General features: G+C 65.3%; 53 protein-coding genes (2 of these 53 only partly in view). 29 read left to right on the plus strand and 24 right to left on the minus strand.

Annotated elements, in window-relative coordinates:
- The 9 genes from flhC to QCE88_RS27950 form a co-directional block, all read left to right on the plus strand.
- Positions 1–97: the 3' end of a flagellar transcriptional regulator FlhC gene (flhC, locus tag QCE88_RS27910; RefSeq protein WP_309908110.1), read on the plus strand. Its footprint begins 518 nt before the window's first position; 97 of the gene's 615 nt are visible here — the last part of the coding sequence; the start codon falls outside the window, past its left edge; the stop codon is at positions 95–97.
- Positions 98–252: 155 nt separating this feature from the next.
- On the plus strand, positions 253–999 hold the full coding sequence (locus QCE88_RS27915) for an SDR family oxidoreductase (protein ID WP_309908111.1): 747 nt from the start codon (positions 253–255) through the stop codon (positions 997–999).
- Between the two features lie 75 nt (positions 1000–1074).
- The gene (locus tag QCE88_RS27920) at positions 1075–1989 is read left to right on the plus strand and encodes a LysR substrate-binding domain-containing protein (RefSeq protein ID WP_309908112.1); all 915 of its coding nucleotides are present in this window, start codon (positions 1075–1077) and stop codon (positions 1987–1989) included.
- 155 nt (positions 1990–2144) lie between these two features.
- The gene (locus QCE88_RS27925) at positions 2145–3164 is read left to right on the plus strand and encodes a MoxR family ATPase (RefSeq protein ID WP_309908113.1); all 1020 of its coding nucleotides are present in this window, start codon (positions 2145–2147) and stop codon (positions 3162–3164) included.
- Positions 3165–3180: 16 nt separating this feature from the next.
- Positions 3181–4053 carry a VWA domain-containing protein gene (locus QCE88_RS27930; RefSeq protein ID WP_309908114.1) on the plus strand — a complete coding sequence of 291 codons (873 nt, stop codon included), beginning with the start codon at positions 3181–3183 and terminating at the stop codon, positions 4051–4053.
- Positions 4050–4907: a hypothetical protein gene (locus QCE88_RS27935; RefSeq protein WP_309908115.1), complete on the plus strand. Its 858-nt coding sequence runs from the start codon at positions 4050–4052 to the stop codon at positions 4905–4907. Before QCE88_RS27930 ends, QCE88_RS27935 begins: the two co-directional genes overlap by 4 nt.
- A gap of 4 nt (positions 4908–4911) precedes the next feature.
- Positions 4912–5892, plus strand: a complete 981-nt coding sequence (locus QCE88_RS27940) for a vWA domain-containing protein (RefSeq protein WP_309908116.1) — start codon at positions 4912–4914, stop codon at positions 5890–5892.
- On the plus strand, positions 5889–6428 hold the full coding sequence (locus QCE88_RS27945) for an MxaL protein (protein ID WP_309908117.1): 540 nt from the start codon (positions 5889–5891) through the stop codon (positions 6426–6428). The genes QCE88_RS27940 and QCE88_RS27945 overlap by 4 nt, the downstream gene beginning before the upstream one ends.
- Positions 6425–7345 (plus strand): MxaL protein, encoded by a 921-nt coding sequence (locus tag QCE88_RS27950; RefSeq protein ID WP_309908118.1) that lies wholly within the window; start codon positions 6425–6427, stop codon positions 7343–7345. Before QCE88_RS27945 ends, QCE88_RS27950 begins: the two co-directional genes overlap by 4 nt.
- A gap of 10 nt (positions 7346–7355) precedes the next feature.
- Here the strand turns inward: QCE88_RS27950 and QCE88_RS27955 are convergent, their stop codons facing one another.
- Entirely contained in the window at positions 7356–8321 is a 966-nt protein-coding gene (locus tag QCE88_RS27955; RefSeq protein WP_309908119.1) for a hypothetical protein, read from the minus strand.
- 223 nt (positions 8322–8544) lie between these two features.
- Here QCE88_RS27955 and QCE88_RS27960 point away from each other — a divergent pair, with 223 nt between their 5' ends.
- Complete coding sequence (locus QCE88_RS27960) at positions 8545–8919, plus strand: hypothetical protein (RefSeq protein ID WP_309908120.1); 375 nt, start codon at positions 8545–8547, stop codon at positions 8917–8919.
- A 15-nt stretch (positions 8920–8934) separates the two neighbouring features.
- Positions 8935–9126, plus strand: a complete 192-nt coding sequence (locus tag QCE88_RS27965) for a helix-turn-helix transcriptional regulator (RefSeq protein ID WP_309908121.1) — start codon at positions 8935–8937, stop codon at positions 9124–9126.
- A 22-nt stretch (positions 9127–9148) separates the two neighbouring features.
- Here the strand turns inward: QCE88_RS27965 and QCE88_RS27970 are convergent, their stop codons facing one another.
- Positions 9149–10204, minus strand: coding sequence for an NAD(P)-dependent alcohol dehydrogenase (locus QCE88_RS27970; RefSeq protein ID WP_309908122.1), 1056 nt, complete (start codon positions 10202–10204; stop codon positions 9149–9151).
- Between the two features lie 49 nt (positions 10205–10253).
- Entirely contained in the window at positions 10254–10673 is a 420-nt protein-coding gene (locus QCE88_RS27975) for a heme-binding protein (protein WP_309908123.1), read from the minus strand.
- A 168-nt stretch (positions 10674–10841) separates the two neighbouring features.
- On the opposite strand from QCE88_RS27975, the gene QCE88_RS27980 reads away from it, so the two are divergent.
- The 3 genes from QCE88_RS27980 (at position 10842) to QCE88_RS27990 (ending at position 17735) form a co-directional block, all read left to right on the plus strand.
- A complete protein-coding gene (locus QCE88_RS27980; RefSeq protein ID WP_309908124.1) occupies positions 10842–11528 on the plus strand; it encodes a dihydrofolate reductase family protein in 687 nt (228 codons plus the stop codon).
- Positions 11529–11668: 140 nt separating this feature from the next.
- On the plus strand, positions 11669–12037 hold the full coding sequence (locus tag QCE88_RS27985; protein ID WP_309908125.1) for a response regulator: 369 nt from the start codon (positions 11669–11671) through the stop codon (positions 12035–12037).
- Between the two features lie 112 nt (positions 12038–12149).
- Positions 12150–17735 carry an AAA family ATPase gene (locus QCE88_RS27990; protein ID WP_309908126.1) on the plus strand — a complete coding sequence of 1862 codons (5586 nt, stop codon included), beginning with the start codon at positions 12150–12152 and terminating at the stop codon, positions 17733–17735.
- On the opposite strand, the gene QCE88_RS27995 is transcribed toward QCE88_RS27990, so the two are convergent.
- The 3 genes from QCE88_RS27995 to QCE88_RS28005 form a co-directional block, all read right to left on the minus strand.
- On the minus strand, positions 17702–18139 hold the full coding sequence (locus tag QCE88_RS27995) for a hypothetical protein (RefSeq protein ID WP_309908127.1): 438 nt from the start codon (positions 18137–18139) through the stop codon (positions 17702–17704). The two genes, QCE88_RS27990 and QCE88_RS27995, sit on opposite strands and share 34 nt — an antisense overlap.
- A gap of 39 nt (positions 18140–18178) precedes the next feature.
- Entirely contained in the window at positions 18179–18406 is a 228-nt protein-coding gene (locus tag QCE88_RS28000) for a hypothetical protein (RefSeq protein WP_309908128.1), read from the minus strand.
- A gap of 253 nt (positions 18407–18659) precedes the next feature.
- Entirely contained in the window at positions 18660–18929 is a 270-nt protein-coding gene (locus QCE88_RS28005) for a DUF4148 domain-containing protein (protein ID WP_309908129.1), read from the minus strand.
- A 104-nt stretch (positions 18930–19033) separates the two neighbouring features.
- Here QCE88_RS28005 and QCE88_RS28010 point away from each other — a divergent pair, with 104 nt between their 5' ends.
- Entirely contained in the window at positions 19034–19339 is a 306-nt protein-coding gene (locus QCE88_RS28010; RefSeq protein ID WP_309908130.1) for a hypothetical protein, read from the plus strand.
- Between the two features lie 30 nt (positions 19340–19369).
- On the opposite strand, the gene QCE88_RS28015 is transcribed toward QCE88_RS28010, so the two are convergent.
- From QCE88_RS28015 to QCE88_RS28035, 5 genes are all read right to left on the minus strand, one after another.
- Positions 19370–20776, minus strand: coding sequence for an NAD-dependent succinate-semialdehyde dehydrogenase (locus QCE88_RS28015; RefSeq protein WP_309908131.1), 1407 nt, complete (start codon positions 20774–20776; stop codon positions 19370–19372).
- Positions 20777–20893: 117 nt separating this feature from the next.
- Complete coding sequence (locus QCE88_RS28020) at positions 20894–22348, minus strand: mechanosensitive ion channel family protein (RefSeq protein ID WP_309908132.1); 1455 nt, start codon at positions 22346–22348, stop codon at positions 20894–20896.
- 72 nt (positions 22349–22420) lie between these two features.
- Positions 22421–23368 carry a LysR family transcriptional regulator gene (locus tag QCE88_RS28025; protein ID WP_309908133.1) on the minus strand — a complete coding sequence of 316 codons (948 nt, stop codon included), beginning with the start codon at positions 23366–23368 and terminating at the stop codon, positions 22421–22423.
- A gap of 57 nt (positions 23369–23425) precedes the next feature.
- Positions 23426–24700: an MFS transporter gene (locus QCE88_RS28030; protein ID WP_309908134.1), complete on the minus strand. Its 1275-nt coding sequence runs from the start codon at positions 24698–24700 to the stop codon at positions 23426–23428.
- A gap of 73 nt (positions 24701–24773) precedes the next feature.
- Positions 24774–24902: a hypothetical protein gene (locus tag QCE88_RS28035; protein ID WP_309908135.1), complete on the minus strand. Its 129-nt coding sequence runs from the start codon at positions 24900–24902 to the stop codon at positions 24774–24776.
- A gap of 403 nt (positions 24903–25305) precedes the next feature.
- Here QCE88_RS28035 and QCE88_RS28040 point away from each other — a divergent pair, with 403 nt between their 5' ends.
- Entirely contained in the window at positions 25306–25509 is a 204-nt protein-coding gene (locus QCE88_RS28040) for a hypothetical protein (protein WP_309908136.1), read from the plus strand.
- A 54-nt stretch (positions 25510–25563) separates the two neighbouring features.
- Complete coding sequence (locus tag QCE88_RS28045) at positions 25564–26670, plus strand: NADH:flavin oxidoreductase/NADH oxidase (RefSeq protein WP_309908137.1); 1107 nt, start codon at positions 25564–25566, stop codon at positions 26668–26670.
- 16 nt (positions 26671–26686) lie between these two features.
- Here QCE88_RS28045 and QCE88_RS28050 read toward each other — a convergent pair whose 3' ends face one another.
- The 7 genes from QCE88_RS28050 to QCE88_RS28080 form a co-directional block, all read right to left on the minus strand.
- Positions 26687–32230 (minus strand): AAA family ATPase, encoded by a 5544-nt coding sequence (locus QCE88_RS28050; protein WP_309908138.1) that lies wholly within the window; start codon positions 32228–32230, stop codon positions 26687–26689.
- A gap of 209 nt (positions 32231–32439) precedes the next feature.
- Positions 32440–33252 (minus strand): enoyl-CoA hydratase/isomerase family protein, encoded by an 813-nt coding sequence (locus tag QCE88_RS28055; protein ID WP_309908139.1) that lies wholly within the window; start codon positions 33250–33252, stop codon positions 32440–32442.
- Between the two features lie 182 nt (positions 33253–33434).
- On the minus strand, positions 33435–34220 hold the full coding sequence (locus QCE88_RS28060; RefSeq protein ID WP_309908140.1) for a type 1 glutamine amidotransferase domain-containing protein: 786 nt from the start codon (positions 34218–34220) through the stop codon (positions 33435–33437).
- Positions 34221–34321: 101 nt separating this feature from the next.
- The gene (locus QCE88_RS28065) at positions 34322–35308 is read right to left on the minus strand and encodes an HlyD family secretion protein (protein ID WP_309908141.1); all 987 of its coding nucleotides are present in this window, start codon (positions 35306–35308) and stop codon (positions 34322–34324) included.
- A gap of 44 nt (positions 35309–35352) precedes the next feature.
- Positions 35353–35559 carry a DUF1656 domain-containing protein gene (locus tag QCE88_RS28070; protein ID WP_309908142.1) on the minus strand — a complete coding sequence of 69 codons (207 nt, stop codon included), beginning with the start codon at positions 35557–35559 and terminating at the stop codon, positions 35353–35355.
- Entirely contained in the window at positions 35546–37021 is a 1476-nt protein-coding gene (locus QCE88_RS28075; RefSeq protein ID WP_309908143.1) for an efflux transporter outer membrane subunit, read from the minus strand. Before QCE88_RS28075 ends, QCE88_RS28070 begins: the two co-directional genes overlap by 14 nt.
- Positions 37018–39174 carry an FUSC family protein gene (locus QCE88_RS28080; RefSeq protein WP_309908144.1) on the minus strand — a complete coding sequence of 719 codons (2157 nt, stop codon included), beginning with the start codon at positions 39172–39174 and terminating at the stop codon, positions 37018–37020. Before QCE88_RS28080 ends, QCE88_RS28075 begins: the two co-directional genes overlap by 4 nt.
- Positions 39175–39502: 328 nt before the next feature.
- Between QCE88_RS28080 and QCE88_RS28085 the strand changes: the two genes are divergently transcribed.
- From QCE88_RS28085 to QCE88_RS28095, 3 genes are all read left to right on the plus strand, one after another.
- Positions 39503–39847 carry a BON domain-containing protein gene (locus tag QCE88_RS28085; RefSeq protein WP_309908145.1) on the plus strand — a complete coding sequence of 115 codons (345 nt, stop codon included), beginning with the start codon at positions 39503–39505 and terminating at the stop codon, positions 39845–39847.
- Positions 39848–39947: 100 nt separating this feature from the next.
- Positions 39948–40226 carry a hypothetical protein gene (locus QCE88_RS28090; RefSeq protein ID WP_309908146.1) on the plus strand — a complete coding sequence of 93 codons (279 nt, stop codon included), beginning with the start codon at positions 39948–39950 and terminating at the stop codon, positions 40224–40226.
- A gap of 206 nt (positions 40227–40432) precedes the next feature.
- Positions 40433–41677: an ATP-binding protein gene (locus tag QCE88_RS28095; protein WP_309908147.1), complete on the plus strand. Its 1245-nt coding sequence runs from the start codon at positions 40433–40435 to the stop codon at positions 41675–41677.
- Between the two features lie 24 nt (positions 41678–41701).
- On the opposite strand, the gene QCE88_RS28100 is transcribed toward QCE88_RS28095, so the two are convergent.
- From QCE88_RS28100 to QCE88_RS28110, 3 genes are all read right to left on the minus strand, one after another.
- On the minus strand, positions 41702–42382 hold the full coding sequence (locus QCE88_RS28100; RefSeq protein WP_309908148.1) for a response regulator: 681 nt from the start codon (positions 42380–42382) through the stop codon (positions 41702–41704).
- Positions 42383–42511: 129 nt separating this feature from the next.
- Entirely contained in the window at positions 42512–43048 is a 537-nt protein-coding gene (locus QCE88_RS28105) for a DUF3331 domain-containing protein (RefSeq protein WP_309908149.1), read from the minus strand.
- A gap of 186 nt (positions 43049–43234) precedes the next feature.
- On the minus strand, positions 43235–43912 hold the full coding sequence (locus QCE88_RS28110) for a response regulator (protein WP_309908150.1): 678 nt from the start codon (positions 43910–43912) through the stop codon (positions 43235–43237).
- A gap of 362 nt (positions 43913–44274) precedes the next feature.
- On the opposite strand from QCE88_RS28110, the gene QCE88_RS28115 reads away from it, so the two are divergent.
- The 4 genes from QCE88_RS28115 (at position 44275) to QCE88_RS28130 (ending at position 47726) form a co-directional block, all read left to right on the plus strand.
- Positions 44275–44646, plus strand: a complete 372-nt coding sequence (locus QCE88_RS28115; RefSeq protein ID WP_309908151.1) for a response regulator — start codon at positions 44275–44277, stop codon at positions 44644–44646.
- 497 nt (positions 44647–45143) lie between these two features.
- Positions 45144–46550: a cytochrome ubiquinol oxidase subunit I gene (locus QCE88_RS28120; RefSeq protein WP_309908152.1), complete on the plus strand. Its 1407-nt coding sequence runs from the start codon at positions 45144–45146 to the stop codon at positions 46548–46550.
- Positions 46551–46572: 22 nt separating this feature from the next.
- A complete protein-coding gene (cydB, locus tag QCE88_RS28125; RefSeq protein ID WP_309908153.1) occupies positions 46573–47571 on the plus strand; it encodes a cytochrome d ubiquinol oxidase subunit II in 999 nt (332 codons plus the stop codon).
- 11 nt (positions 47572–47582) lie between these two features.
- Positions 47583–47726 carry a hypothetical protein gene (locus tag QCE88_RS28130; RefSeq protein WP_309908154.1) on the plus strand — a complete coding sequence of 48 codons (144 nt, stop codon included), beginning with the start codon at positions 47583–47585 and terminating at the stop codon, positions 47724–47726.
- A gap of 132 nt (positions 47727–47858) precedes the next feature.
- On the opposite strand, the gene QCE88_RS28135 is transcribed toward QCE88_RS28130, so the two are convergent.
- Positions 47859–48857, minus strand: a complete 999-nt coding sequence (locus QCE88_RS28135) for an AraC family transcriptional regulator (RefSeq protein WP_309908155.1) — start codon at positions 48855–48857, stop codon at positions 47859–47861.
- Between the two features lie 330 nt (positions 48858–49187).
- Here QCE88_RS28135 and fdnG point away from each other — a divergent pair, with 330 nt between their 5' ends.
- The 4 genes from fdnG to QCE88_RS28155 are packed head-to-tail and all read left to right on the plus strand — an operon-like array spanning position 49188 to position 54412.
- On the plus strand, positions 49188–52256 hold the full coding sequence (fdnG, locus tag QCE88_RS28140) for a formate dehydrogenase-N subunit alpha (RefSeq protein WP_309908156.1): 3069 nt from the start codon (positions 49188–49190) through the stop codon (positions 52254–52256).
- Positions 52257–52265: 9 nt separating this feature from the next.
- Positions 52266–53195 carry a formate dehydrogenase subunit beta gene (gene fdxH, locus QCE88_RS28145; RefSeq protein WP_309908157.1) on the plus strand — a complete coding sequence of 310 codons (930 nt, stop codon included), beginning with the start codon at positions 52266–52268 and terminating at the stop codon, positions 53193–53195.
- On the plus strand, positions 53182–53847 hold the full coding sequence (locus QCE88_RS28150) for a formate dehydrogenase subunit gamma (protein ID WP_309908158.1): 666 nt from the start codon (positions 53182–53184) through the stop codon (positions 53845–53847). The genes fdxH and QCE88_RS28150 overlap by 14 nt, the downstream gene beginning before the upstream one ends.
- A gap of 49 nt (positions 53848–53896) precedes the next feature.
- Positions 53897–54412 (plus strand): thioredoxin domain-containing protein, encoded by a 516-nt coding sequence (locus tag QCE88_RS28155; RefSeq protein ID WP_309908159.1) that lies wholly within the window; start codon positions 53897–53899, stop codon positions 54410–54412.
- 27 nt (positions 54413–54439) lie between these two features.
- Here QCE88_RS28155 and QCE88_RS28160 read toward each other — a convergent pair whose 3' ends face one another.
- Together QCE88_RS28160 and QCE88_RS28165 are read right to left on the minus strand one after the other, a co-directional pair.
- On the minus strand, positions 54440–54748 hold the full coding sequence (locus QCE88_RS28160; RefSeq protein ID WP_309908160.1) for a putative quinol monooxygenase: 309 nt from the start codon (positions 54746–54748) through the stop codon (positions 54440–54442).
- Between the two features lie 51 nt (positions 54749–54799).
- Complete coding sequence (locus QCE88_RS28165; protein ID WP_309908161.1) at positions 54800–56596, minus strand: FAD-dependent oxidoreductase; 1797 nt, start codon at positions 56594–56596, stop codon at positions 54800–54802.
- A 246-nt stretch (positions 56597–56842) separates the two neighbouring features.
- Here QCE88_RS28165 and QCE88_RS28170 point away from each other — a divergent pair, with 246 nt between their 5' ends.
- Positions 56843–57053, plus strand: partial view of an SDR family NAD(P)-dependent oxidoreductase gene (locus QCE88_RS28170; RefSeq protein WP_309908162.1) — the 5' portion only. 632 nt of this gene lie beyond the right edge of the window; the window shows 211 of its 843 coding nt (coding positions 1–211); the start codon lies at positions 56843–56845; its stop codon lies off the right edge, out of view.

Below are 57053 nucleotides of genomic sequence, written 5' to 3' on the forward strand. Positions count from 1 at the left end.
CAAGGCGGCGGCGCGGGCGGCAGAGCAGACCTTTGCAGCGGTAGCCGAGGACGAGCTTGCGGCGTCGCCGGATTTCATTCCGCCGCAGGCCGCGTGAGGCTTTCCCGCGCCTTACATATGGCGGCGTAGTTTTTCTTCTTCGCCCGCACAGATCATCTCGTTTGTCGGGGACGCACCGTTCGTCGATAGTGAAGTCACGGGCAACGCAACACAGCGAAGCCCTTCACCTCACCACTATCGAAGGAGTCGGTCATGAAGCTCAACGACAAGGTTGCACTGATCACGGGCGGAACCTCGGGTATCGGTCTGGAAGCCGCCAAGCTGTTTCAACAGGAAGGCGCGAAGGTCATCGTGACGGGCACGCATCCGGGCCGTCTCGAAGAAGCCGCCCGTCTCCTCGGCGACTCCGCGATGGCGCTCAACGTCGACCTGCGCGACCCGGCTCAACTCGACCGGGCGATCGTCGAGATCGTGGAAACGCATGGACGCATCGACGTGGTGTACGCCAACGCGGGCGCCGCCACCGCCGCGCCGATCGAAGCCGTGACGCCCGAACAGATCAGCGAGCAATTCGCCCTGAACTTCAACGGCGCGTTCTTCACCATTCAGAAAGCCGTGCCGCACATGCCGAAGGGCGGCGCGATCGTCGTCACCACGTCGTTCCTGAATGAAACCGGCACGCCGGGTCTGTCGGTGCTCGCGGCGACGAAAGCGGCCTTGCGCTCGCTGGTGCGTTCGGCCGGCGCCGAACTCGCGCCGCGCGGCATTCGCGTCAATGCCGTGAGCCCGGGGCCGATCGCCACGCCCTTCCACGGCAAGCTCGGTTTGTCGGAAAAAGAACTGGCCGCCGCCGGCGAAGGCATTCAATCCGCGGTGCCGCTGAAGCGCTTCGGCGAAGCGCGGGAAGTGGCGCAAGCCGCGCTGTTCCTCGCCAGCGATGACGCAGCCTTCATCACCGGCACGGAGATGGTAGTTGACGGCGGCCTGACGCAGTTCTGACAGCGCGCTTCGCGGTCTGGCCGGGCGCAGCACATTTCGGTAGATTGAGCGCATCTTCCGCATGCAGGAGCCATCATGCGAGCGCCCGGCAACCTGAACGCGCTGCGAGCCTTCGAAGCGGTCGCGCGGCATCTGAGCTATACCGCCGCAGCCAATGAACTCAACGTGACGCCCGCGGCGGTCGGTCAGCTGATTCGCGGGCTGGAAGGCACTCTCGATGTCGAACTGTTTCATCGCTCGACATCCGGTGCTTCACGACTCACGCTGACCGACGCCGCCCGCGACGCCCTGCCCGACCTGCAAGGCGGTTTCGATCTGCTTTCCAACGCGATGGAAGCGCTCAAGGCCAGCAAGTCGCGCATCGTCTTCACCGTGACCGTGCCGCCCGCCTTCGCGGACAAGTGGCTGCTGTGGCGGGTCGAACGCTTCCTGCGCCGGCATCCTTATTACGATCTGCGTATCGACACGAGCGGACGTTTGACGGACTTCACCGCCGAACGCATCGATGCCGGCATCCGCTACGGCGCGGGCGTATGGCCCGGTCTCGATGCCACCTTCCTGCTGCGCGACGAGTTCTTTCCGGTGTGCAGTCCGGCCCTGCTGCACGGTTCTCAAGCGCTCAAGTCTCCGCTCGACCTGCGGCATCACGCGCTGATCCACGATACGTCGATGAGCGGCTTCGGCGTCTTCCCGACCTGGCGTTCATGGCTGCTTCATGCCGGTTGCCGCGACGGCGTGGACACGCGGCGCGGACTGCAACTCAACGACTCCGCGATGGCGCTGCAAACAGCAATGTCCGGCAATGGTGTGGCGCTCGGCAGGACCACGCTGGTCGAGCGCGATCTCGCCGAAGGCCGCCTCGTCAAGCCATTCGATACGGTGCAGAGCTGCGAGCTGGCTTACTTCCTGGTGCATCGCAAGGGCGGCGGCGAACAGGCGCCGTTGCTCGCGTTCAAGGCGTGGCTGCTCGAAGAAGCGGGCTTGCGCTGAACCGCTTTGTCCGCGACACACTGTCATCGCGCAAGGACAGTGTGCTCCCTGATGCCGCGTGCAATCGGCCTTCCCACGCAGGCATGTCTTATGCATTCGCTGACGCCGGCGTGATCAGGACACCCTCCATTCGAAGCAAGGCACAGCGCGACTTCATGGCATCCGAAACCGAACTCGAAGACTGGCGCGGCGAAGCCCGCAACATGGAGGCAGCGGTTGCGAATGCCGTCGTCGGACAAGAAGCGATTTCTCATCTGATCAACATCGCGCTCTATGCGCGGGGTCATGTGCTGCTGGAAGGCGGCGTGGGCGTCGGCAAGACTACGCTACTGCGCGCCTTCGCCCGCGCCACCGGAGGCGACTTCGAGCGCGTGGAAGGCACCATCGACCTGATGCCGGGCGACCTCATCTATCACACCTTCGTCGATGCCGACGGCAAGCCGCGCATCGAACCCGGTCCCTTGCTGCGTCACGGCGAAGGGCTCAGCACGTTTTTCTTCAACGAGATCAACCGCTCGCGTCCGCAAGTGCAGTCGCTGCTGCTGCGCGCGATGGCCGAGCGCACGGTATCCGCCTTCGGCCGCGACTATCGCTTTCCGCACCTGACCGTGTTCGCGGATCGCAACAAGGTGGAGAAGGACGAGACCTTCGAACTGGCGTCGGCGGCGCGGGACCGCTTTCTCTTCGAACTCAACATGCCGACGCCGCAGGACGACGACGTGCGCCGCGCGCTGGTCTTCGAGCCGAAGTTCCATGACGTCGATGTCCTCATGGAAAGCGTGCCGCGCGCGGTGATCGACGCGACGCGGCTCAACGCCATTGGCGCGGCGATCCAGCGCAGCGTCACGCTGAGCCCGCGCATCGAACGCTATGTGCTCGATATCTGGCAGGCGACCGAAACGCCGCGCCGCTACGGCATCGAACTGCCCGACGTCGACATGGACCGGCTGATTCTCGCGGGCGCCAGTCCGCGCGGCATGAGCGCGCTGGTGCGCGCGGTGCGCGTGCGCGCGTGGCTCGAAGGACGCCTGCATGTGCTGCCCGAAGACGTTCATGCGGTGCTGCTGCCGGCGCTCGGTCACCGGGTCTTCTTCACGCCTGTCTATGAAATGCGCCGGCAGGAACTCGCCGATGCATTGACCGCGATGATCGTGCGCACGATCGCGGTTCCCTGATCCTGAACGCCGGGTCATGAAGGATCCCGTCGAATTCCACTACCGGCTGCCCGGGCGCGCGAGCGGCTTCCGGCCCGGTTCGCATCCGGGCACGAGCTTCGGCGCGGGACAGGAGTTCGCGATGCACGCGCGGCTGTTCGATCATCCCGATCCACGCCGGCTCGACCTGCGCGCCAGCCAGCGCGCCGTGCCGCAGCAATGGCTGGTGCGCCTGCATTTGCAGCGCGTCGCGGTGCCTGTGCAGGTGCTGGTCGATGTCTCCGCTTCGATGCGCTTCGGCGCGCACCGGCCAAAGCTCGATCTCGCCGCCGAGTTCGTCGAGGCGCTGTGCTACAGCGCGTTCCGGGCGGGCGATCAGGTGGGCCTGCTCGGCTTCGACCAGAACGTGCGCGAAGACCTGTTCATGCCGGCGCGCCATGGCCGCGGTGTCGGCGATGAAATGGGGCAGCGGCTGCGCACCTGTTCCGTGTCCGCGCATTCGGCAAACACGGCAAACACGGCGGCGGGACTTGTGCGTGCGCTCGAACGTCTGGCGGGGCGACGCGGTCTCGTGTTCCTGGTGTCCGACTTTCACTGGCCGCTGGATGTGCTCGACGCCGCGCTCGATCGGCTGGTCCATGCGCGCCTCGTGCCGATGGTCATCTGGGACACGGCCGAAACCGAGCCGCCGGCCAGCGGCCGCTTTCTTCAGGTGCGCGACATCGAGGATGGCAGACGCCGTGCGCTGTGGCTGCGGCCTGCGATGGCGCAGCAGTGGCGCGACAACGTCGCGAAGCGCCGCGCGGAGTTGAGCGGCGTGTTGCGCAAGCGCGGTGCGACTCCGTTCTTCGTCGAGGGCGCCTTCGATGCCGAGGCGCTCTCGCGTTACTTTCTGGAAACCACGGCATGAGGCGCGGCACAGGCTCGATCGGCACGGCGCTATTGCTGTGCGCGATGCTCGCCCGCGCCGAGCCGACGATGACGGCCACCGTCGCGCAGCCGCGTGCGTTCGGCTACATGCTCGGCGACGTGCTGACGCAGCGCGTGCTGCTCTCCTCCGACGGACACGCGCTTCATGGCGTGCCGCTGCCCTCGGCGGGCCGCGTCGGCGTGTGGCTCGAACGGCGTCCGGCGCGCATCGAGGAAGACGCGCAGGGACAACCGTGGATGGTGATCGAGTATCAGGTCATCAACGCCGCGCAGACGCTCACGCAGACCGGCTTGCCCGCGCTCGAACTGAAGCCCGCCGATGGCGCGTCGCTGAACGTGGCGGCATGGCCGATCAGCGTCGGGCCGTTGACGCCGCGCAATGCGTTCCGCAACGGCGCGCTTCCGGCGCTGCAACCCGACCGCATCGTCACGCCGACGGATGGACCGGCCGCGCGACGCCGCATGATCGCGATGCTCACGCTGCTGGCGCTGACCGTGCTGGCGTGGGCGGCTTGGTGGACATGGCGGACGCGCAAGGACGCGAGGACGCTGCCGTTCGCGCGCGCGTGGCGGACGATACGCCGCATGGAAACCACCGGAGACGCGCCCTGGGTCCACCTGCACCGCGCATTCGATGCCGCCGCCGCGCAGGTCGTCCATGCAGCGTCGCTGCCCGCGCTGTTCGCGCGCGCGCCCTATCTCGAAGCCTTGCGGCCACGTATCGAGCTTTTCTACGCGCGCTCGCAGCAGCGCTTTTTCACGCCCGACGCCGCGCCGGCCGAAGACCTGCGCGACCTCGCCCGCGCGCTGCACCGTGCGGAACAGAGGCGCTGACGCGATGCCCGTCGACTTCCTCCGCCCCTGGCTGCTGCTCCTGCTGCCGCTCGCGCTGCTGCCGTTGTTGCCAAGGCCCGCCGAATCGTTCGCCTATTCGTTCGTGGACTGGCTGCCGCGCGATCCGCTCGGTTCGGCCATCGATCACGCCCGGCGCCTCTGCGCGTTGCTGGCGATGGCGGCCATCGTCATCGGGCTCGCGGGTCCGGGGCGCTCGCACATGCAGGTGATGCGCACCAGCAGCGCCGCCGAAATCCTCATCCTGATGGACCGGAGCGCAAGCATGGATGCGGTCATGTCAAAGACGCCGGTGAGCGAGCCGAGCGGGCAATCGAAGAATGCGGTGGCGCGCCATGCGCTCGAACACTTCGTCGCCGTGCGGCCCGACGATCGCCTCGCCTTCATGATGTTCGGCATCAGTCCGATCCTCGCCGTGCCGTTCACGGCCGATCACCGCATCATCGACGCGGCGCTCGACGGCACCGGCATCGGGCGCGGCATGCCGGATACGCGGCTGGATCGCGGCCTGATCGCGGCGATCCGGCAGTTCGAGGGACGCGCGTATGCCGCCCGCCGCGCCATCGTGCTGGTCTCGGACGGCGGCGCCAATCTCGACGCCGTCGCGCGCGAAGCGATCCGCAGCGGGCTGACGCGCAACCGCATCGCGCTGTACTTCGTGTACTTGCGCAGCGGCGTCTACAGCCCCGATCTCACGAAGCCTGCATCCGCCGACGACCATTCCGAAGAGGCGGAGCTGCATCGATTTTTCCAGGGGCTCGGGACGCCCTACCAGCTCTATCAGGCCGAGGACGCCGCCGCCATGGCCGCCGCGATGGCCGAGATCGACAAGCAGCACAGCAATCCGCTGTCGTTCGCGGAACGGCTGCCACGACAGGACGACAGCGCGTTCTGCTTCGCCGCCGCGTTGCTGGCGAGCGCGCTGCTGCTGGCCCTGCGCGGCGTTCAGGTGCGGAGCTGGACATGAGGCGCGGCGCGATCCATCTCGTCTTCGGGACCGTCGCTGTCGTTTTCGCGGGGCTGGCCTTGTACGACTGGAGCGTGTTCCGGCACGCGCAGACGGTGACGCGCGACGTGCATGACATGACGATCGCCAAGCCGGATACGCCGGGCACAGCCGGCGAAGTCCAGCTGGCGCGCGCGGCGGCCCTTGCGAAAGCCGGACGCGCCGACGACGCCCAGCATCTGCTCGATCCGCTCGCGGCACAATCCGGCGATCGCCGGCTCCAGACGGCCGCCCTCTTCAATCTCGGCAACCTGTATCTGCGCGAAGCGGCCGGCAGCGAGGCCACCGGCCCCATCCGCTCGCTGCCGCTGCTGGAACAGGCCAAGGACCGTTACCGCACGGCGCTGCGCATCACGCCCGGCGACTGGGACGCGCGCTACAACCTCGAACGGGCGCTGTGGCTCGCGCCCGAAACGCTGGGCGATCAGGAGGAACTCGACATCAAGCATCAATCCTCCTTGAGGCTGCGCGGCGCGCAAAGCGAGGATCTGCCATGAACGCCGCCCTTGCCCCTGCTTCTGGTTCTGCCCGAGCGCCGGGCGGACGGCGCAACTGGGCGCTCGCCGCCGCCGCGCTGCTGCTCGCCGCTGCCGTGTGGATGCCGCCGTTGATGCTGCCGAGGAACGTCGTCAGCGCCATCGTCACCTTCGACATCACGCAGAGCATGGATGTGCAAGACGTCGGCATCGGCAATGCGCCCGTGAGCCGCCTCGAATTCGCGCGCGCGGCCATGCGCGACACGCTGGAACGCCTGCCCTGCGGCTCGCGCATCGGCTGGAGCATCTTCACCGGACAGGGCACGCTGCTGCTCATGCCGCCCGTCGAGGTGTGCGGCAACTTCGACGCCTTGCAGGCTTCGCTCGACGGCATCGGCGGCGACATGCGCTGGACCAACTGGAGCCGCATCGCGGAAGGCGGCGTGTTCGCTGCCGCGCGGACAGCGAAGGCCGTCGGCCACGATACGGGCGTGCTGCTCATCACCGATGGTCAGGAAGCGCCCCCCGTTCTCCCCGACGAACCCGTCAACGACGTGCCGCGCGGACAGGTGAAGGGATGGCTGATCGGCGTCGGCGGCGATCAGCCCGCGCCCATTCCGCGCACGGATCGCGATGGCCGGCGGGTCGGCTACTGGCAACCGGACGAAGTGATCCAGGTACCCGCCCATTCAAACGCGGGCGTCAACGCGCAAAGTCACGAGGAGCTTTCCGCGTTGCGCGGCGAGTATCTGGCTTCGGTGGCGCAGCAGATCGGCTTCGATTACCGCCGTCTGCGCGTGCCGCAGGATCTGTTCGCGGCCATGACCGACCATCGCTACACCCATCGCGACAGCGTGCCGACCGACATCAACTGGCTTCCCGCCGCGCTCGCCTTGCTGTTGCTGACCTGGCGCTTCCTGCCGCAGCGCAGTCCATGAGCGCCGACCGTCACGCCGCCTTGCCGCCCACGGCCTGTTCCTGTTCGATCCAGATCTGGCTGTCGGGAAACCAGAATGCGTCGGGCCGTGGCGGCGCGGCCAGCGTGACACGCAGATCGGGATTGAAGATCTTCGACCACGCCGACAGATAGGACGGCGTCTTCACGAGGCGCCCGCAACGGGCCAGCAGCAGGCTCGACACCAACGCTTCGCGGCCGATCGCAAGACCCGGATAGCCGCTGAAATGCACCGCGGCAGCGCCTTTCGAGAGCAATTGCGCAGGCGCCACGCTGATCGGGCGTTTAAAAGGCCAGGCGAGAAAGAAGTCGATGAAAGCCTGCTCGTCGCTTGACACGAAGAGATTCGTCAACTGCGGATCGAGCGCGAGCGTCTGTTCGACGAGCCGGCAGAAGTCGCTCCACGCCACCGGGAACGCTTCGAACTTCTTGTCCGTGCCGCGAAAGTGGACGCCGAGCGTCGTGGCTGAAATATCGAGCGTTGCACACGCCGCCGCGACTTCTTCACGAATCGATGCAGCGGGCCGGTAGTATGAATTGAACAAGTCGCTCGCACTGCGCAGCCGTAGCGCGCTTTCGTAGCGTCGCCTGAAACCCAGTTGCTCCAGATCCCGCACCACGGACGTCCGGACCCGGCGCGGCGGCCGCGCGCCGCCGGATGCGCGCACGTTCTCGAACAGCGCCGCGAACCAGTCGATCCGGCCTTCCGCGTCGCCATACAGCCCGCCGCGCGCGGAGATTTGAGGCGTCAGTTGTTTCTCCTCGCAATGCACGAGGATGAACAGCACCATCTGCATCACGGAGAAGAATCCCGAAGTCTCCCTGATCTCGATCGCAAACACATTGCGATTCAGCCGCTGCCGCGCATGCAGCGAAAAACGAATCGGCGTGGCCAGCGAATGCTTGAAGCCTTCGCTGCGCCGGAACTGCCTCACGCGTTCCACCACCCTTCGCAACATGTGCGGCCCCGATTGATTTTTGTTCGCTTCGATTGGTGCTGACGATCAGGCGGCTGCGGTAACTTTGAGCATCAAGCGTAGCATCGGGCGATGCCGGCAAGAATAAATTACGCAATCGTTCTGTTGGCCAACAAACGCGGCCTGGCCCTGTAAAGGACGCTTTACAGGGCAATCGTCGTTCGCTATGCTGTAAAGCATCCTTTACACGCAGAGAGACGTCGGCATGAATCGGTATCGCAAGGAAATGACCGCGGCCATGCTGGCCTATGTGGTCTTGCTGATGGCTTCGGTGCTGTGGCTGCGCTCCGGCACGCTCGACAACCCGACGGCCCGCATCGCGGTCGCGCTGTGTCCGATGATCGCCGGCCCGTTCATCTGCTGGGTCGTCGTGCGGCAACTGCGGCGCGTGGACGAACTGTTCCGGCGCGTTCAGCTCGAAGCATTGGCCATCGCGTTCGCGGGCACGGCGCTCATCACGTTCAGCTATGGCTTTCTCGAAGGCGTCGGCTTTCCGAAGCTGTCCTTGTTCGTCGTCTGGCCGGTGATGGCGGTGCTGTGGATCCTGGGCAGCGTGTTCAGTGCGCGCCGCTATCGCTGAGGCGGTGCGCCGGTCATGAAGAACTGCATCCGTGCGTTGCGCGCCGAACGCGAATGGTCGCAGACGGATCTCGCCGGCGCGCTCGGGGTGTCGCGCCAGACGGTGAATGCCATCGAGAACGGCAGGTACGACCCGAGCCTGCCGCTCGCGTTCGCCATCGCCCGCGTGTTCGGACTCAGGATCGAGGAGATCTTCAAGGAGGAGTAAAAACGGCCAAGGGCCTCCTCGTTCAGAACTTCATCACGGCCCGGCCCACCACATCGCCCACGCGCAGACGGTTGATGTAGTCGTTCAGTTCCTCGAAGCCGAAGGTCTTGACCGTGTGACGAATCTTGTCCTGCGCGGCCAGCGCCATCACTTCGCCCAGGTCGGTGTTGTTGCCCCAGAACGAGCCATGCAAGGTCTGCTCGCGCGAGACACGCGGAAACAGCGGAATATCGATGCGATCGCCCACCAGACCGACATCGGCATAGTGGCCGCTGATCGACAGGAGACTCATGGCCAGTTGCACCATCTCGGGGGCGCCGGCGCAGTCCATGGCGGCGTCGATGTCGTTGCGACCCACCAGTTGTTGCAATTCGCGCCCGATATCAGCGGATGATTTGCCCTTGATATCGACGATGTAATCCGCGCCGTACTCACGCGCAATGGCAAGCTTCTCCGGATTCCGCGCGAACGCAATCACCCGCGCGCCCGCGCCGAGAATCTTCGCGTACTGCACCGCATAGCCGCCCAGCCCGCCGACACCAAACACGCCGACCAAACGATCCGGGCCCAGTGCGCCAGCATCGCGCAGCTTCTTGAGACCGCGATAAGGCGTAAGGCCCGCATCGGTCAACGGCGCGAGCGTTTCGAAGGACAAGCGCTTGTCCACCTTGATCAGGTAGCGCGCCGGCACGGGAATGAACTCGGCGAAACCGCCCACCGGACCGAAGCCCGGCCAACGCACGTTGGGGCAGATATGCGTGTTGCCGATCTGGCAATGGCGGCAAATCCCGTCGCCCCAGCCGGGCGCGACCACCACGTGATCGCTTTCTTCCAGTCCCGCCGCCGCGGGCACGATGCGCCCGATTTTGCTGATGACGCCCGTGATCTCGTGACCGAGCGTGATCGGCGTGGGAATGTCGGCGTACTTGCGGAAGTAGCCGTCGATGAGCTGGACATCCGAGCGGCACATCCCGCAGGCCTTGACCTCCACGAGCACTTCGTCTTCGCGGATATCGGGCACCGGGATGTCTTCCAGAACGAGCGGCTTGCCGTATTCGTGCATGCGTGCAGCTTTCATGTGCGTGTCCTCAGGCTGAGTGGATCGAAGAAGGGAAACGTGCGGAGCGTCATTGCTCCAGCGCGGACAGGGCAGCCATGGCGACCTCGATATCCTGCTCGACGGTGCCCGCGCTCGTGCCCACCGCGCCGATGATCTGCCCGCGAAACACCACGGGAATGCCGCCACCGAAGATGACGACCTTGCCCGCGTTGCTCTGCTGGATCCCGAACAGCGGCCTGCCCGACTGGGCCAGCGCGGCCAGTTCCGACGTCTTCTTGTCGAAGATGCGCGCGGTGACGGCCTTGTCGATCGCGAGGTCGATGCTGCCCAGCAGCGCGCCGTCCTGACGCACGAACGCGAGCAGATGGCCGCCCGCATCGACGACGGCGATGTTGTAGGCAATCCCCAGACTGCGTGCCTGCTTTTCGCCCGCAGCCAACATGGTCTTCGCGTCGTCGAGGGTCAGGGTTTCGAAGGATCGCGGCATCTCGTTCTCCGTACAGTTCCGATGGACGCCAACGATACGTGAGGCTTTCAGGCGCGTCGGCGTGACGTGCGTTCAGACAAACACCGCGCGTGCGAGGTTGAAAACGTCATGGAGACGGATCGTCTATCGTTCGCTCTGAAGGTCCTTCCCGCACCGGAGCGCACAAGCATGAAACCCTATGTCGTCGTACACATGATGTCTTCGCTGGACGGCCGCAGTCTCACCGACGGCTGGCAGATGAAATTCGTCTTCAAGCTCTACGAAGACACCGCCGCGCGCTTCGAGGCCGACGCGTGGATATGCGGGCGCGTGACCATGCAGGAGGTTTCTCACGGCGACGATTACCCGAAAGGACTCGCGAAAGGTCCCGTGCCGCGCGTGAACCGCTTCGTCGAACGCGCGGCGAAGCAATACGCGATCTCGATCGACCCGCATGGCCGCGTCGCGTGGAAGAGCAATACCGCGCTCGGTTCCCATGTGATCGAAGTGCTGACCGAAGGCGTCAGCGACGACTATCTGGCGTGGCTCCAGTCGATCGGCGTGTCATACGTGTTCGGCGGCAAGGACGAGATCGATCTGCCCGGCGTGATTCAGACTCTCTCGTCCGAACTGGGCCTGAAGCGGCTGATCGTGGAAGGCGGCTCGCGGGTGAGCGGCGCGTTCGTCAACCAGCGCCTGGTGGATGAGGTGAGCGTGCTGATCGTGCCGCTCGTGGACGGACGCAGCGAGCATCCGTCATCCTTCGAAGTAGAAATGAACGAATGGACCGCGCCGGCTTACCTGACGCTTCAGTCGATGGAGCAACTCGAACGCGGCGCGGTCTGGCTGCGCTACACGGTGGCGGCAGCGCCCTGATGTCCTCGCAACGCACCTATACCAACGTATAAGTTGTCATGCCCCGCCCGCGACGTTTAGGTTGACTCTGGAAGCACATCAGTCAGAACCCAGGGCGCCGTGACGTCTCGGGCCGCTCCTGAGTGACCTCGGGGATTTCCGTGACCGCCAGCGCCCTCGTTTCAATCGTGGAAGACGACGAATCGGTTCGGGTGGCGACCGAGAACCTGCTGCGCTCGCTGGGCTGGCCGGTAATGTCGTTCGGCTCGGCACACGCGTTTCTCGCCTCCGACGCGGTCAGCCGGACCGGCTGCCTGATCTCCGACGTCACGATGTCCGGCATGACCGGAATCGAGATGCACGCGTTGCTCATCTCGCAGGGCCGCGCGCCGCCGACCATCTTCATCACGGGCTTCCCGAATCCGCACGACGAAGCCGTGGTGCTCGCCAACGGAGCCCACGCCTACCTGGAAAAGCCGGTGGAGTCGCACGTGATTCTCGCGCTGGTCCGCACGGCGATCCAGCCTTGATGATCTCCGGCGCAGCGTGCACCTCGCAAGTCCGCGCCATTTTCAGCGAATGACGCCTGGCACGCACCCCGCACGCCGTTGAACCCAAGACCCGAATGCGCAGCGAGCCAAGATGGATTATCTGGATCTCACCGATTACGAGCTGGAGTGGCTGCGCGAGGATGAAGACTTCTCGTTGTATCGGGCGCGGCAGCCCGGCAATCCGGTTTCGGTCCTGACGCTGGTGGCCGCCCGGCCCGGCTCGCGCAGCATCACGCGCCTCGAACACGAATACGCGCTCGCCGCCATGCTCGATGCACGCTGGGCCGCGCAGCCGCTCGCGCTGGCACGTCACAACACCCGGCCGACCCTGGTGCTCGACGACAACGGCTGCGAGCCGCTCGAACGCCTGCTGGGCCGGCCGCTCGCCCTGACGCGCTTTCTGCGGCTCGCCGTGAATCTGGCGGTCGCGCTCGGCCAGGTGCATCAGCGCGGCCTCATCCACAAGGACATCAAGCCCGCCAACGTGCTGGTGGACAGCGAAGACAACGTCCGCCTGACCGGCTTCGGCATTGCGTCGCAGCTCTTGCAGGAACGCCAGGCGCCCGCGCCGCCCGAGATCATCTCGGGCACCTTCGCCTACATGGCCCCCGAGCAGACCGGCCGCATGAACCGCTCGATCGACGCACGCAGCGACCTCTACTCGCTCGGCGTGATGTTCTACGAGATGCTGACGGGCAGCCCGCCCTTCGTCGCGTCGGAACCGATGGAATGGATTCATTGCCATATCGCGCGCACGCCGTTGCCGCCCGCCGAGCGCGTCGCGGGCGTGCCGGACGTGGTCGAGGAGATCGTGCTCAAGCTGCTGCAGAAGACCGCTGAGAATCGCTATCAGACGGCGGGCGGCGTCGAGGCCGATCTCAGGACCTGCCTCGCGGCCTGGCAGGACGAACACCGCATCGAAGCATTCGCGCTCGGCGCGCACGACGCATCCGACCGCCTGCTGATTCCCGAACGCCTCTACGGCCGCGAACCGCAGATCCAGGCGCTGATCGCCGCCTTCGATCGCGTCGTGGCCAGCGGCACCACGGAGATGGTGCTCGTGTCGGGTTATGCGGGAATCGGCAAGTCGTCGGTGGTCAACGAACTGCACAAGGTCCTGGTCCCGCCGCGTGGGCTCTTCGCGGCCGGCAAGGTCGATCAGTATAAGCGCGACATTCCCTACGTGACGCTCGCGCAGGCGTTCCAGTCGCTGGTGCGGGAACTGCTCGGCAAGAGCGAGGAGGAAGTCGCGCGCTGGCGGCAAGCGCTGATGCAGGCGCTCGGCACCAACGGCGAGTTGATGGTGAATCTGATTCCCGAACTGGCGCTCATCATCGGCGAGCAGCCGGCCGTGCCCGTGCTGCTGCCGCGCGACGCGCAAAGCCGCTTCCAGCTCGTGTTCCGACGCTTCCTCGGCGTGTTCGCGCGCCCGGAGCATCCGCTCGCGCTGTTTGTCGACGACCTGCAATGGCTCGATAGCGCCACGCTCGACCTGATCGAGCATCTGATGACGCATCCCGAGGTGCAGCATCTGCTGCTGGTGGGCGCGTATCGCGACAACGAAGTCGGCCCGGCGCATCCTGTGTTGCAGACGCTGGACCGCGTCCGCCAGGCCGGCGGCAACGTGCAGGCCACCGTGCTCGAACCGCTGATGCCCGAGAGCATCGGCGAACTCGTCGCGGATTCGCTTCATTGCGGCGCGGCGGCCGCACAGCCGCTCGCGCAACTGGTGCATCAGAAGACCGGCGGCAATCCCTTCTTCGCGATCCAGTTCCTGACGGCGCTCACCGAAGAGAAGCTGCTGACCTTCGAACGGCGTCGCGCCCACTGGGTCTGGGACCTGCCGCGCATTCGCGCCAAGGGCTTCACGGAAAACGTGGCCGACCTGATGGCCGCGAAGCTCGAACGCCAGCCGCCCGCCACGCGCGACGTGCTGCGGCAACTCGCCTGTCTCGGCAACTTCGCCAGCATTCCGATCCTCACGCTGGTGCAGGGCGGCGCGGAGGAACGGGTGCACGCGCAGTTGTGGGAAGCCGTCAGGGCGGGCCTCGTGTTCCGCGTCGACGGCGCGTACAAGTTCGTGCATGACCGCGTGCATGAAGCCGCCTATGCATCGATACCGGAAAGCGAGCGCGCGGCCGCGCATCTGCGCATCGGCCGCTTGCTCGCTGCGCACATGTCGGCCGACCAGCTCGAAGAAACCATCTTCGATGTCGTCAATCACTTCAATCGGGGCATCGGCCTGATTGCGTCCGCGGAAGAACGCGCGCGCGTGATGCAGCTGAACGTGCTGGCAGGCAGGCGCGCCAAGCATTCGACCGCCTATGCCGCCGCCCGCAATCACTTCGTGCAGGCGGCGGAACTGCTTTCGTCCGATGCCTGGAACGCGTTCTACGACGAAACCTTCCCGCTCTATCTGGAGCTGTCGGAATGCGAGTATCTGGTCGGCAACTTCGAGCACGCGGACGCGCTCTTCGACATGATCCTCGAACGGGCGAACCGGCAACTGGATCGCGCGAAGGTCTACAGCCTGCGCATCAAGCTGTATCAGGTGGCGAGCAAGTATTACGACGGCTTCGCGGTAGCGCTCGGTGCGCTGCGCGATTTCGGTCTCGTGCTGCCCGAGTCGGATGAACAGGCGCAGGCGGCTGTCGCGGACGAACTGCGCGCCGTGAAGGTCAACCTGCGCGGCCGCGCGATCATCGACCTGCTCGACGCGCCCATGGCCAGCGACCCGACCATGCAGGCGATCATCAATCTGCTCGTCGATGCCGTGCCGTGCGCGTATATCGGCCGGCCGGATTTTTATCCGCTCGTGACGCTCAAGGCCGTGAATCTCTCGATGCAGCACGGCAACACGGACCAGTCGAGCTTTGCCTACGGCGTGTATTCGCTGATGCTGGTGTCGGTGGTGCGCGATATCGAATCCGCGTTCCAGTTTTCCGAGCTTTCGCTGCGCCTCAACGACAAGCTCGGCAACGCCAGCCTGCGCGGCACGCTGCTGCATCTGCACGGCGACCATGTGAACTTCTGGCGGCATCACTTCGCCACCGGCATGCCCATTCTTGAGCGCGCCTTCACGGCCTGTCTCGAAGTGGGCGACTTCGTCTATGGCGGCTTTCTCGCTTTCGAAACCATCTGGCAGTTGATCGAGAAAGGCGACGCCCTCGCCGACGTGCAGACGCTCTCGGTGAAATACGCGGCATTCGCGCGCCAGAGCCACAACGACGCGGTCTACCAGACCATCCGCCTCGAACAGCAGTTCGTCGCGAGCCTGCAGGGCCGTTCGCGCGCGCTGCTCGGCCTTGGCGACATCGCGTTCGACGAAGCCGAAAGCGTATCGATCATCACCGCCGCGACCTTCGGCTGCGGCATCGTCTTCTATCACATCATGAAGCAGATGCTCGCCTTCCTGAACGGCGAGTACGCGCGGGCGCTGGAACACGCCGCGCTGGCGGAGCCGTTCCTGCCGGCCGCCATGAGCATGCCGATCGAGGCCACACATCACTTCATCCACGCGCTCACGCTGACTGCGCTCCATCCCGCCGCGAGCCCGGCGCAACAGCGCGCGTACCGGCGCACGCTCGACACCAAGCTGGACAAGTTCGAGCTATGGACCCGCAATTGCCCCGAGAACTTCCGCAATCGCGAAGCGCTTGTCATGGCCGAGATCGCGCGCATCGAGGGCAGGAGCGGCGAAGCGATGAACCTCTACGAAGAGGCGATCCGTTCCAGCCGCGAGCATGGCTTCGTGCAAAATCAGGCGCTCGCCAATGAACTGGCCGCGCGCTTCTACGCGGAGCGCGGCTTCGAGACCATCGCCGACACCTATCTGCGCCATGCCCGCTCGTGCTATCTGCGCTGGGGCGCCGACGGCAAGGTGCGGCAACTGGACCAGATCCACGCGCAATTGCGTCAGGACGTATCGGCGCGCGCGGAGAGCACGATTGCCACGTCCGTCGAGCAACTGGACCTCGGCACGGTCGTGAAAGTGTCGCAGGCGGTGTTCAGCGAAATCGGCCTCAATGAACTGATCCACACGCTGATGGTGCTCGCGCTCGAACATGCGGGCGCGGATCGAGGCGTGCTGGTGTCCCCGCGTGAAGACGAACTCTGGATGGAAGCCGAAGCCACCACCGTGCGCGACACGGTGAACGTGCGCATACCGCATGCGCGCGTGCTGCCCGCCGTGCTGCCGGAGTCGATCCTGCGCTATGTCGCGCGTACCGGCGAAAGCCTGCTGCTCGACGACGCCCGGCATCAAAGTCCGTTCTCGATGGACGACTATCTGCGGCGGCGCGAATGCCGCTCCATTCTGTGCCTGCCGCTCATCAAGCAGGCGAAGCTGATCGGCGTGCTGTATCTGGAGAACACGCTGACGCCTTATGCGTTCACGCCGGCGCGGATCGCCGTGCTCAGGCTGCTGGCCTCGCAGGCCGCCATCTCCCTGGAAAACGCCCGGCTCTACACGGACCTGCATCGCAGCGAGTTGCGTTATCGCCATCTCTTCAGCGAAACGCCGGTGGGCCTCTGCCAGACCGACGCGCGCAGAGTGACGTCGATGCTCGCCGAGTTGCGCGCGCAAGGCATCGACGATCTCGCCGCCTATGTGGACAGCCATCCGGAATGGCTGGAACAGGCGGCGGCGGTGCTGATCGTTGAGGACATCAACAATCATGCGGTGCAGATGTTCGGCGCGAAGGACCGGCGCGACCTGCTCGGCCCGATGACCTGGATCTGGCGCGAAAGCCCCGCCACCTTCCAGCGCGCGCTGGCGAGCCGCTTCAAGGGCGAACCGTGGTTCCAGGAAACCACGCGCCTGCCGACCCTCGACGGACGTGTGATCGATGTCCTGTTCACGGTCGCGCGGCCCCGTCGCAGCGACGATGTCGGCATCGGCGTCATCAGTCTGGTTGATCTGACGGAACGCATCCGCGCGCAGGAAATGCTCCAGCGCGTGCAGGCGGACTTCGCCCACGCGGCCCGCATCTCGATGCTCGGCGAGCTGACCGCCTCCATCGCGCATGAACTGAAGCAGCCGCTGGCGTCCATCGTGATGAACGCGCAAGCGAGTCTCGGCTGGCTGGACCGGCCGGTTCCGGAGATCGAGGAAGCGCGCGAGACCAGCGCCCGCATCACGGCGGACGCGCGGCATGCGGCGGACATCATCGGACGGATTCGCGGCATGGCGGTACGGCGCGCGCCTGAACGCGCGCTGCTTTCGCTCGATGAACTGATCGACGAGTCGCTCGTGTTCCTGCGTCACGAGGCCCAGTTGCGCCGCCTGAGCGTCACGCGCGAATTCGCGCCCGGCGATCCGCTCGTGCTCGCCGACCGCATCCAGCTTCAACAGGTGATCGTCAATCTCGCGGTGAATTCAATGCAGGCGATGGACCTGGCGTCCAGCGTGCGGCGCGAACTCACCATCCGGGTCGGCGCGCACGATGCCGCGACGCTCACCTGCGCGGTGGAGGACAGCGGCCCCGGCATCGACGCTGCGCATCTGCACAGCCTGTTCGAAAGCTTCTTCACGACCAAGGAAAACGGCATGGGCATGGGCTTGCCGATTTGCCGCTCGATCATCGAAGCGCACGGCGGTCGCATTCGTGCCGACAACCAGTCCATCCACGGCGGCGCGCGCTTCTATTTCAGCTTGCCGGTTGCAGCGTCGAGATGATCGGTTGCAAGACCGAATTGACGGGCGATCGACACAAGACGGTCGCGCCATTCCCATTGCAGAAAGATGTCGTGTACGTTCTGCAGGCATGACAGCAATTCGACCGTGCGCGTATCCAAGATGTTGATGCCTGCCCGCAGCAGCGCGCGCTTCAGCGCTTCGACGCCGGCATCCATGTAGACAGGCACGGCAGCGCGCGGCTTGAGGATGTTGCGCACGGGGATGCCTTCCATCGCGGTGACATAGTCGCGCGCCCGGATGAGACTGCCGACCGGACAGCCGCCGCGATGGTTGCGATACGCGCCGCCGCCATGTGGAAGCAGCGCGGTGCGTCCTTGCGAGAGGAGATGCCGGAACGCGTGATCGTAGATCTGCTGATGCGTGAGGAAGGGCGGGTTCTTCATGATGGTGCTCCGATGCTTTACAGCGAAGGCTTTGAAGAATCAACTGCACGATGCATGGCCGGAGCCGCAGCGGGACGGCGCGGGCATGCCCTCGTGTTCTTCGAGCCAGAGTCTTTCAAGCGGCAGCAGCGAGTCGTGATCGAACGCCGTGACCGTCACCGGGCGATGGGTCTTCAGCATGCTGGCGAGTTGCAGCGCGCCGAGCGAAATACACAGCATCGCCGCTACGCAGCAGATATCGAACAAACAACTTCTCAGGCGTCTCATGAGCGGCTTCCTGAACACGTCTTCGTGGTTCGAACTCTAGTCCGTGCTCGCTTCCTGCGCCTTTCTACCTGGGTTCAAGCGTCTGCATGCAAAGGGTTTGGCGCGATGAACCTTCGGTTTGCACGCACGGCTGTCATGCCAACAGATACCGCGCCAACCGTCATCAAATTCCCTGAAACCCGCAAAAATCGGGTGCCGCATCATACGAAGGTATGACGGGCCTCGCGTCGAAAGCCCGTCACGACGTGAACCGCTACTGGCTCTGGGCGGCCTTGCGTTCGGCGCGCTGGATGTCGCCGGGATAGGTGGCGTCGTCGTTGCGCGCCGGATCGTAGCCCGCCGCTTCCAGCTTCTTCAGTTCGGCATTGCGCTTCGCGCGCGCTTCCTTGCGGATTTCCTTGCGTTGCGCCTTGGTCGTGGGCGCGCCATCGTCGGATGTCTGCGCGATCGACACGTTCGGCAGAAGCCATGCCAGGGCCGTCACTGCTGCAACCGCGGTGTACCGTTTCACACTTGACTTCATGGTGCTGCCTCCTTCTGGATCGTGCGTTGGTGGAATCGACGGAACATGAAAGCGGCTAACCGAAGTGTTCGACTAACATGGGTCCCGAATCGATGGAGAAGATCATGAGAATTGCCCTCGACGTAGCGCCTGTGTTCCGCCCTGCTCTTTGTGTTCTCGCACTGACGTGCGCATGTGCGGGCCAGTCCGCCTTCGCCTACACGATCAACACGTATCACGGCGAAGGCGTCAGCCGCATCGAGGCATGCTCGCTCGCCCGCAACGATGCACTATCGCCCACTGCCGAAGAAGCCCACGGCCATCTGCTGAAGCTCGGCAAGTGCGACTGCGGCAAGGCCGACGCAAGCGCAAGCGCGGGCGGCAAGGCGGGTGCATGGCAATGCACGGTGCAGGTCACGCACGAACGCTAGGTCGCCCGCACCGCATCGCCCGAATCGCGCTCAACCGACGTTCTTGATCCAGACGCCTTGCGCATTGACGAACTCGCGCAAGCCAAAGTGCGACAACTCGCGGCCATAGCCGCTCTTCTTCACGCCGCCCACCGGCAGGCGCGGATTCGAGGCGCTGAAGCCGTTGACGAACACACCGCCCGTCTCCAGGCGCCGCGCAATCTCACTCGCCTTCTTGAGGTCCGAAGTCCAGAGATTGCCGCTCAGGCCGTACTCGCAGTTGTTGGCCAGCGCAATCGCATGTTCAAGGTCGTCCGCCACCGTGAGCGCGGCCACCGGGCCGAAGATTTCCTCGTCGAATGCCGCCATGCCCGGCGTCACGTCGCCCAGTACCGTGGGCTCGTAGAAATAGCCCGGACCTTGCATCGGTTTGCCGCCCAGCAGCAGCTTCGCGCCGCTTGCAATCGAACGCTCGACCTGATCGTGGACGCCATCGCGCAAGTCACCGCGCGCAATCGGACCGATGGTCGTCGCCTCGTCGAGCGGATCGCCGGCCTTCACGGCGCGCGCCGCTTCCACGTATCGTTCCGTGAATTCCTGCGCAATGGAACGCTCCAGAATGAAGCGCTTCGCCGCGAGACAGACCTGACCTGCGTTCTGGAAGCGCGCCTCGACGCCCACGTGCACGGCCTTCTCCAGATTCGCATCGGCGAGCACGATATACGCGTCCGCGCCGCCCAGTTCCAGCAGGCTCTTCTTCATCGCCCGGCCCGCCACCGATGCCACCGATGCCCCCGCCCGCATGCTGCCCGTCACCGTGACGGCGGCAATGCGCGGGTCTTCGATCACGGCATCGACGTCCGCGTTACGGATGTGGAGATTCGTGAACGCATGCTTCGGAAAGCCGCTCGCTTCGAACACGTCTTCCAGCGCGTAGGCGCAGCCCTTGACGTTGGCCGCATGCTTCAACACGAACCCGTTGCCGGACAGCATGATCGGGCCGGCCGCGCGCATCACCTGCCAGAACGGAAAGTTCCACGGCATCACGCCAAGGATCGTGCCGATGGGCAGGAACGACACATGAACCCGATCGTCGCCGTCCACCTTCACGGGCTCGTCGGCGAGAATGGCCGGGCCGTGCTCCGCGAACCACTCCATCGACAACGCGCATTTCTCGACCTCCGCCCGCGCCGACTTGAGCGTCTTGCCCATTTCGTGGGTCGCCAGCAGCGCGAGCGGCTCGGCCCGGCTGCGCAGCGTTGCGGCAAGGCGTCGATAGCATTCGACCCGCTCGTTCATCGAGGTGCCGCGCCAGCGTGCGCTGGCCGCCGCGTTGTCGGCCAGCATGCGTTCGAGCTCCGCCGGAGTCTGGTACTCATAGGTGCGGATCAACTCGCCATTGGCGGGGTTGCGGGATACGGTGCCCGCCTTCGATTCCATCGCTGCCTGATTCATCATGTCCTCCGGTTAGCCGTAACGGCGCTCGCATTTTGACTCGGGAAGGCGCGTTCGCTCTTTCGTGAAGCGTCGGCTTTTTGCTGTTTCGTGCGGGACCGATAGCTCGCTTTCAACGCTTCAGAACTTGAGGTCGTGGAGCTTGCGCACGCCATCCACCAGCCATTCGAAAATCGATTGCTCCGAGTGCGCAGCCGGTGTCGGCGTGCCGAGCGCATCGAGTGCTTTCTGGCGGCGCGACAGTTGCCGGCACATCAGCTTCGCCACTTCGGGATTGGCCTTCAGGACCGGTGTGAGATCGTCCTTCTGCAAGCGGTACACCGCCGTATTGGTCAAGGCCGTGACGGTGACCCGCGCGGCGTGCCCGGCAAGCAGCCCGGTCTCGCCAATGGCATCGCCGGGACCCAGCCGTCCGACGCCCACCTGCTCCGCGCCCTCCAGCGCCATCACGTCGAGCACGCCGGTATCGACGATGATGAGACTGTCCGGCACCGTCTCCGGCGTCATGACGACCTCGCCCGCGTCGTACTCGTGACGCGAGAGCCGCGGCGCAAGCTGCGCCAGTTCGTCCGCGGCCAGCGGCGCGAACAATTCAAAGCGCCGCAGGATCTTCACGCGCACGTCAGCGTCCGCGACGTTTGGCGACGTCGCGCCGAGCGAGCGCAACTCGACGCCCGCCGCCGCCAGATGCCGATAGCACAGGTCATAAAGCTCGTTGATGACCGCGACCTTCTTGCCGCTGTCATCGACATACGCCGTGGCCTCGTACAGGAACGACACCGGCGTGACGCTCTTGACCATCGCGAACGGCGCGGGATCGGGCAGGATCGCGCGGACGCTCTTCAACGCGCGATCCACTGCATCGAGCACGATCTTTGGCCGCGCCTCGGGCGAAATCTCGATGACGATACGCACGCCATGCAATGCCGCCGGCCGGCTGCTGTTCACGATCTTCGCTTTCGCAGCCACCGCATTCGGCACGATGACGACATCACCCAGCGCAGTCAGCAAATTGGTCGAGCGCCAGTTCATCTCCAGCACCTTGCCGTCCACGCCGTCGATGCTCACCCAGTTGCCCACCTCGTAAGGCTCCGTGCTGTTGATGACGATGCCCGCGAAGACATCGCTGAGTGTGCTCTGGATGGCCAGGCCCAGCACGATGGCCAGCGCCCCCGAAGTCGCGACGAGCCCGCGCACCGGCAGTTCCAGCACGAAGCCGAGCGCCGCGACAATCGCCGCGAGAAACACCACCGCACCGAACACGTCCTCGAAGAGCCGCTGCCGGCGCCATGTCCTCGGCAGCAGCAGCGTATCCAGCGCCATGCTGAGCAGACGCGCGCCGGTCAGCCACCAGATGATTTCGAGGATCTGTCCGAGCACGTGCAGCGTCATCGACCCGGCCAGCGGCGCCTGCGAGAACGGACTGAGCCCGGAACTGAACAGCACGAAGCTGAACAGCGAATAGATGACCAGCCGGATGAGCAGGCGCGTGACTTCGTTGCGCGGCAGCGCGCAGGACCAGGCGGCGACATCGATGGCAACCAGTGCGAAGCCGAGAATCAACGAATGGTCCACGCCCGCTCCGGAGAGGAAGGTTGAAGGCACGCGCACGCAGCCGCGTGCGGAATCCGCCGCGAGAGCCGCACGTCAGCCGGAGGGCGCCACCGCTTCGCGGCACTCCATCACGCCGGAGGGCGCGACGTGCATCCGGTCGCGAATGTGATCGGCGAGGAAATCCAGAAATGCCGTGATGCGCGCCGACAGACGCGTCTTGCGATAGAACACCGCGTGAATGGGCCGGAGCGACTCCAGCGTCATCTCGGGCAGCACTTGCACGAGACGCTCGGTGCGGCGCGCGTCGCAGGTCATGTAGTCGCTCAGACAGGCGATGCCCACGCCGTCCATCGCGAGCGCAAGCAGCGTTTCCCCGCTCGATGCGCGCAGCGCCGGACGCGCCTTGTAGACCGCCGCGCCGTCGTGACGGAGCGGCCAGTGATTGAGCGTTTCGAGTTGCGAATAGCCGAGCAGCGTGTGGCTGGCGAGGTCCGTCGTGGCGGCCGGCCAGCCCGCGCGTGCCAGATAGGCGGGACTCGCGAGCAGACGCTGACGGCTGTCGCCGAGCTTGCGCGCATGCAGCGACGAATCCCTCAGCGTCCCGATGCGAATCGCAATATCCGTGCGATGCTCGATCAGGTCGATGATCTCGTCGCTGCTGTTCAGTTCCAGTTCGATGTCGGGATAGGCGGCGTGAAAGTCCGCCATCAGCGGCACGATCACATGCTGCATGAACGGCGTCGCGGCGTTGACGCGCAGACGCCCCGCAAGCTGACTGCGGCGCGAGATGGTTTCCGCTTCGGTGCGCTCGACCGACGCGATGATCGTGCGCGACTGATCGAGAAAGAAGCGTCCTTCGTCGGTCAGTTCGAAGCTGCGCGTCGTGCGCCGCATCAGCGTGGTGTCGAGCTTGCGCTCCAGGCGGCTCAACTGGCGGCTCAGCGCAGAAGTCGGCAGATGCAGCTTTTCGGCGGCGCGCGTGAGCGAACCCATGTCCATGATGGCGATGAACGCGGACATCTCGTCGAGCGTGATCTTCATGACGACGCTGCACTGAACGTGACGGAGCGACGAGTGACCATCGGCATGACGTGCATCTCACGACACCGCGACAGTCTGGCGCGCGCGCGACAGCGTGCCGAGAAACACGAGCAATCCGGCGGCAGTCAGCGCGAAGCCCGCCCACGCCGGCGACAGCAAGCCCCAGCCCGCCCCGATGGCCGCCCCGCCCGCCGCCGCGCCGAGCGCATTGGCGACGTTCAGCGAGGCAAGGTTCATCGCGCCCATCAGCGTCGGCGCTTCGGGCGCGAACAGCGTGAGACGGACCTGGATGGTCGGTATCGCAATCATCATCGTCAGGCCGACGCCGAACAACGCCGGCATCAATATCCATTCGCGGGAACCGAAGCTCGCGAGCAGCGCGAGCACCACCAGCGCGGACCCGAAGCCGACGATCAGTCCGGCAGCCGGATACGCATCCGAAAGACGCCCGCCCACCAGATTGCCGATCGTCATGCCGACGCCGAACAGCGCGAGCGCCAGCGGAATGCGCGAGCGGTCCAGCGAGGCGACGTCCGTCACCAGCGGGCCGATGAAGGTGTACACCGCGAAGATGCTCGACACGCCGAGCGCGGCCACGGTCATCACGGCCCAGACGCGCGGCTTGCGCAGCGCGCCGAGTTCCTGCCCGAGCGGGCCGCCGTCGAGCGCCCGGTTGCGTGGCAGCCATGCCCACGAAGCCAGCAGCGCGAGCACGGCGATTGCCGCTACCACCACATAGGTCTGCCGCCAGCCGAGATGCTGGCCGAGGAAAGTCGCAAGCGGCGATCCGACGATGGTCGCCACCGTCAGCCCTGCCATGACGATCGCGAAGGCCTTGCCCGACTGTCCCTCGCCGACGACATAGGAGGCCACCACGGCGCCCGCGCCGAAATAGGCGCCCTGCGGCAGTCCGCTGATGAAGCGCGCCGCCGCGAACATGCCGAGATTCATGGCCGCCGCGGAAAGCAGATTGCCGACGATGAACAGCCCGATCAACAGCAACAGCAGCGTGCGGCGGTTGAGCCGGCTCGCCATCAGCGTGACGACGGGTGCGCCGATCACGACGCCGAACGCATAGGCCGTGATGGCGTTGGTCGCCTGCGCGAGACTGAGGTCGAGACTCGCCGCGAACAACTGGATGATGCCCATGCTCGCGAACTCGGAGGTGCCGATACAGAAGCTGCCGAGCGCCAGCGCGAACAGCGTGAGCCCGCGCCGGTGCGCCTCGGCCTCGTTGGTGCAATGCACCGGCACAGCGTGGCACTGCGCCTCGAAGGCTTTCTCGTGCATGAGCGCGTTCCGGTCGAGTGAATGTCCCTCGACGATAGGCATCCCGGACGCTCCATGCACAGGACAATGCGAAGCCGCAAAGCGCGCGATCCCGCAAATGCGCGACGCATGCGTGTCATTGCAGGCAGATGGAACGGTAATCCACGGTGCGCCGGTAGACGCTCCTGCCCAGCCACGCAACGAAGGTGTATTCGATATAAGCGTTGCTTCCGACGAAGATCCAGTTCTGTAGCGCGGGGACCATGGCGACACACTCCTTGCACGGATGACACGACGGCGAGCGTCTCGCCATACAGGGAAGCTTAGGTTCGCGAAGGGCGCGTCGCAATCGTACCGTGGCATACATGCGCACTGCCGCCGGACAGCGGCGCTATACGTTGGTATGAAGACGCAACGGAAGGCCACAAACCGGACGCCTGATTTCTCAGACCCTTGCCGAACGGTTCAAGGCGAACCGGCAAAAAACCGGCATACAGGAAAGCAGCGCACGCGGTGCAGGGGCAATATCGCTTCACGCAAATGCGTGCCGTGTCTCCTCGGACAGAACCGTTTCTGTCCTTCGCGCCCGCTCACGAGCGGGCTTCTTTTTTTGCCCCCCATTGGCACACGCGCGCTCTTTCTCTCGCTGAACTCGTCGGAGGTGGAAAATGAAAGCGTTGAAACCTTTTACTTTCGTGCTGCTCGCCTGTTCGCTGGCCTCGACGGCCGCGCTCGCCCAGGCCCCCGCGCCCTCGTCCACGGACGCCGCGCCGATGCACAAGCATCATCCCTTCGGCGAACGCCGCTGGAACAGCGCGCCGGAAGAATGCGTGGGCCCCTCAGGCTACTGCGTGCCCTACTTCGGCAGCTGACCCCGAGCGCGCTTCTTTCACCCGCACCCGAACCTGTCCGGCAAGGAGACGCTCTTGGCCAAACCTGCTCTTTTCACGCCGATCCACGTAGGCAAGCTCGAACTCAAGAACCGGATCATCATCGCGCCGATGTGCCAGTACTCGGCCGTGGACGGCTGCATGAACGACTGGCATCTCATTCATCTCGGGCATCTCGCGCTCTCGGGCGCGGCGCTGCTGACCATCGAGGCGACGGCGGTGGTGCCCGAAGGCCGCATCACGTATGCCGACGTGGGCCTGTACGACGACGCGACACAAGCCGCCATGCGCCGCACGCTGGATGCCGTGCGCCATGTGTCGGATATGCCGGTGGCCATCCAGTTGAGCCATGCCGGGCGCAAGGCGTCCACCGAAGTGCCGTGGAAACCCAGTCAGCAGTTCGCGCCGGATACGCCCCACGGCTGGCAGACCGAAGCGCCCTCCGCCGTGGCGTTCGCAGACGGCCAGACGTTGCCGCATGCGCTCGACCGTGCGGGACTCAACCGCATTCGAAACGCTTTCGTCAGCGCGGCGCGGCGCGCGCACGACGTCGGTATCGACGTGATCCAGCTGCACGTGGGGCACGGCTATCTGCTGCATCAGTTCATCTCGCCGCTGTCCAACCGGCGTGAAGACGAATACGGCGGTTCACTCGAAAACCGCATGCGTTTCCCGCTCGAAGTGTTTCAGGCGGTGCGCGAGGCGTTTTCGCCCCACAAGCCCATCACCGTGCGCATCTCGGCCACGGATTGGGTGGACGGCGGCTGGAGCATCGAGGAGACGGTCGAATTCGCACGGGTGATGCAGAAGCACGGCTGCGACGCGATCCACGTCACCAGCGGCGGCCTGCATCCGGCGCAACAGATTCCCGTCGGGCCGAACTATCAGGTGCCGCTCGCGCGCGCGGTGAAACACGCGGTGGAGATTCCGGTGGTCGCCGTGGGCCTCATCACGGGCTATGAGCAGGCCGAGGCCATCGTGGGGACCGGCGATGCCGACATGATCGCGCTCGCGCGCACCATTCTCTACGACCCGCGCTGGCCCTGGCATGCCGCCGCCGAACTCGGCGCCCGGGTGCGCGCGCCCAATCCTTACCTGCGCTCGCAGCCGCGCCGCTTCAAGGATCTGTTCGAGAGCGAATAAAGCCAGGCCCGGTGCGTCACGCGCCGGGCTTCCTTGCTGCGGCCAGCCGCAGCTCGAACACCGCGCCCTGCGGCTCGTTCGGCAGCACGCGCAAGGTGCCGCCGTGGGCATCGACGATGGAACGGCAGATCGACAGCCCCATGCCCATGCCGGTCGCCTTCGTCGTGTAGAACGGTTCGAAGAGCTGCTCGACATTGGCCTCGTCGATTCCCCGCCCCGTATCGCTCACGGCGATGATCACGTCGCTCTCACCTTCGTCCAGGCGCGACACGATGCGCAGGTCGCGCGTCGTGTCGGACGTTTCCACCATCGCTTCGACTGCGTTCATCATCAGGTTCATGAGGATCTGCTGCAATTGCACGCGGTCTCCTTCTACCGGCGGCAAGCCCCGCTCCAGTTCCGTCTCGACGCGCACATGCTGCTTCGCCGCCTCGCCGCGCACGAGCGCGACGACTTCATGCACGGCATCGTTGATCGCGAGATGTTCGTGGCGCACCGGCGCCTTCTTGACGAGTTCGCGGATGCGGCGGATCACATCGCTGGCGCGCGTGCCGTTGTTGACGACGCGCGTGAGCGCCGCATGCACTTCGTCGAGGTTCGGCGGGCGCGCTTCGAGCCAGTGAATCGCGGCCTGGGCGTTGAACACGGCCGAGGCCACCGGCTGGCGGATTTCATGACTGATCGAGGCGGTCAGCTGCCCGAGCGTCGCAATGCGGTTTGCATGCGCCAATTCACGTTCGATCTCGTGAAAGCGCCGCTCGCTGTCGCGCGCAGTGGCCTCGGCACGCTTGCGTTCCGTCAGGTCGACGACGAAGGCCACCAGCTGCTCGGTCGCGTTGCCGAACATCGCGGCCCCCAGCAGCACCGGCACGCGGCTGCCGTCGGAGCGGATGTATTCCTTCTCCACGGGCTGCAACGCGCCGTTCCTGCGCAACTCGGCGATGCTCCGCAGGTCCTGCTCGTGCCACTCGTCCGGCGTGATCTCCATGCAGTTGACGCGGCCCGCCGCGAGGTCCTCGCGCGTGTAATCGATGATGCGCAGGAAGGCGTCGTTGGCTTCGTAGATGGGACCGCGCAGATCCCAGATGAACACGCCGACGATATTGGCATCCACCAGCCGCCGGATGCGGGCCTCGCGTTCGGCGAGGTCGCGATACAGGTGCGAGATTTCGAGCGAGGTCGCCGCTTGCGACGCCAGCAGTTTCAGCACGGCGACGCGGCTCGCGTTGAACACATGCGAGACCAGATTGTTTTCCAGATAAAGCAGCGCGATGGGCTTGCCCCGGTGCACCAGCGGCATGCAAGCCACCGAGCGCGCGTGATGATCGCGAAAGTAGGGATCGGCGGAGAAGTCATGCTGGCGCGTGGCATCGTCGACGATCACGTTCTCGCGCATCCGGAAGGCAAACTGGACGACCGAGATCGGCACGCGGCCGGAAGTCAGCGACGCGTTCTCAAGATTCACGCTGATGATGCCGTCCACGGTGCGGGCTTCCGCCTCGATGCGCAGACCGTTCTCGTCGCTTGCGATCAGCAGGCCGCGCTCCGCTCCCGCATGTGAAATCGCCGTGCGCATGACCGTGTGGATCAGGTTGTCGAGCACGATCTCGCTCGAAATGGTCTGCGACAGACGGATCACCGTGACGAGATCGAGATGCTCGACCGGCGCCTCGATGGCCTGCATCCCGCCACTCTCCCGATACCGGTGCGCAAAGCGCGGCAAGGCGGCGTCGATCTGCCTGACCTTGGCTTTCGCGCCCCAGCGCATGAACGCATCGCGCGCGTTGCGCAGGTACATCTGCGCGATTTCCGTCAGCTCCTGCGCCGCATGGAAGCGCGCCGCCGCCTGGCACGCGACGGCTTCGTTGTGAACGAAGCCGTTCGCCCGCGCCGAGCGGATCGCGAGGTCATAGAGCCGCTGCGCCGCCACCACGTCGCCGTGCAGCCGCGACCATTCCGCGCTCACCAGCAACGCGCGATTCTCGAAGTTCTCGGGACAGTGCCGCGCCCAGACTTCCAGCTGGCCGCGATGCGCGGCGATGGCTTCCGCATGGATGTGCCGGTCCTCGGGCGTGGCGGTGTCCCAGCAGGCCGCATGACTCAGCGCGCCGTAGAAGTGAAACTCGGCGGTCTCGAACTGCGACGTGCCGACCCACAACAGTTGCGCGGCGTGGTGCTTCGCCTCCAGCGCGTCCGCGAATTCATCGGCGAAGTAGCGCGCCTGAAGCTTGCGGACCCAGTAATCGAATGCCGGCAAGGCCAGTGTCGGCGATTGCGAGAAGTGCGCTTCGAAGGCGGCTTCGTTGAAGGTCTCGTCGTCGAAGCTGCCGAAGCGTTGCGTGAGACCGCACAGCGTGCGGACCAGGCCGCGATACGTAACGAGCATGTCGCTCACCAGACCGAAGCGCACCCGCTCCGAGATGGACAGCGCCACGTCGATCTCGGTCTTCACGTCGTCCAGCGGATCTCCGACCGAAACGTGGTTCTGAATCAGATCGCAGCAGGAATACAGCGTGTAGGTCAGGTCGCCGGTTTCGCTCGCCATCTTGAAGGCGCGCTGAATGGGCTTGCGTCCTTCGCGCACGTGCCGCGCCCACGGCACGACGATGTTGCCGAACGAAGTCGAGGTGCGTGCCCGATAGCGCGTGAGGCCGCGCTGTTCGACGAGTTCATGACCGAGACAGCCGAAGCGGTAGCCTGCTTCATATTGATCGAAGAACGGCCCGGTATAGGCCGCGAGCCATACGTAGGCATAGCAGGACGCGTCCGCGTTGCCGTGTTCCAGGCTCAGCCGCACCATCCGGCACAGCACCAGCGCGCAGAGGTTCGAATCCGTGAAGAAGGCGGGCGTCACGATCTCGCTCAGCACGTCGAGGGTGTCCTGCACGTCGGGGTTGTCGAGCAGCGGCAACCGGATGAGATCCTCGATGTCACGCCCGCCCAGCAGCGCGCCGATGCGCGCATATTCCTCGTGGACCGCCTCGCGCGATGGATGCGCCGACCAGTCCGTGCCGTTGCGGCGCAGATAGTCGAGACAGATGGCCACGCTGCGTTCGCTCAGGTCCTGCGTCGTGCAGAGCGTGATGCGCAGGCGCGTCACCTGTGCGACGTGATGCCGGGTGCGCGCGCGCTGTTCCAGTCCGGCGAGCCGCGCCTCGGCTTCCGACATGCGGGTGCACAGCAACTCGCATTCGGCACGCAGGAATTCGATCGAGAAGCTCAGCTCGTAGCGTCGATCCCAGTCCTCGTCCGTCAGCAGATCGCTGCCTGCGGCGAGATACGCCAGCGCCGAAGCGTACGCAGCCGAAGCCTTGGCGCGCCCGCCGGCAAGCAAGTTGAGCGCCGCGACCTGCTCGCGTTCGTCGTCATCCACGATCGACGAGGCCGCGCGATTGAACTGGCCGACGATTTCGAAGACCAGCTCTTCCCGCTGCCCCGGTGGCGTGTGTGCCAGCAGCAGCCGCGCGATGCGCAGATGCGTGGCGGCACGCTCGCAAGCCGGAATCAGCGCGTAGGCGGCTTCCTGCACGCGGTCGTGCAGGAAGCGGTAGGCGGTGCCCGTGCGCAGCACGAGCCCGGCCTGCACGGCGGCAGCCAGCGCCTCGCGGACGTTCGGGCCCGGCATCTCGCAGATGATCTCCAGCGACGCCAGCCGCGCCGCATTGCCGACGCACGCAAACTGCCGGAGCACGGCCTGACAGCCGGGCGGCAGGCGCGCGAGCTTCGCGACCATCAGATCGACGACATTCTCCGTATAGCCTTTCGCGTTGATGCGGTCGAGGTCCCAGGTCCACTGGCCGCTGATGTGATCGAACGCGACGAGCCCCTCTTCACCCAGCGAAGTCAGGAACTGATGAACGAAGAACGGATTGCCGCCGGTCTTCTGATGCAGCATGCGCGCCAGCGGCACGGCCTTGGTGGTCGGACAATGCAGCGCGTCGGTGACGAATTGTTCGAGATGCGCGCCGGCCAGCGGCCGCAGCGCGATCTCCTGCACCGCGACGCCCGCCGCGCGCAGATTCGCCAGCTTGCGCATCAACGGATGATCCGGGCCGACTTCATTGTCGCGATATGCACCGATCACCAACAGATGCCCCGACTCGTTCTGCATCAGCAGGTCTTCGAGAAAATCCAGCGTGGCCATGTCGAGCCATTGCAGGTCGTCGACGAACAGCGCGAGCGGATGATCGGCACGCGCGAAGACCGCGATGAAGCGGCGGAACACCATATGGAAGCGGCGCTGCGCATCCTGCGCGGACAGCACGGCGACAGGCGGCTGTTCGCCGATGACCTTCGCCAGGTCGGGCACGAGATCGGTCATCAACAGGCCGTTCGCGCCGAGTGCGTCGCGCAGCGCGGTGCGCCACGCGTCCAGTTCGCTCTCGCTCTTGCTCAGCAACATCCGCACGCCCGCCTGGAACGCCTTCGCCAGCGTGGCGTACGGAATGCCCCGGTTGATCTGGTCGAACTTGCCGGCGAGGAACAGCCCGCTGCGCGGCAACAGCGCCTTGTGCAGTTCGTTCACCACCGCCGACTTGCCGATGCCCGCATAACCCGACACCAGCAACAGTTCGGCGCGGCCGCGCTTCACGACGCGATCGAACGCATCGAGCAGCGTGTCGCGCTCGGTCTTGCGGCCATACAGCTTCTCGGGCACGAGCAGCTTGTCGGGCAGATCGACCTGACCCAGCGCAAAGCCCGCAATGCGTCCATGCGCGTCCCAGCGCGCCAGACACTGGCGCAGGTCGTGGGCCACGCCGCCGGCCGTCTGGTAGCGTTCCTCGGCGGTCTTGGCGAGCAGCTTCATCACGATCGCCGAAATGGCCGGCGGCACCGTGCCCAGCACATCGGCAGGCGGCGCCGCCTGGGTCGCGATATGGCAATGCATGAGCGCCATCGGGTCGGTGGCATCGAACGGCAGGCGGCCCGTCAGCAGGCGATAGAACACGACGCCGAGCGAATACAGGTCGCTGCGTGAATCGACCGAACGGTTCATGCGGCCGGTCTGCTCGGGCGCCATGTAGGCCGGCGTCCCGGCGATGAACTCCGGCGCTTCCGGCGACTGCATCTCCTGCCGCAGCGACGACGCAATGCCAAAGCCCGTGATGCAGACCGCCCCGGTAGAGCGGTCCATCAGGATATGGGTGGAATTGATGTCGCGATGCACGAGGCCTTGCGCATGCACCTTGCCGAGCGCCGACGCGATGCTCACGGCCAGGCGCAGGAACGCGGCGGCATCGAGCGGCGCGGACAGCGTCGTGAGCGGCTCGCCGTCGCAGTGCTCGAACACCAGCAGCATGCGGCCCTGCTCGCGCATCAACGCCACTGGACGCAGCGTGGACCCGCCGGCAAGCTTCGGCGCGAGCGCATATTCATGGGCGAGCCGGTCGATCACTTCCGCGCGCGGATGCTCCTGCACCGGCGTCATCAGCAACACCGGCTCGGAGCTCGCGTCATCGAGGCGGCGCCTGCCCCGGTAGACCATGTATGCCCCGTCCTCCCAGGCAGCCTGGAAAGGTTCGACAGCCACCGACTCGTGGTTCGACGTGATCAGGGTCATGGACAAGCTTCCGTGGCGGCAAGGGCTTTCGCGCGGGAGCATGGCAATGCTCGAGCGGCACAGTCATGGAGTGGGAGCCGTGGCGGTTCGCGGATCGATGCGCCGCTGGCGGCTGGTGGAAGCGCCGCAGCACGGCGTGACGTCGAAGGTACCTTGACGGCCGGCAATCCGCAACAAGGGCCGTCATCGCGACTTGCCTGGCGTCGTGCTCATGATGTCTTGCCGGCGGAAGACAGCCGCCGCCAGATCGGCACGTTGGCGTTCGCCGGCGATTTCCTGGCGCAGGACGCGGACCTCGGATCATGCGCTTCGGACCCGCTGACGGGCGACGGCGAGCCTTCGATATCGTTCAGCAACTTCTTCGCGATGCGCTGTTCCAGGGGTGAGAAGCCAAGCAGTTCGTGCACGAGGGCGTCGGTTGCGCGTTCGAGTTCGGTATCGACGACGAACTCGGTCGCCACGCCCCATTCGTACGCTTGCGCGCCGCGTATGTAGCGCGCGCGCATGACGATGTCCTTGGTCCTGCCGATGCCCACCGTCTTCAGTAACCTGGCCGCTGCCCCGGCCCCGCCGGACGCGCCCAGCTTGCGCGCGGGCAGCGCATACAGCGTGGTCTCGGTGGCGATGCGGAAATCGCAGGCCAGCGACAGTTCGAAACCCGTGCCGAAGCAATAGCCCCGGTTCGCGGCGATCACCAGCTTGCTGCACCGCGACGGCGCGTCCATGTGCAAGGCGAGTTGTGCGCGCTGCGCAGGCGTTGCATCGGCGACGCCATCGACGTCGCCGCCGCTGCTGAAATGCTCGCCCTCGGCGCGCACGACGATCACGCGCACCGCGGGGTCGGTGTCCAGCGCGCTGAATACCGCGCTCAGATGTTCGCCCTGACGCAGCGAGATCAAATTCAGCGGCGGCCGGTCGAGCACGATGTCCACGCGACTCCCGCCCTGGTTCGTCTCGACGCGAAAGCCTTCGAGATGGCCGAATCGGTCCGGACACGCCCCGTGGTCCGCAAGCGTCGCCATGATCATGTTCCTCTGCGTGCAGGTTTGGATTGCGCACCACTGCGCAATCGCCGGCATTCTGGTCCATGCCATGCTTGAATTATGACCGCGGTTCGGCGACGTTCGGATTAACCAAGGTTAAGCGTGGTAAAGATCGCCTGGCTATCGTCCGACGATAGGACGATAGCCAGTGAAAGCAGCCTTCAGCGTTCCAGTGCGGCAAGCAGCGCATTCGCCACCAGATGATCCGAACGCGGGTTCTGTCCGGTGATGAGTTCCCGGTCTTCGGTGAGGTGGGGATCGAACACCTTGGTGTTGCTCGTCACGATGCCGCCGGCCGCCTGCAACGCATCGCCGACATAGAACTTCATTCGGCCGTGCAGCAGTTGCTCTTCAGCGACCTTGTCCTCGTCGTTCGAGAAGATCGTCATCTTGTAGCCGGCGTAGGGCCAGCCGCCGCCCACCGCCTTCGCTCCGGACATGTCGTCGCGGTCGAGCGCCGCGCGGAATGCCTTCATCTGCGGCACCGCGGCGATCAGCGCAATCGGACCATGGCACAGCAGCGCGGTGGGCTTGCCCGTGTCATGAAAATGCCGCAGCACCGTGCCCATGTCCTCGTCCTGCGCCAGATCGACGATGGGTGCATGCCCGCCCGGCACGAAGACCGCCGCGTAACTGTCCAGACCCTGCTCGACCGTCGTGCGGAGCGTCACGGGATTGACCATCGCGGGATAGCTGTCGAAGAAGTCCAGCGCTTTCTGGAAGGCCGCTGCGTCGTTGTTGAAATGCGACGCATCGCGCGACACGGCGTCGATGACCGGTTTCTTGCCGTTTGGCGTCGCGAGCACGATTTCGTAGCCGCCCGCCACCAGCGCCATCGCGGGCACGACCAGTTCATTCAGATACACGCCGATTTCCGCGCGCTTGCCGCCCTGCAATTCCAGTGTGTCCGCCGACGACGAAACCACCAGTACTGTTCCCTTGCTCATAGCGCCTCCGGTGTGGTGTGAACCGGAATGATGGCTGCAAGTCCCGTCGGCGTCTTGTCGAAAACACCGGGTTTATCGACCGGGCACGCGTCGGGCGGGCTTCAGTGCGTTGCGGTTTGCGATGCGGTTTGCGATGCGGTCTGCGCCCGCAGCGTGATCGTGCAGGTCATGCCCATTGCGATATGGACGCCGCGCGGCACGCGGTCCAGATGGATACGCACCGGCACGCGCTGGGCCAGCCGCACCCAGGTGAAGATGGGATCGACGTTGGCAAGCAGTTCGCCCGAACCCGTCGGATTGTCACGATCGACGATGCCGCTCGCGATGCTGTCCACATGCCCGTCGAGAATCACGTCGCCGCCGAGTAGCCGGACATTCGCCTGGTCGCCGACATGCACGCCCTGGATCTTGGTTTCCTCGAAATAGCCATACACCCAGAAGGAATTCGAGTCGATCATCGCCATGCGCGCGACACCCGCGCTCGCGTAATCGCCCGGCCAGAGGTTGAGATTCGTGATGTAGCCATCCGTCGGGGCGCGCACTTCGCTGCGCACCGCGTCCAGACGCGCGGTCTCTTGCCGAACGAGGGCCGCCTTGAGCGCCGCTTCGGCGGCGGTATAGGCGGCGCGCGCGGCATCCGTCGCGGACTGCGACTGCTGCGCCTGCAACGATGCATCCGAACGCAGTTCCTCCGACACGACATCGCCCGAAAGCCGCGCACGGCGTGACGCCTGATCGCGCCGCATCCTTGCCTCGAAGCGGCTCGCGTTCACCAGCGACTCGGCCTGGCTCATCTGCGCCCGGGCGCGCGCCACATCGGCATTGGCCTGGTCCACGGCATAGCGGAAGCGGTCGGGATCGAGCACGTAGAGCACCTCGCCCTTGCGCACGAACTGGTTGTCCTTCACCCGGACTTCCTTGACGAGACCGGAGACATCGGTGGCGAGATTGATGACATTGGCGCGCACGCGGCCGTCGCGCGTCCAGGGCGACACCATGTAGCGCTGCCAGATCAGATGCAGCAGCACGAACGCGACCAGCAGCGTGACGAGCGTGACGACGATCCGGATCACAACCTGCTTGTTCATCTTGGTCCCGTGGTGTCGATGAAGAAGGCGGCCCCGCCTTGGGTTCAATACCGGTAGAAGAACAGTGACGTCCCGCAGAACAGCGCAATGAACAAGGCAACCCTGAACAAGCCCGGATGCCACGCGAAGCGATACACGCCGAGCTGCGCAAGCAGGAGGTCGAGAAAGATGTAGAACACGACGCATGCCACCAGCACCAGCAGCAGCACCGGCGCGAAGAAGCCGAACAGGTCGACGTCAACGGGGAACATCGCGGTCTCCTTCGCTCATGCGGGCAGGAATCGGCTCGACGTCCGCGCCGCCGCCCAGGTCCTTCATCAGCAGCACCCATGCATCGGCACGCTGGCCGTGCAGCAGCGCAAGCTCGCGCTCCTGTTGCAACATGACCTTCTGCGCGACCAGCACATCGAGGTACTCGGTAATGCCGCCCTTGTAGCCGCGATTGGCCAGGTCATACGCGCGCGTCGCCGACTGGAGCGCGGCCTGCGTCGATTGCTGGCGCGTCTGCAGCGATTGCAGCAAGGTCACCGTCTGCGCGACCGCCTGCATCGCGGACAGCACGGTCTGGTTGTAGCCGAGCACGGCGTCGTCGTATTCGGCTACCGCGACGCCATAGTTGCCGCGCCGGCGGCCCGCATCGAAGATCGGCAACGAGCCCGCGAGGCCCACGCTGTGCCCGGCCGCATCGCTGTTCAGGAAGTTGAAGAAGCCGCCGAACGGCGCAAGCGACGCCAGCGACGCGCTCGCCACGAGGTTGATGTTCGGATAGAAATCGGCATGCGCGGCGCCTACTTTCTTCGCGGCGGCGGCGGCGCGCCAGCGCTGCGCAACGACATCGGCGCGATGACCGACCAGTTCCGCCGGCAGCGAACCCGGCAGCGCGATGACGATATCCATCGGCAGCGAGGGACGCGTGAGGCTGTCGCCGAATCCCGGCCCTTCGCCCACCAGCAACGCGATCTGCAAGCGCGCAACCGCGATGGCATAGCGCGTGGCCTGGATATCCGTGATGCCGGCCTGATACTGCGTCATCGCCTGGCTCGCGTCGATCTCGCCGCTGATGCCCGCCTGCCGGCGTGCCGTCGTGATGTCCAGGTTGCGGCGCTCTTCCGCGTTGATCGACGCGTAGATGTCCAGCAGCCGGTATTGCAGGGCCATCTCGGTATAGGTTCTCGCCACCGCCGTTTCCAGCTCCACGCGCGCGAACTGCGCGTCGGCGGCGGTGGCCTGGACGGTATCGAGCGCGCTCTCGGTCAGCGAACGGTTCTTGCCCCACAGGTCGAGGTCGAAGGACAGCGCCACCGCCGCCGAGTTGTTCCAGACCGTCATGCCGCCCGGCGGCGACGGCGTGGCATAACGCGGAAAGCGGCTGCGCGCGAATGCGGCCGTGCCGTCGATGTTCGGCAACTCGTCGGCATGCAGCGCGCGTGCTTGCCAGATCGCCGCCGTGACGCGCGAGCGCACGATCGCAAGCGTCGGGCTGCCCGCGACGGCGCGCGTCATCAGGGCGTCGAGCTGCGGGTCGTGCCAGCTTTGCCACCAGGTGCCGGCCGGCCAGTTCGCGTCGCCGGCGGTCTGCCGCAACGCGTCGCCAGGATCGATCTGCGCCGGTTCGATGAAAGACGCCTCCGGCTTGATCCCGTCCGCGCTGATGCAGCCCGCCAGCGACACCACGGCCGCCAGTCCCGCGCACATGACGAAGCGCGCGCTCATGACTGCACCGGCCGGGCGTCGGGCGGCAAGGCGGACTGGCCGGTCAGCGCCGCACGGGTGGAATAGAGCTGCGCACGCAACGGGAACAGCACGCGCCACGCGTCTGGCGTTTCATGAGCGGCGGGCACGCGCAGCACCTGCAAGGCCCGCTCGGTCGCGGCGATGGCCTCTGCCGCGGTGTGTTCATCGTTCGATGCCGTCACCGCCGCCATCGCGCTCAGCCAGTCGCGTTGCGCGCCGCTCCAGGCCTCCGGCAACGCGCGGCCGCCCGCGTCGCCCAGCTTGCGCACTTCGAGCAGCGCACTGGCCATCCAGAACTGGCCGAACGCCCATTTCGCCGTGCGCTCGTGCTCCTCGGCGGAAACGTCCGGCACCGTCATGATGCGCACGATCAGATCGCGGATCGCACGGCCGGTCTCCACGGCGAGGTCCGCATCGATATCGCCGCGCGCGGCATCGACGAGCAAGCCGCTAATCCGCGCGCTGTACTTCCTGATTCGCCATTCGCCTTCGCGCGGCAGCACCAGCGAGAACGCGCTCGCCGCCACCGCGATGCCGAACAGCAGGCCGAAGCTGCGGTCGAGCAGATACGGCGGATCGTAGACGGCGACGTTCGCGGGCGTCAGCACATAGCAGAAGTACACGTTGAAGATCGCGCCCAGACCCGCGTGCTGCGGGAACGAATTCACATAGCTGCCGATGAAGATCACGACGGCGAGACACAGTGCGAACCACGCGATATCGCCCGCCACCGGCATCACGACGAAGTTGACGAAGAAGCCGGTGACAGCCGCGAAAAGACAGCCGACGAACGCCTGCCAGCTGCCCTTGACCGGCGTGGGGCTGAGCGAATAGAAGCCGCTCGTGATGCCGGCCGCCACCACCGCGATTGCGCCATTGGTCCATCCCGAGGCAATCCACGCGGCCCCCACGACCGCCATGGCCGTCGCGGCGCGCAGTCCGGATACCAGCGCCGTGACCGGGCTGGAGCGGATCGGCACGCGGCGCATGAAAGCAATGGCCTGCACCACCGACAGCGAGAAGCGGATCTTCGGCGGGTCCAGCAACACACGGCACGCGCCGCAGAATTCGAGCAGCGACGACGACGCCGAGTACACCTCCGCGCCGGCCATTTCGATGGCCGTACGGCCCGTCGCACCTGGCGGCTCGGTCGCGATGCCCTGTTCCACCTGCACGGGCAGCGCTTCATCGAGCACACGCAGACGGGCATGCAATTCATCCAGTCCGGCCTTCGTGTGCAGGCGGGCTTCGTCGATCGGTTCGGCGGCCTGCGCCAGCGCGCTGAACAGCCCGTCGATGCAGGCGCGCGCCTGCTCGTCCGGGTCCCCGGCCAACGCCGCCTGCCGCGCCCGGTGGATCGCGTGAACCCGCGTGATCGCGTCGAGGAAAGTGCGCTCCACTTCGATCAGCGCGTCGTTTCGCAGGCGCATCTCCGGGTCTTCGAACACGGCGGCGGTGCGCAGGTCTTCCATCGATGCACTTTCCCGCACGAGCTTGATATAGGCGTCGACGGTGTCGTCGGCGGTGTTGCCGAGCGCCGCCGAACGATACGCGCCCAGCAGCGCGATGACCGCCGACGCGCGCCACTTGACCAGCGCGGGCACGACCTTCTGCGGCAGCACGAGCGCGCTGATCAGGCTGCCCGTCGCCACGCCGATCACGACTTCGCTCACGGTGTAGATGATGTTCGTGGTGACATCGTAGGGAGTGGCCCACTCGGGCACCGTCGTGATGCAGGCCGCATAGCCAGACAGCACGAAGCCGTAGGACTGATAGTTCTTGTAGTACGACGAGCCCGCCACCGAGAATCCCACCCAGATGGCAAGGCCCGCGAGAAACAGCGGCGGCGCCTGCGCGAACTGACTGATGAGCAGGAAGCCGGCGATGCTGCCGCAGCAGATGCCGATGGTGCGATAGAACGCCCGCGCAATGGTCATCCCGCTTTGCTGGTTGATCATCACGATGACGGCCGAGACCATCGACGTGCCGGGCGAGCGCAGTTCGAGCAGCATGCAGACCAGCATGCTGACGATCACCGCCAGCGCGGACTTCGACGCATAGATGACGCGCGGGATTTCGTCGGTGCGATAGACGAGCAGCTCACGGCGGAAGTCCTGCAGGAGAGTAGACATGCCAGTTCGACCCCGACCCGGTGAGCTCGACTTGTGGGAATGCGCGGGACCGTGGCGCGATCCGATCACTCCGCCGCACAGCCGGTCGGGTACACGGTCGGCCTCATGTTAAGGCCGTTCACCCGTGCCGCTCTTTTCACAACGCACGATGCATTGCGCGATCCGCTGGGCGTGGCGCGGGAATGCCATCGAGTGGCGGCGGAGTATGAACAATCGGTGATCGGCCAAAAAAGCCGTTCATTCCGAAAAGACGTGTTCACGTTGGCTTTCTACACTGCGTGCAAACCTCGATGCGTCATCGAGGATCACGTTGACAAGGAGAGTCGCAATGTCTTTATCCAGGAGCCGTTTGATCGCCGCCATCATCGTTGCCGCCTCGGTGGGCATCGGCACGGCCCACGCGCAAACCGACGCCACGGCCCCCGCCCCCACCAGCAAGAAGGCCGCGAGAAAGCAGAATCATCAACTCGAAACGAAGGTCCGGCATACGCTCGGGTCGAGCAAGGAGATCGACACATCCGGGATCATGATCGTGGCCCGGGGCGGCAGCGTCACGCTCGACGGCACCGCAACGGATGACGCACAGATTCAACTGGCCGGCACGACCACCGCCAAGGTGCCGGGCGTTACGCGCGTGACCAACAACCTGCGCGTGCGTGAAGCGGGCCATTAGAGACTTGCGGACTTCGGTCCCGTAGCTTCAGCCTCCGCTCCGGGCGCCGCCGTTCTTCGGCCCGAAGCGGAGTCATGCATCCGCTGTCCGGAGTGCCATCGTGAAAAGAGTCGATCTGGTTTCATGTTTCCTCGCTGCCGCCACCGTCTGCACGCTTTCAACCGCGCATGCGGGCGGCTATGGGCCGGCGCCGTTCTATCGGCCTGAGACGGGCGCGCCGGCCTCGGAGCGCGGCATCAGCACGCAGACGCTCGCCGCCGAACAGGCGCAGCATCGCGCGTGGGGCGCGGAGGATGTCGGCGGGTCGAGGGACGATCAGTCGCAAGCCGGTTATCGCTTGCCTTCGCCGTTCGACCGCTCGCTCTTCAGGCATCACTGACGTGCGCCGGCAGCGGCCATCGGGCCGGCCCGTCCCGCGCTTTTCGCGGCGATGCGCGTAGACTCTGCCTGTCGTTCTTCCTGCTTGCGCGTCGAATGCCGGTAGCGTCGGCCAGGAAGTCGATTGATGATGTCAGCCGCGCACCGACGACCCCGCACCCGTTCGTCAACGCGCTGGGTTCGTTCCGCTACCGAGGACAGGGCGACATGCCGGGCGATCATGGCGAGCGCATTCCTACCGCAACAGCCGCGCCGCCATCCCGGCGTGACGCGCTCGACTGCGTGATCGAAACGCTCTTGCGCGTGGCGCTGACCAGTGCGGGCGCCACGGGTGCTCACCTGATGCTCGTGCGGCACGGCACGCTCGCGCCGTGCGCCAGAGCTCATCTTGAACACGACGTGATCGTCGAATACGAAACTGTCAGCGAGCCAGATTCGCCCGTGATGGCCGTGGCTCGCACGGTCGCGGAAGCCAGGCAGCCCGTATCACTGCACACGGAGCGCGCCGTCGAGCGGCTCTGCCGGACAAGCGGATGCCGCGTCCGCCGTCCGTGGTCCGCCTTCGGCATTCCGCTATTGCACGACGCGCGTCTGCTCGCCGTGCTGGTGCTGGAACACGACCGGCTCGACAAGGCATTCCCGGGCACGCGGCGCGCGCTGCTCGAACAACTCGCCCCGCAGATGGCCGCCGCGCTGGCCAACGCCAGTCCGACGCGCGCGCCAGCGGACACCGCGCCGTGCCACAACCCGGGCGAGGCCAGCAGGATCACAGCAATCGGCGAACTGGTCGCGTCGATCATCCATGAGATAAGCCAGCCGCTGAGTGCCATCGACGCGTCATCGGGCGCGGCCATGCGCTGGCTCAGGCGCGACGAGCCGAACCTTCGCGAAGCCATCGTCAGCCTCGAAAGCGTGCAGAGCTGCGCCGTGCGCGCGAAGGCGATCATCGAACGTCTGCGCACGCTGAACCGGCAGGCCAGGATCCCGTTCCAGGCGTTCGATATCCACGATGCGGTGCGCGAAGCCGTGCACACGGCACGTCCCCGTATCGACGGCGCCGGTGCCAACGTCCGCTTCGCCGGCATGCACGATGCCCGCAGCGTCATGGGCAATCGCGCGCAGATCCAGCAGGTCATCGAGATCCTGATCGCCAACGCACTCGACGCGATGGACGGCGTCACGGACCGCGCGCGCATCATCAGGATCTCGTCCCTGCCCCGAGACGATGCGCCGGTCATCTCGATCGCGGATTCCGGACCCGGCGTTTCGCACGAGCTAAAGGAGACGATGTTCCGTCCGTTCGTCACGACCAAGCCCCAGGGCATGGGCATGGGGCTGTGCATCTGCAAGCGGATCGTCGAAGCGCACGGCGGCACCATCTGGACCGAGAACATCAGTCCGTGGGGCGCGCGCTTTTCCTTCGAACTCGGACTGCCGCGCGATGCCGGCTGAATGCGCATCACCGAAGCGGACGGCTTACTCTTGCGCAGGCCGCGCCGCTTCTCCCACCGGAATGCCCAGCAACCGCGCCTTGCTGCGGAACTCGGCCAGGGTGCCCACGCCGAGCCGCTTCATGCCTTCGCCGCGGTACACCCGCACCGTGATTTCGCTGACGCCGAGTTCGTCGGCGATCTGCCGCGCGGGCACGCCGGAAGCACACCGGTTCATGACCTGCCGCTGGCGCGGCGTGAGTTCGAGCCAGCGTTCCTGCAGGTCCTGCAGCGCGGTGGCGTCGGCCAGCCGCACGCGATCCTTGTGCACGGCTTCGGCCACCGCGTCGAGCAGATCCTGATCGCGCAGCGGCTTGGTGAGGAAATCCACCGCGCCGGCTTTCATGGCCTTGACCGTCATGACGATGTCGCCATAGCCGCTGATGAAGATCACCGGATGCGCGATACCGCGGCGCGACAACTCCTGCTGCACCATGAGGCCGCTCAGCCCGCGCAGGCGCACATCGAGCACGATGCACGCCGGCCCCTCGCCGATCAGCCCTTCCTGCAAGGCCTCGATCAGCGCCTCGCCGCGCGAGAACACGCTCGCATTGAGTCCCGCGGAACTCAGCAGTTGCCGTAGCGACTCGCGCACGTGTTCGTCGTCATCGACCACGAGGACTGTTGGCGCAACAGTCTTGCGTAGTCCAGGCAGGTTGTCGTCCACCGTTTCGTCCTGTTCATGCAGCGTCTCTACTATAGCCTTGCAAAAAACGACCCGCTATCCGACGCCCGGCTGTCAGGCGCCGCATCTTTCCTTACGAGGAATCGCGGCGTCATCACGCCGTCATCAGGCTCAGGCAGGCGACGCATGCGAGACGAGCGCGCCAATCCGGTATGCATCGACCGGCTCGATAGCCTTCGGTATCGCCGCGTTGCGGTGCATCGACGCATTGCGCTCGATGGCGAGCTTCCCCCACGCCTCGCTCAGCGACGAGCCGTACTGCACGCATGCCTCGACAGCCGAAGCCAGGACCATCGCGGCCACGTTGCGCGGCACCGGACGCGCCGGACGCGGACGGAAGATTTCATCGCCGGGCGCAATGGCCGCGCCGCTCATCGCGCAGCGCCCCGACACCCGCGCCCGCGCCGCCACCCACAACTGGTCGCGGTAACAGCAGCGCGTGGCGTCGCGCCAGTCGAGCGTCACCGTGAAGGCGGTCGGACGGTCCACCACGCTCACGCTCAGGCTGCACTGGGCGTCGGCATCGGCGGGGGTCTTGCGGCGCGGCGCGTCGAAGTCCGCTTCGACACGCGGCTCCGGGTCCGCGGGCATGGAGAGTAGCGTGATGGTGCGCGACCAGGGATCGACGAGCTTCGCATCTGACAGCATCTGCGCCTCCTTGAAGGAACGGGGTGGCCGCGAGGAGCGGCGACACGGTGACTTCAAGGTAGCGCGACGCGCACCGCCGAGCCAACTCTACGATGGGCTGCGTCCGGAGGGGAAACAATGGGGGACCCTATACCTTGGTCTAGGGAAACGCCGGGATGCGCGACGGACGAGGCCGGCGCGGCACGCTTACTGGCGGCGCGACAACGCGCGCGGTTTCACGCCGAGGACTTCAGCCTGGCGCACGAGGTCCACCACGGAGCGCACGGCCATCTTGCGCATCACCTGCCCGCGATGCAGCTTGATGGTGATCTCGCTGACGTGCATTTCATCGGCAATCTGTTTGTTGAGCAGGCCGCCGAGCACGAACTCCAGCACCTCGCGCTCGCGCGGCGTCAGCGATTCGAAGCGCCCGCGCAGCGCGGCCGTCGACGATTCGAGCAACAGCCGCTCCGCATCGCGCTGCAGCGCCTGGGTGACGGCATCGAGCATGTCCTGTTCGCGGAACGGCTTGGGGAAGAAGTCGAGCGCGCCGGCCTTCATGGCCTTGACCGACATTTCGACATCGGGATAACCCGTGATGAACAGAATGGGAATGTGCGGCGCGATCTTGGCGATGGCCTGCTGGAACGCGAGGCCGCTTTCGCCGCGCAGCCTGACGTCCAGGATCAGGCAGCTTGGAATGTTCTCGCGCGCGAAATCCACGAATTCGAGCGGCGAGCCGAACACCTGCACGTGATGCCCGACCGAACGCAGCAGGCTGCCGAGCGACTGCCGGACGTCCTCGTCGTCGTCGATGATATAGACGATGGAAGGCGGCAGCCTGCCGTCATCCTGTCCCGAAGCCGAAGTCATCGTGGTGGTCATGCGACTGTCCCTCGTGCGGTGAGGTCATCTGCGAAGTGGCGCGGAATCGGGCGTGATTCGTGCGTGAATCGTGTGTGGCTGGAAACGAGCCGCCCGGAGCGTGCGTGCATTCGTGCTGTCGTGCTTTAGTGCTGTCGTGCATCAGGGCGCGCTGCCGCCGCGCGCTCCGCCGCCATTGTAGCGGGGAACGTCAACCCGGTTCAGGTCTGATTGCGCATGCCGGACGCGCTTTGCGGGAGACTCCCGCTTTTATACCTAAGTATGGTTATCCGGACCCGAACGACGATTTATTCTGTAAATCAAAATCAAACAACCCAAGGGCTGTCGCACATTAACCCGAGGGGGTTCAGCCGAGGAATCCCGTGAGTTCTGTCGCGCTCGTGTCCATAGTGGAAGACGACGAATCGGTTCGGAAGGCGACGGAAAATCTCATTCGATCCATGGGATGGGAGGTGCTCTCTTTCGATTCGGCCGAGGCATTCCTCGATTCGGGGGCCGTCGCGATAACGCGCTGCCTGATTTCAGACGTCACGATGCCTGGCCTGTCCGGCATCGAGATGCACGCGCAGCTGCTGGCGCTGGGCCATGCGCCGCCCACCGTCTTCATCACCGGCAATCCCACCGCGCAGGACAGCGCGACGGCACAGGCCAACGGCGCGCTCGCCTACCTGGAAAAACCGGTCGATTCGAATACGATCCTGCACTACGTGCAGCAGGCGCTGGGCACGCCCTGAAACGCCGCTCTCCATTCGGCGAATCGTCATTCGCCCGGGTGCTTCGAAGCGCGCCTTTCAGGGAAGGTTTTTCCACGAACCGCTAATTCGACATTCGACCTGCTCGAGCCGTGCTTTTTCGCCCCGTTCGAAAAGCGATAATCTCTTCGCGCGACACGGGTTGAAATGTCATCGGATTGAACATTCATTTATCAGTCAACGAAAACCGGTGTGGCGGCGTAATACGGCATCCGCGCAATTCATTGCCGCCGCTTTATTGAATCAACCGGGCAATTGTAATTCGATCTGAAATTAAGCCGGACATGGCGGCGGCACGGATTAATCAACGGGCTACAGCGCGCTGCACGCGCATCGCTGTCTCCCCCTACGACGGTATAGGGGCTGTGCGTCACACGGTTCCCGGAACATACCGCCGTACGATTTCGCCGCGCCGGCGTTCGCGCTACTGTGCTGTTGCCAACCCGCGCTCACCGGCGCCTCACAGCAGGGACTCCACGATGGATGCCAACGCGCTCGATCTGTCTCGACTCCAGTTCGCCTTCACGGTGTCCGTGCACATCATCTTCCCGGCGCTGAGCATCGGGCTCGCGAGCTTCATCGCGGTGCTGGAAGCGCGCTATCTGATCACCGGCAAGCCGCACTTCAAGGAACTGTGCGTCTACTGGTCGAAGGTGTTCGCCGTCGGCTTCGGCATGGGCGTCGTGTCGGGCGTCGTGATGGCCTATCAGTTCGGCACCAACTGGTCGGGCTTTTCGAGCTTCGCCGGACCCATCACCGGACCGCTCCTTACCTACGAAGTGATGACCGCCTTCTTCCTCGAAGCCGGCTTCCTCGGCGTGATGCTGTTCGGCTGGGACAAGGTCGGCCCGAAGGCGCACTTCGCGGCCACCGTGCTGGTCGCTGTCGGCACGCTCATCTCCACCTTCTGGATTCTCTCGTCGAACAGCTGGATGCAGACGCCGCGAGGCTTCACGATCGAGCATGGTCATGTGGTGCCGGTGGACTGGTTCGCCGTCATCTTCAATCCGTCGTTCCCGTACCGGCTCGCGCACATGACGATGGCCGCGTTCATCGTCGCGGCGCTGGTGGTCGCGGCAACCGGCGGGTGGCATCTGCTGCGCGGCCGCCGCGACCCGGAAGTCAAGACCATGTATTCGATGGCGCTCGGCCTGCTGCTGTTCCTCGCGCCGATCCAGGCCTTCGTCGGCGACCAGCACGGCCTGAACACACGCAAGTATCAGCCGGCGAAGATCGCCGCCATCGAAGGGCTGTGGGAGACGGAGAAAGGCGGCACCTCGCTGAACCTGATCGGCTTTCCCGACATGGACAAGGAAGTAACCCGCTATGCGATCAAGGTGCCGCATCTGGGCAGCCTGATCCTCACGCATAGCTGGGACGGCGAGATTCGCGGGCTCAAGGAATTCCCGAAAGAGGACCGGCCGAATTCGTCGCTGATCTTCTGGACCTTCCGCATCATGGCCGGTCTCGGCGTGCTGATGATCCTCACCGCGTTCGCCGGCCTGCTGCTGCGACGGCGTGGCACCCTTTTCGAAGCGCGCTGGTTCCAGTGGCTGACCGTGCTGATGGGGCCGGCGGGCGTGGTGTCGCTGATCGCCGGATGGATCACCACCGAAGCGGGACGCCAGCCCTGGGTGGTCTACGGCGTGCTGCGCACGCGCGACGCCGTCTCGCCGCTGACGGCGCAGAGCGCGGGCGTCTCGCTGCTGATCTTCGTCGTCGTGTACGTGCTGGTGTTCGGCACCGGCGTGTATTACATCGTCAAGCTGATCCGGAGCGGGCCGGGATGCGCGGCCGACCGCATTGCGCCGCCCGCGTCCGCTCCCGCGCCTGCCGCTTCCGTCGAGGTCAGCGGCCGCCGGCCGCTCGCCGCCGCAACCGACTGATCACCGCTACCGGAGCATCCGCATGGACGTCACCGTGATTTGGGCCGCCATCATCGCCCTGGGTCTTTTCATGTATGTCGCGCTCGACGGCTTCGATCTCGGGGTCGGCATGATGTTTCCCTTCTTCCCCGACGAAGGCGAGCGCGACATCATGATGCACAGCATCGCGCCCGTGTGGGACGGCAACGAAACCTGGCTCGTGCTCGGCGGCGCCGCGTTGTTCGCGGCCTTCCCGATGGTCTATGCCGTCGCGCTGTCCGGGCTCTATCTGCCGATTGTCTTCATGCTGGTCTGCCTGATCTTCCGCGGCGTTTCGTTCGAGCTGCGCGGCAAGGCCAGCCGCACGAAGAATCTCTGGAATCTTGCGTTCATCTGCGGCTCGGCCGGCGCGGCGTTTTTCCAGGGCGTGATTCTGGGCTCTTATCTTCACGGCATTCCAGTGAAGAACGGCGTCTTTTCCGGCGATCCCTTCTTCTGGGTCACGCCGTTCAGCTTCTTCACCGGCATGGGCCTCATGGTGACCTACACGCTGCAGGGCGCCACCTATCTGGTCATGCGTACCGGCGGCGAATTGCAGGAACGGCTGCATGCGCTTGTCTGGCCATTGACGCTCGCGTTGCTCGGCTTCATCGTGGCCGTCAGCATCTGGACGCCGTTGACCAATGCGCAAGTTGCGCTGCGCTGGTTCGACTCCTCGTTCCGCTATCGGCTGTATCCCATTCCCGTGCTGGTCGCGCTCGCCGCCTTCCTGATGTACCAGGCCGTCAAGCGCCGCTCCGACGGCGTGCCCTTCATGATGTGTCTCGTGCTGATCCTGCTCGGCTATATCGGGCTGCTCGTCAGCATCTGGCCGTATGCGATTCCCGCCAGCGTCACGCTGTGGGACGCCGCCGCGCCGCGCTCCAGCCAGCTTTTTGCGCTCGTCGGCGCCGTCATCATCATTCCGGTCATCATGGCCTACACCACGGCCGGCTACTGGGTCTTCCGCGGCAAGGTCCTGCCGGGCAGCAGCTACGAATGAAGGAGCACACCATGTCCGACACCACGCACGACACCGAGACCACCGTCGGCAAGCGCATGATGTGGTTCGTCATCCTCTGGCTCGTCGGCTTTGCGGGCACCATGCTGCTCGCGCTGCCGTTCCACTTTCTCGTTGCGGCGTCGATGCATCATTGAGCGCAGCGACGCGCGCATCAAACGAAAGCCCCGTTGCGCTCTTCCGGCGCAACGGGGCTCGTCTTTTCCGCTTCTCTCAGGCCCTGCCCTGCTTGCGCCCGGCGCGCAACGCCGGACGCCCTTCACTGCGATTCAACCGCCGTTCGCCATCGCCGCATGCAGCGCGCCGTGCTTGGCGCGCCACCGGTAAGGCGTGTCGTCGACGTGACGGCGGAACACCGTCGTGAAATGCGCCTGCGTCCGGAAGCCGACGCTGAAGGCGATATCCGCGACCGTCGAGCGGGTCGTGGCCAGCAGCGTCTGCGCATGCTGGATCTTGCGCCGCAGGATGAAGGTATGCGGCGAGGTGCCGGTCGCCGCGCGAAAACGCGCAGCGAAGTGCATCGGCGACAGCCCGACCGACGCGCCCAGTTCGGCAAGCGTGAGGCTCTGGTCGATGCGCTGGTCGATGAAATCCACCGCGATCTTCACGCGCCACGCTTCGAGCGGCGACACCGACGACGCCCGTGGCGGCTTCACCGCCGCACGCGCCGCGATGATCTCCAGCAGCCGCGCGAGGATGGACAGCACGATGCCGTCAGCGTACATGGAACTGGCCGACGCGCGGCCATGCACCGTGCGCAGCAGCGTGCCGGTCAGCTTGATCGCCACCGAATCGCGCACGTGCAGCGGCGCCTTGCCGAAGATCCCGGCCATGTCCGGTACGGTGCCGGCGTCGAGCCATTCGGTCAGCGTCGCGCAGGGCACGTGCACGTGCATGAAGTCGGTCGCCGTATGGAAGGTGCCGCGCACGTCGAAACCCGGCGGCACGACGATCATCGCGCCACGGTCGATCACGCCGTCGTGGAACGGCATCTCGTTCGCCGCCAGCGTCGCGAGCGATTGCCGCAGGCAGAGCGCGACCAGCAACTCGTCGGCGGGCACCTTCGCGCTCCAGGTGCGGGCGCCGTCGCTGGTCCAGCGGAACACGTCGAAGCCATTCGGCGCGGCGTCGTCCTCTACGCCCTTTGACGGCTCAGGCGGCTCCGCCTGAACCTTCGCGACGAGCAGTTCCTCGCCGGTCTCGCCGACGCCGCGGCGCGGCACTGCGGGCCATGACGGCGCTGGTGTGCTTTCAAGTGATTCGAACATGGTTCTATCCTCGGCCGTGAATCGGTCTTGCGACCGTGCTGCAAGCGGGAGTCCCGCGCGCCTGTTCCAGTCCCGCCGGAACGGGCCAGCTTACGGATCAACGATATCGCCCCGCGTGCGGCGTCGGTAGTCTACGGCGGTATGGACCGCGGACCGCACACGGTCCAACGCCCTAGACGAACGTATAGGTTCGCGCGACAGATCGGAGCAGCCCACCTTGTTCCAGCGAGGCGGAAAGGATCGTGCATTCCCGCAATACACAAACGCGCCCGTGGTGAACCATACCGATTGTCCCCGCAGCCCCATCGCGGTCACATTCAGGATGCGTCCATGGATAGTCTGACTCGCCGCCAGTTCCTCAAGCTCTCCGCCACCAGTCTGGCGAGCTCGAGCATCGCCCTGATGGGCTTCTCGCCAGACCCGGCGCTCGCGGAGGTCCGACAGTACAAGCTCAGCCGCACCACCGAGGTCCGCAACACCTGCACGTACTGTTCCGTGGGCTGCGGCATCCTGATGTACGCGCTCGGCGACAACGCCAAGAACGCGAAGGGCAGCATCATCCATATCGAGGGCGATCCGGACCATCCGGTCAATCGCGGCACGCTGTGCCCCAAGGGCGCGAGCCTGCTCGACATCGTGCACAGCGAGGCGCGGCTCAAGCTGCCGGAATACCGCGCGCCCGGTTCCGACACCTGGACGCCGATGAGCTGGAGCGACGCGTTCGACCGCATCGCGAAGCTCATGAAGGCAGACCGCGATGCCCACTTCGAGCACCAGACGCCGGACGGCAAGACCGTGAACCGTTGGGTGACGACGGGCTTTCTCGCGGCATCGGCGGCCAGCAACGAGGCGGGCTATCTGACGCACAAGGTGGTGCGCAGTCTCGGAATGCTGGCCTTCGACAACCAGGCGCGCGTCTGACACGGCCCCACGGTGGCAGGTCTTGCCCCGACGTTCGGACGTGGCTCCATGACGAATCACTGGGTCGATATCCGCAATGCCGATGTCATCCTCGTCATGGGCGGCAACGCGGCCGAAGCGCATCCGTGCGGCTTCAAATGGGTCACGGAGGCGAAGGCGCATCGCGGCGCGAAGCTGGTCGTGGTGGATCCGCGTTTTACGCGCACGGCGTCGGTGGCGGATTACTACGCGCCGATCCGCACCGGCACCGACATCGCATTCCTGGGCGGCGTGATCAACCACCTGTTGAGCACGGACCAGATCCAGCACGAGTACGTTCGCAACTACACGGACTTCAGCTTCATCGTGCGGGAGGACTTCGCGTTCAAGGACGGTCTCTATTCCGGCTACGACGCGCAGAAGCGCAAGTACGACAAGACCAGCTGGGAATACGAACTCGGCGCAGACGGCTATGTGAAGAGCGATCCGACGCTCGCGCATCCGCGCTGTGTGTATCGGCTGATGAAGGAACATTACTCGCGATACACGCCCGAGATGGTCGAGAAGATTTGCGGCACGCCGCGCGAGAAGTTCCTGCACGTCTGCGACATGCTGGCCAGCACGGCGGTGCCGGGCCGCGCCGGCACGCTGTTGTACGCCCTTGGCTGGACCCATCACACGGTGGGCGCGCAGATCATCCGCACCGGCGCGATGGTGCAGCTTCTGCTCGGCAACATCGGCATCTCGGGAGGCGGCGTGAACGCGCTGCGCGGCCACTCGAACATCCAGGGCCTGACGGACCTCGGGCTGCTGAGCGAGATGCTGCCGGGCTACATGGTCCTGCCGCGCGAAGAGGACCAGGACTATGCGGGCTATCTTGCGCGCCACACGCCGAAGCCCATGCGGCCGAACCAGCTGGACTTCTACCAGAACTACCCGTCCTTCTTCGTCAGCATGATGAAGTCGTGGTACGGCGACGCCGCCACCCGCGAGAACCACTGGGCCTACGACTACCTGCCGAAGTGGGACAAGACCTATGACGTGATCCAGAACGTCGAGCTGCTGACGCAGGGCAAGATGACCGGCTATGTCTGCCAGGGCTTCAATATCATCGCGTCCGCGCCGGACAAGGCGAAAGTGTTCGACGGGCTCTGCAAGCTGAAGTGGCTCGTCATCATGGACCCGCTCGCCACCGAGACCTCGGAGTTCTGGAAGAACCACGGCGATCTCAACGACGCCGATCCCGCGAAGATCCAGACCGAAGTGTTCCGCCTGCCGACGACCTGCTTCGCGGAAGAGAACGGCTCGGTGGTCAGTTCGTCGCGCGTGCTGCAATGGCACTGGAAAGGCGCGGACGCGCCCGGCGAGGCGCTGGCCGATGCCGAGATCATGTCGAGCATCTTCATGCGCATGCGGGCGATGTATCGCCAGGACGGCGGCGCGTATCCCGACCCGATCCTGAACCTGACCTGGCCTTATGTGAACCCGGAAGCCCCGACGCCGGAAGAACTGGCGAAGGAGTACAACGGCTCCGCGCTGACCGATCTCGCCGATGCGTCCCGCCCGCACGTTCAGACCGTCAAGGCCGGCCAGCAGCTGTCGAGCTTCTCGCAACTGCGCGACGACGGCAGCACGGCCAGCGGCTGCTGGATCTTCTGCGGCGCGTGGACCGAGCAGGGCAACATGATGGCGCGCCGCGACAACGACGATCCGACCGGCATCGGCCAGTCGCTTGGCTGGGCGTGGGCGTGGCCAGAGAATCGCCGCATTCTCTATAACCGCGCCTCCTGCGACACGGCCGGCAAGCCGTTCGATCCGACCCGCCAACTGATCCGCTGGGACGGCCGCGCATGGAGCGGCGCCGACGTGCCGGACTACAAGACGGACGAAGCGCCCTCGCTCGGCATGGGGCCGTTCATCATGAACCCGGAAGGCGTGGCGCGCTTCTTCGCCCGCGACGAGATGAACGAAGGTCCGTTCCCCGAGCACTACGAGCCGTTCGAAACACCGCTCGGCTATAACCCGCTGCATCCGGATCATCCGGACGTGACGAGCAACCCGGTGGCGCGCCTGTTCGATTCCGACCGCCGCAAACTCGGCCGCGCGCCCGAATTTCCGCACACCGCGACCACTTATCGGCTCACCGAGCATTTCCACTTCTGGACCAAGCATTCGCGGCTCAATGCCATCGTGCAGCCGGAGCAGTTCGTCGAGATCAGCGAGGAACTGGCGCGCGAGATCGGCGTGGTGGCGGGCGACCGGGTCAAGGTGTCGTCGAAGCGCGGCCATATCGTTGCTATCGCGGTGGTGACGAAGCGCATCAAGCCGTTGACGGTGGACGGCAAGCGCGTGGACACGGTGGGCGTGCCGCTGCACTGGGGCTACAAGGGTCTCGCGAAACCGGGCTATCTCGCGAACACGCTCACGCCTTCCGTGGGCGACGGCAACACGCAGACGCCCGAGTTCAAGTCGTTCCTCGTCAAGGTCGAAAAAGTGTGAGGCCCGTTCATGTCCCTGCAATCGCTCGATATCAAGCGTCTTTCCGCCACCACCGTAGTGCCGCCCAGCGACCGCAGGCCGGTCACCGGCACGGTGGCGAAACTGATCGACGTGTCCAAGTGCATCGGCTGCAAGGCGTGCCAGACGGCCTGCATGGAGTGGAACGACCTGCGTGACGAGATCGGCGACAACATCGGCGTGTATGACAATCCGCGCGATCTCTCGGAGCACTCGTGGACCGTCATGCGCTTCACCGAGTACGAGAATCCGAAAGGCGATCTCGAATGGCTGATCCGCAAGGACGGCTGCATGCATTGCTGGGATCCGGGATGCCTGAAGGCGTGTCCCTCGCCCGGCGCGATCGTGCAGTACACGAACGGCATCGTCGACTTTCACGAGGAGAACTGCATCGGCTGCGGTTATTGCATTGCCGGATGTCCGTTCAACGTGCCGCGTCTCTCGAAGACCGATCACCGCATGTACAAGTGCACGCTGTGTTCCGATCGTGTCGCCGTGGGACAGGAACCCGCGTGCGCGAAGACCTGTCCGACCGGCGCCATCATGTTCGGCACCAAGGAGGACATGAAGGCGCAGGCCAACGACCGCATCGTCGATCTGAAGCAGCGCGGCTTCGAGCACGCGGGGCTGTACGACCCGGCGGCCGTCGGCGGCACGCACGTGATGTACGTGCTGCATCACGCGGATCAGCCGTCGCTGTATCACGGCCTGCCCGACAAGCCGCGCATCAATCCGATGGTCGGCATCTGGAAAGGCATCTTCAAACCGGTGGGACTGGCGATTCTCTTCCTGACCATCATCGCGACCTTCTTCCATTACATCCGGATCGGGCCGAACAAGGTGCACCCCGAGGACGAGGAAGCCGCGCGTGCCGAGATGGAAGCGTTCAAGGAAAAGGAGAAACAGGATGGATCACACTGAAGGCGGCGAGGAAGTCCTGATCGAACGCTACAACGCCAACGAGCGCTCGATACACTGGGTCACGGCCATCAGCTTCGTGATGCTGGCGCTGTCGGGGCTCGCACTGTTTCATCCGGCGATGTTCTGGCTCTCCGCGCTGTTCGGCGGCGGCCAGTGGATGCGCATCCTGCATCCGTTCATCGGGCTGGTGATGTTCTCGGCGTTCTCATGCCTGGCGCTGCGCTACTGGCATCACAACCTGATCGACTGGGACGATATCAAATGGCTGCTGCATATCGTCGATATCCTCAATAACCGCGAGCAGGGCGTGCCGGAAGTCTCGCGCTACAACGCGGGCCAGAAGATGCTGTTCTGGACGCTGCTGCCTTGCATGATGCTGCTGCTGGCGTCCGGCATCGTAATCTGGCGGCGCTATTTCTCGGCGTACTTTCCCATCGATGTCCTGCGCCTTGCCGCGCTCGCGCATGCGCTCGCCGCGTTCGTGCTGATTACCGCCATCCTCGTGCATATCTACGCCGGCATCTGGATACGCGGCACGCTCGGCGCAATGCTGCACGGCTACGTCACGCCGGGATGGGCGCACAAGCATCATCCGCGCTGGTTCCGCTCGGTGGCAAAGGAACGGGCGGCGGCGAAGCCATCGACGGACTGACATGCCAACGGTTCAGGTCAGCCCTGTTACTCATAACCCAGGAGCCTTCATGAGCACACTCTATCTGCCGGTCAGCGCAATCGATCACGTGCAAGGAGCAAGCGACGCGCCCGTCACGCTGGTCGAGTACGGCGACTTCCAGTGCCCGTATTGCGGCGCGATGCATCAGGTCATCAAGGAGATTCAGCGCGTCATGGGCGCGAAGCTGCGCTTCGTGTTCCGGCATTTCCCGCTGACGGAACTGCACGAACACGCACTGCGCGCCGCTCGCTTCGCCGAAGCGGGCGCGACCGTGGAACGCTTCTGGAAAGCGCACGACATCCTGTTCGACAACCAGGCCGACCTGAGCGACGGCGCGCTGGACAAGTATGCAAGGCTGGCCGGGATTCCCGGCCCGGAACTCGCGGCCGCCTTCGAAGGCGCGCACGATGCGCGGATCCAGCGCGACTACACGAGCGGCGTGCGCAGCGACGTGCAGGGCACGCCGACCTTGTTCATCAACGAGGTCCGATACGACGGCGCGCATGACATCGAGAGCCTGCTCGCCGCCATGCAACGCGTCTGAGCGTGCTGAGAGTGCGACGCCTGTGAATCAGGCGTCGCCCGGAAAGACATCGACGGCCTTGACGACCACGGCCGTGCGCTCCGCGAGTTCGCCGATACGCGACAGATAGTGCTGGAAATGCGCCGTGCTTCGGTGCGAGGCGATGGCATCGTGGCTCAGATAGAGTTCGTCGAGCACGAACTGGCCGGCGTTGTCGACGTCCTGCCAGAGGTCATAGCGCAGATTGCCGGCTTCCGCGCGTGACGGCCCAGCCATGCCGCGCAACAGCGTGCCGAGTTCTTCCTCTCGCCCCGGCTTCGCTTTCAGGATGGCGACGACTTTCACATTCGAGGTCACGGGTGGTTCTCCTTCGCAAGGTGAGCGCGCGTGGGCGCATGACTATTTCGCTCAATGTACCTGATGCGCGGCCAGGAATTCATGAACCTGCGCGACGACGGACGCGCCCTCTCCCACGGCCGCCGATACTCGCTTGATCGAACCGAAGCGCGCATCGCCGATGGCGAACACGCCGTCCACGCTGGTTTCGAACGGACGCGGCTGCTGCTCGAGACCGCTGCGCGCCGCATTGCCGGTCAGCACGAAGCCCTTGTGGTCGGTATCGACGCTGCAATCCCTGAGCCAGCGCGTATTGGGTTCGGCGCCGGTGAACAGGAACAGATGCCGGACCTCGAAGCTGCGCTCACCCAGCGGTCCGCGCGTGTTGACGCCCGTGAGTCCGGCGGTGTCGCTGGACAGCGACTCAATCTCGGTGTCCGTGTACAAGGTCACGTTCGAGAGCCGCGCGATGCGATCGATCAGATATTGCGACATATGCTCCTGCAAACCATGCCCGCGAATCAGCAGATGCACCCGCTGGGCCCGCGACGCCAGATACACCACGCCCTGTCCCGCCGAATTGCCGCCGCCCACCACGACCACATCCAGTCCCCTGCATAGCTTGGCTTCGACGGGAGACGTGCCGAAGAACACGCCCCGGCCGGTCAGCTTGTCCAGTCCGTCGATATCGGGCTTCAAATAAGCCGCGCCCGATGCAATCACGACCGTATGCGCGGCCACCCGGCGGCCGTCTTCCAGTTCGACTTCGAGCGGTGAACATTCGCAACGCAGCAGTCTGATGCGCGTGGGAATGGAAATGTGAACGCCGAACTTCTGCGCCTGCACGAAGGCTCTTCCCGTCAGCGCCTGTCCCGAGATGCCGGCGGGAAAGCCCAGATAGTTTTCGATGCGTGCGCTCGTGCCGGCCTGGCCGCCAGGGCCCCAGCTGTCGAAGATCACCACCGAGAGCCCTTCGGACGCGGCATAGACCGCTGCCGCGAGTCCGGCCGGCCCGGCGCCGACGATCGCCATGTCGTAGGTATGCCGCGGATCGAAGCTCGGCAGCCAGCCGAGGCGCGACGCCACTTCGTTTTCATCCGGCGCGCGCAGCACGGTGCCATCGGGACAGACCATGATCGGGAAATCGGCGGGCGTCGCGGAGACGCGTTCGAGCAAGGAGAGCGTTTCGGGATCGTCCTGTGCATCGATCAGCGAGTAGGGATACGAGTTGCGCCTCAGCAGGTCCTGAAGCGAGAGGACGCGGGGATCGGTCGAATTGCCGATCAACACCGGACCGCTGCCCCGCTCGATCAAGCCCGCGCGCCGCAGGATCAGCGCACGCATCACCTTCTCGCCGACCTCCGCTTCCATGACCAGCAGCCGCCGCAGGTCGACGCTCTGCACGACGATCGCCACCGTGTCCTCGACCACCACGCCATCGCCGAGACAGGGATGCCCGAACAGTTGCGCGATCTCGCCCATGAACTGCCCGGTCCGATACTCGAAGATGCGGTGCACGCGGCCCACGGCATCGCGGCGGATCACGCGCACGCGTCCGCTGAGCATGATGACGAGACCGGGACTGGGTCGGCCCATCGTGAACATGGTCGCGCCTGAGCTCCAGCTGAGCGTCTCGCCGAAGCCACGAATGCGGTCTATCTCGCGTGCGGAGAGCACCGGGAACATCTGCTCGACGCGGCTGGACAGCGGCGAATACGCGCCGTCCGCGTCAGCGCGGGCGGCGGACTGCAGATCCGTGATGCCCGACTCGTCCGTTTGCAGATCCTCTTCCAGAGGAGATTCGATCTCCCACGCCAGCGTCGCCGCCGGCGTGGGGCGCGTGTTGCCGGAGTCACTGTCGCCGCTCATCGATGCCTCGTGGGAAAGCCGTTGGACCTCACGAATCTAATCCACGCGCGTTCGCCATGCGGGCCTCCGTGCGATGTCGACAAGTCCATGCGATAGCGTGGCTGGGTTCTTGCTGCTTCGCACGGTTTGCGCAGGCCAACTGAAAGCGGCACGTGCGACGGCATTCGCATAACGTCGGAGCGGTGTAAAGCGCGGCACCCGAGCGGCGCCGCATCCGGTCCACACAACGCATGGAGAGCGAATGTCATGCAGGATTTCAACGGCAAGGTCGTCGTCATCACGGGTGGCGCAACGGGCATCGGCTTCGCGCTGGCCAGGCAGTTCGGCCAGCAAGGGGCGCAATTGCTGATCGCCGGGATGAACCCGGCACGCCTCGAACACGCGGCGAAGGAACTCGCGGGTCACGCCTCGCGCGTCGAGATCTTCGAATGCGACGTGACGGACCGCAATCAGGTGG

The sequence above is a fragment of the Caballeronia sp. LZ035 genome, assembly GCF_031451175.1.
GTDB lineage: Bacteria > Pseudomonadota > Gammaproteobacteria > Burkholderiales > Burkholderiaceae > Caballeronia.

Excerpts from the sequence above, each read along its gene's own strand:
- QCE88_RS27915 (WP_309908111.1), top strand. The coding sequence starts at position 253 with ATGAAGCTCAACGACAAGGTTGCACTGATCACGGGCGGAACCTCGGGT.
- QCE88_RS27920 (WP_309908112.1), top strand. The coding sequence starts at position 1,075 with ATGCGAGCGCCCGGCAACCTGAACGCGCTGCGAGCCTTCGAAGCGGTC.
- QCE88_RS27925 (WP_309908113.1), top strand. The coding sequence starts at position 2,145 with ATGGCATCCGAAACCGAACTCGAAGACTGGCGCGGCGAAGCCCGCAAC.
- QCE88_RS27930 (WP_309908114.1), top strand. The coding sequence starts at position 3,181 with ATGAAGGATCCCGTCGAATTCCACTACCGGCTGCCCGGGCGCGCGAGC.
- QCE88_RS27935 (WP_309908115.1), top strand. The coding sequence starts at position 4,050 with ATGAGGCGCGGCACAGGCTCGATCGGCACGGCGCTATTGCTGTGCGCG.
- QCE88_RS27940 (WP_309908116.1), top strand. The coding sequence starts at position 4,912 with ATGCCCGTCGACTTCCTCCGCCCCTGGCTGCTGCTCCTGCTGCCGCTC.
- QCE88_RS27945 (WP_309908117.1), top strand. The coding sequence starts at position 5,889 with ATGAGGCGCGGCGCGATCCATCTCGTCTTCGGGACCGTCGCTGTCGTT.
- QCE88_RS27950 (WP_309908118.1), top strand. The coding sequence starts at position 6,425 with ATGAACGCCGCCCTTGCCCCTGCTTCTGGTTCTGCCCGAGCGCCGGGC.
- QCE88_RS27955 (WP_309908119.1), bottom strand. The coding sequence starts at position 8,321 with ATGTTGCGAAGGGTGGTGGAACGCGTGAGGCAGTTCCGGCGCAGCGAA.
- QCE88_RS27960 (WP_309908120.1), top strand. The coding sequence starts at position 8,545 with ATGAATCGGTATCGCAAGGAAATGACCGCGGCCATGCTGGCCTATGTG.
- QCE88_RS27965 (WP_309908121.1), top strand. The coding sequence starts at position 8,935 with ATGAAGAACTGCATCCGTGCGTTGCGCGCCGAACGCGAATGGTCGCAG.
- QCE88_RS27970 (WP_309908122.1), bottom strand. The coding sequence starts at position 10,204 with ATGAAAGCTGCACGCATGCACGAATACGGCAAGCCGCTCGTTCTGGAA.
- QCE88_RS27975 (WP_309908123.1), bottom strand. The coding sequence starts at position 10,673 with ATGCCGCGATCCTTCGAAACCCTGACCCTCGACGACGCGAAGACCATG.
- QCE88_RS27980 (WP_309908124.1), top strand. The coding sequence starts at position 10,842 with ATGAAACCCTATGTCGTCGTACACATGATGTCTTCGCTGGACGGCCGC.
- QCE88_RS27990 (WP_309908126.1), top strand. The coding sequence starts at position 12,150 with ATGGATTATCTGGATCTCACCGATTACGAGCTGGAGTGGCTGCGCGAG.
- QCE88_RS27995 (WP_309908127.1), bottom strand. The coding sequence starts at position 18,139 with ATGAAGAACCCGCCCTTCCTCACGCATCAGCAGATCTACGATCACGCG.
- QCE88_RS28000 (WP_309908128.1), bottom strand. The coding sequence starts at position 18,406 with ATGAGACGCCTGAGAAGTTGTTTGTTCGATATCTGCTGCGTAGCGGCG.
- QCE88_RS28005 (WP_309908129.1), bottom strand. The coding sequence starts at position 18,929 with ATGAAGTCAAGTGTGAAACGGTACACCGCGGTTGCAGCAGTGACGGCC.
- QCE88_RS28010 (WP_309908130.1), top strand. The coding sequence starts at position 19,034 with ATGAGAATTGCCCTCGACGTAGCGCCTGTGTTCCGCCCTGCTCTTTGT.
- QCE88_RS28015 (WP_309908131.1), bottom strand. The coding sequence starts at position 20,776 with ATGATGAATCAGGCAGCGATGGAATCGAAGGCGGGCACCGTATCCCGC.
- QCE88_RS28025 (WP_309908133.1), bottom strand. The coding sequence starts at position 23,368 with ATGAAGATCACGCTCGACGAGATGTCCGCGTTCATCGCCATCATGGAC.
- QCE88_RS28030 (WP_309908134.1), bottom strand. The coding sequence starts at position 24,700 with ATGCCTATCGTCGAGGGACATTCACTCGACCGGAACGCGCTCATGCAC.
- QCE88_RS28035 (WP_309908135.1), bottom strand. The coding sequence starts at position 24,902 with ATGGTCCCCGCGCTACAGAACTGGATCTTCGTCGGAAGCAACGCTTAT.
- QCE88_RS28040 (WP_309908136.1), top strand. The coding sequence starts at position 25,306 with ATGAAAGCGTTGAAACCTTTTACTTTCGTGCTGCTCGCCTGTTCGCTG.
- QCE88_RS28050 (WP_309908138.1), bottom strand. The coding sequence starts at position 32,230 with ATGACCCTGATCACGTCGAACCACGAGTCGGTGGCTGTCGAACCTTTC.
- QCE88_RS28055 (WP_309908139.1), bottom strand. The coding sequence starts at position 33,252 with ATGGCGACGCTTGCGGACCACGGGGCGTGTCCGGACCGATTCGGCCAT.
- QCE88_RS28060 (WP_309908140.1), bottom strand. The coding sequence starts at position 34,220 with ATGAGCAAGGGAACAGTACTGGTGGTTTCGTCGTCGGCGGACACACTG.
- QCE88_RS28065 (WP_309908141.1), bottom strand. The coding sequence starts at position 35,308 with ATGAACAAGCAGGTTGTGATCCGGATCGTCGTCACGCTCGTCACGCTG.
- QCE88_RS28070 (WP_309908142.1), bottom strand. The coding sequence starts at position 35,559 with ATGTTCCCCGTTGACGTCGACCTGTTCGGCTTCTTCGCGCCGGTGCTG.
- QCE88_RS28075 (WP_309908143.1), bottom strand. The coding sequence starts at position 37,021 with ATGAGCGCGCGCTTCGTCATGTGCGCGGGACTGGCGGCCGTGGTGTCG.
- QCE88_RS28080 (WP_309908144.1), bottom strand. The coding sequence starts at position 39,174 with ATGTCTACTCTCCTGCAGGACTTCCGCCGTGAGCTGCTCGTCTATCGC.
- QCE88_RS28085 (WP_309908145.1), top strand. The coding sequence starts at position 39,503 with ATGTCTTTATCCAGGAGCCGTTTGATCGCCGCCATCATCGTTGCCGCC.
- QCE88_RS28095 (WP_309908147.1), top strand. The coding sequence starts at position 40,433 with ATGCCGGGCGATCATGGCGAGCGCATTCCTACCGCAACAGCCGCGCCG.
- QCE88_RS28105 (WP_309908149.1), bottom strand. The coding sequence starts at position 43,048 with ATGCTGTCAGATGCGAAGCTCGTCGATCCCTGGTCGCGCACCATCACG.
- QCE88_RS28110 (WP_309908150.1), bottom strand. The coding sequence starts at position 43,912 with ATGACCACCACGATGACTTCGGCTTCGGGACAGGATGACGGCAGGCTG.
- QCE88_RS28120 (WP_309908152.1), top strand. The coding sequence starts at position 45,144 with ATGGATGCCAACGCGCTCGATCTGTCTCGACTCCAGTTCGCCTTCACG.
- cydB (WP_309908153.1), top strand. The coding sequence starts at position 46,573 with ATGGACGTCACCGTGATTTGGGCCGCCATCATCGCCCTGGGTCTTTTC.
- QCE88_RS28130 (WP_309908154.1), top strand. The coding sequence starts at position 47,583 with ATGTCCGACACCACGCACGACACCGAGACCACCGTCGGCAAGCGCATG.
- QCE88_RS28135 (WP_309908155.1), bottom strand. The coding sequence starts at position 48,857 with ATGTTCGAATCACTTGAAAGCACACCAGCGCCGTCATGGCCCGCAGTG.
- fdxH (WP_309908157.1), top strand. The coding sequence starts at position 52,266 with ATGTCCCTGCAATCGCTCGATATCAAGCGTCTTTCCGCCACCACCGTA.
- QCE88_RS28150 (WP_309908158.1), top strand. The coding sequence starts at position 53,182 with ATGGATCACACTGAAGGCGGCGAGGAAGTCCTGATCGAACGCTACAAC.
- QCE88_RS28155 (WP_309908159.1), top strand. The coding sequence starts at position 53,897 with ATGAGCACACTCTATCTGCCGGTCAGCGCAATCGATCACGTGCAAGGA.
- QCE88_RS28165 (WP_309908161.1), bottom strand. The coding sequence starts at position 56,596 with ATGAGCGGCGACAGTGACTCCGGCAACACGCGCCCCACGCCGGCGGCG.